Below are 55,677 nucleotides of genomic sequence, written 5' to 3'. Positions count from 1 at the left end.
CGTTCCGGGAGGGAATTGTTGTCGGTGTCGGTCATTGGCAAATCCTCTTGTCGACAAAAGGAATACTTTCCCCAGACAACGGGATCAACAATTTCCGGGCGGTGCATGGCGCAGCTCAACAAGAAGTGGATATTTGCCATTCGTGGCCACAAAGCGCGAGTCCTTCGACGCCTACGCCGAGGCGTTCACCAAGCGGCGACTTGCATGACTGATTGCGGAAGCGTGACTCGACGTGTTCTGGCCATGGCACCGGTGCTGGCACGACCCGTGCCTTAGCTTTTCCGTTCATCCGGCAATATCGCGGCTCCGATCTTGATGGCTCCTCCCATGCGGGCCCGCGATCGGCACGTGTGCGACCAAAAGACCACCGCGTCAGTCGTGTTTTCCGTGAGTTCATGGTGCCGCGCGACAGACCGATACGCCGCGTCAAGGAAACGATCGGGGCACGAGCATTGCTACCGCCCAGGTGTGATCTATGGAGCCGGCCGAGCACGTTCGTACACCGCGTCAAAGCTGCGGCCGATTAGATCAACGAGTACATCCAGGCACGAAAGCGATGCTCGCCCCGGAAGAGCAGGGCGAGCCTTTTGCGATGTGGTGACGGATCTGCCGGAGGAAGCCGCCAAAGCCGCGCCCTCGTTTCGCAGGCCGTCAAAGCCGGTCGAGCCGCAGCATCGAGGTGTTGCCGACCCAGGCCTCGCGCCATCGACGCGTCGTTTTTTCAACCAGGGCCTCGTCGCCGCGTGCACGATAGACCTCGCTCAGGCCGAACAATGCCCAGCCATTGTTCGGAGCAAGATCGAGGCTCTCGAGGAAGGCCTTCTCCGCGCCATCGAGATCGCCGACGCGGAGCAGCGCCGCCCCGAGCGACTGCCCGAGCGGGTAATACCAATGGCGCGGCTCCATATAGGAAAGGAGATCCTCCACTTTCTTGGCATCTGCGAATGCGCGGGCGGCAGCCGGCCAATCATCGGCCGCTTGGGCGATACGCGCCGTGAGGACGTGCCCGGCTATTTCCAACACGTCGGCAGCGGGCATTCCGCCGGCCTCCAGCTCGCTCAAGTCGGACGATCGGGCGATCTCGGCAATCGCCGCCCCTTCGGCCCGAGCAGCCTCAAGGTCACCGCGCGCAGCCTGGGCGACCCCGCGCATATAATGCCAGGCAGCGTCAACGAAAGGGAAGGCGCCAGTGGGACGCGCGACCCCGAGGATCGTTTCAGGATCGCTGAACTGGGCATGCGCGAAGAGGGGCGCGGCCTTGATCGGCTGAACGAAGGCAGGTGCGGCGCGCGCAAGCTCGTCCGAAATCACCCCAGAGAGCTTCTGCGCCGCCTCGATTGCAGTCGGTCCGTCGCCGGCCATTTGCGCCGAAACCAGCAGGAAGTGGATATTGTGCGGATAGTAGCCGCCTGCATAGAGCCCCTCGGGCGCCACGGCCTTGAAGAACGACTCGTCCGTCGCGACCGCACGGCGGTTGACCGCAAGCGAATCCGCATAGCGTCCGACGCGGTAGTAGATGTGAGAAGGCATGTGAACGAGATGACCGGCAGCGATCTCCATCTTCGCCAGGCGATCGGCGTGCGGCTCCGCCCGCTCGGGCGTGGTCGAGGCCTCGACAGCATGGATGTAGAGATGTATCGCACCGACATGGTTCGCGTTGCGCGCCAGTACCCGTTCAAGCGTCGAGATGATCTCCGCAGTCCTTCCCTTCGGCTTTGCGCCGCCGTCGGTCCAGTAGTCCCAGGGGCTGAGATCCATCAACGCCTCTACATAAAGAACGGCAATATCGTCGTCGTTCGGAAACTTACCCGCGACTTCGGCCATGGCATCTGCATAGGCTTGGTCGAGGGCTTCACGGTCGGTATCTGGAGCGTAGCGACGGGCCAGGGCGGCGATCAACGCCTGCTCACGCGGAGATGCGTTCGGCGCCAGGGCCGTGGCCTTTGCCACCGCCGCCATTGCCGCAGCATTTGCATCGGGATCCATCGGTGCGTTGATGTTCGGGCCGAGCACGAGCGCCTCGCCCCAGAAACAAATCGCGCAAGATGGATCAAGTTCCTGTGCTTGCCTGAAGCTGCGTGCAGCCTCGGCATGGTTGAACCCGAAACTCAGCATCATCGCCTGATCGATATAGGGCTGCGCTTCTTCGCTCGCCGTAGAGGCGGAGGAGCGACGACCGGTTAGATTTGGCCACAGAGGAACTTGTGCACCATGGGTAACCGGCGTCGGAAGCTGGTTGCCGCCGAACTGTTTCAGTTCCGTGTTCTTTGCCAGGTGGTACTTCGCATCATGGGCAAGCGTCGGGCCGGCGGCGATCAGAATTGCTGCCGACAGGGCGCTGGAGAGAAGGTGCGTTTTCATGGTCATTCTCATCTGTTTTCGATCGGAGGGAGACCGTGGCACTCGGCCGCTTCACGCGCCCTTGCGCCAGTTGCTGGCTCGTGCAGAGCCGACGAGGTATTCAACTTCGAAACGCGTTACGCCGATGTCCTTGAGGATGTGATCCGGCATCTCATGCAGGGCGCAGCCGCGCGCCCGAGTGATCCGCCTCCGACGGCGGATTGTCTCGGCAACCTGTGCAGCGTGGCTCAGGAAGGCTGGGCTTCGCGCTGCGGCCAGAAAGACCGATGGATTAATGCTGAAGGAGGTCTTAGACATGGTGCTTCCCTTCTTGATCCGAGTGTCCAGCAGTCGGTTGACACTCGCCAATGCGGCCGTCGGCGACGGATTCACCGCTTTATTGCTCCTGATGCGATGGCCAGGGTTCGTTCAGCCCGCAGGCGCAATCAATCCGTCAGTGGGAATACACCGGCTGTGCCAGCGCGGCAGTTCCGGAAGTAACGGGAAGCAGCCTTTTGCGCCGCTTCAGCATCACGCGGACGCACATGGATGATGCGGCCCGGAATATCCATCCACTTTCCGTGAAATTGATGACGACTTCCGGAGGCTCGACGCACTGCAAGCGTTCACCTGCCTCCGCAGCCCTGTGGGTCGCCATAGCCTGCAACGTGACGAGCACCTTGATGCCGGTCGACATTTCGAGCTTGGGCAGCGCCGCCGCGAACGCGTCTGCGTATGGAGCAAAGGCGATGACAGCCCTTGTCGGGTCAGGTGATATCGCTCCTACGGAGATCCTAACTTCGGGGCAGGTAACTGACACCTATCTGCTTGCGCTCGCCAAGGAGCGTGGAGGTCCGTTGGCAACAATCGCAAGCTGTCAGCAGCGGTGGTCACAAGGGACAATTCTGCCTTGCACCTGATCACCACAAATAGGATGTGAATTCACGTCGATACGACGCCGCCCACCCTCGCCTAGGAGCGTGCTTTCTCCTCGGACTGCTCAGGACATGCCTCCCAGCCAAAGATGCTGCGACCGTCCCATTCGGGTGACCGGCGGAACTCCCCGGCGACAATTTCTTTTAGATCTGGGCCGGTAACGTAGTTCTCCAGCTGCCTCGCCTGATCGTCCAAGCGTCTCAGCGCCTGTAGCTCCTCATCACGACCCAGCCGCGCTTTGGTCACAGCCGATTTCATGACGCGGATCGTCTGATCGTAGATTTTGAGTGGCACGGGAAACGGGTGCCGATCCTTGCCGCCATGTGCAAGGGAGAACCGCGCGGGATCGGCAAAGCGACAGGGAGCGCCATGTACTACTTCTGCCACCATCGCGAGCGCGTTGACCGTCCGCGCACCGACGCCTGGCACGAGCAGGAGCTGTTCGAAATCTTCAGGTCCGCGATCGGCGGCCGCAGCAAGCGTTGCATGCAACCGCTTCATGTTGATGTTTTCCTCTCGCACCTCATGATGTGCCGGCATTACAAGGTGCGGCAACAGCGGTTGCGCTAGTTCCTTCGCTTTGACCTTCCGGTCCATCGCGGATACCTCCCGGACAATTCGATCCGGTCCGTGAGAGATTAAAAGGTCAAGCTGACTACGTCGCGACGCTGCGGCACGGCTGTCGGCGAGATTGACGATTTCACCTTGGCGCCTTCCTTCTATCGCTGCATGGGGGGAATCGACGAAACTGGAAATGCCTTCTGATAGCCAGTGATAGCGCCGAGCCTGTCGCTTATCGCCATTCATGCCTTGCTGCACGACCACCCATTTGCCGTCGTCGGCCACGATGAAACTGTGTAGGTAAAGGTCGAAGCCATCTTGAACCGCCGCGCTGTCGACCTTTGCGACGAGCCGGCTGGTAGTTGCAAGACCGCCGCCGTCAATGCCGACGCGGTTGCCGACGTCTATCAATTCGTCTGGTGTCTGCCTCGAGTTTCGCCCGCGTCCTCCGCAGACATGAATGCCCAGTTCCCGCGAAAGAGGTGCGAGGCCGCGCTTCAAAGCACCAATGACACTGGTTGTGATTCCGGAAGAGTGCCAATCCATGCCCATGACGCAGCCCAAGGACTGAAACCAGAAAGGGTGCGCCAACCGCCGGAGAAACTCGTCGCGGCCATATTCGATCACGATTGCTTCAGTGATGACCGCGCCAAGCTTCGTCATACGGTCGCCCAGCCACCGGGGAACCTTGCCACCATGAAGCGGGAGATCCGCACTGCCTGCTCTTTGAACCATCCGTTGCTTATAAACCGGCAGTCGGAGTTATGACAGGGAGAAGTTCTTCAAATGTTCTCTTTTCGCGCGGATTCATTAGGGGCGAAACATCCAAGTACACGCCTCGGGCAAAAGCGAACCCTTATCGACGTATTGCGCGGTGATCCGGTCTCTGCGTTTCCTACCAGTCGAGCCGCTTGACAGGGCCGGACAAAGAGCGGAAAACACCGCGCATGGGGGTTGCGATCACCCCACGAGGCGACAGCCGAAGCATCGCGTCCAATCAACCGCTCACACGGAGGACGCGTCATATGTCGTCACTGCTCGAAATTTCCCCAGAGAAACTTGCCCGCCTGATCGGCACCCCCAGATGCCACGCGCTCATCGATGTCCGGATCGATGAGGATTTCGACGCGGATCCGCGTTTGGTGCCCGGCTCGATGCGGCGCGATTATCGCAATGTACAGGAGTGGATTGCGGAGCTCGATCGCGACTCAGCGGTGGTCATATGCCATCGCGGCAAGAAGCTCAGCCACGGTGTCGCCGCCTGGCTTCGCCACTATGGCATTGCCGCCGACGTGCTCGAGGGCGGCTTCGAAGCCTGGGCTGAGCTTGGCTATCCAGCAATACCCGCTTCCGCAATCCCGGAGCGGGATACGAGCGGACGCACCGTCTGGGTGACAAGAGCGCGGCCGAAAATCGACCGCATCGCCTGCCCTTGGCTGATCCGCCGCTTCGTCGATCCGCAGGCAGTCTTCCTGTTCGTGTCGCCCACCGAGGTCGAGGTGGTCGGCGAGCGCTTCGCCGCGACGCCCTTCGACATAGATGCCCCGATCCGCTGGAGCCACAAGGGCGAGCTTTGCACCTTCGATGTCATGGTCGAGGAATTCGGTCTTTCGACCGAACCGTTGCAGCGGCTCGCCATGATCGTGCGCGGCGCGGACACCGCACGCCTCGATCTCGCTCCGGAGGCGCCCGGTCTTTTAGCGGCATCACTCGGTCTGTCGCGTATGTATGCCGACGATCTTGAGCAACTGGAGGCAGGGATGCTGCTCTACGACGCCTTTTACCGCTGGTGCCGGGATGCTACCGACGAAACGCATAACTGGCCATCGCCGAAGAAGGATTCGTGAATGACCGAGACTGCAAACAGGGCCGCGCCGGGAGCGGCGCGGCAGGAATACGCCCACGGGATTCCGTTCAGCGAGGCCGTACGAGTCTGGGCAAGAATTGCGGCCTTGAGTTTCGGCGGTCCTGCCGGCCAGATTGCGGTGATGCATCGCATCCTCGTCGACGAAAAACGCTGGATCGGCGAACACCGTTTTCTGCATGCCTTGAACTACTGCATGCTGCTGCCGGGACCGGAGGCGCAGCAGCTTGCGGTCTATATCGGCTGGCTCCTGCACCGTACCGCCGGCGGCCTCGTTGCCGGCACGCTGTTCGTGCTGCCGGGTTTCCTCTCCATCCTCGGCTTGAGCTACATCTACGCAGCCTTCGGCAATGTCACCGTCGTCGAAGGGCTGTTCTTCGGTCTGAAGGCGGCTGTGCTCGCCGTTGTCATTCATGCCGTCTTCCGGATCGGTGGCCGGGCACTCAAGAACCGGCTGATGATCGGCATCGCGGCGGCCGCTTTCGTCGCCATTTTCTTCTTCCGCGTCCCATTCCCGCTGATCATCCTGGCGGCGGGTATATTCGGCTATGTCGGCGGCCGGTCCGGTTCGCCGCTCTTCCGGATTGGCGGCGGTCACAAGGCGGGATCCGGTCCTGTCCTGAAGGACGAAGATTCGCTGCTCGGAGAGGAAACTCCGGCCCATGCCCGTCCGAACCTTTCCTGGTCGCTGCGTGTTTCGGCGGTGTTCTTCGCGCTCTGGCTCCTTCCCTTGATGCTGCTTACAGCCTTCCTCGGCGCCAACAATATCTTTACCCAGATCGGGCTGTTCTTCAGCCAGATGGCCGTCGTTACCTTCGGCGGAGCTTATGCCGTGCTCGCCTATGTCGCCCAGGAAGCGGTTCAGCACTACGGCTGGCTGAAGCCCGGCGAGATGCTCGACGGCCTCGGAATGGCCGAGACGACGCCTGGTCCTTTGATCATGGTTGTCCAGTTCGTCGGCTTCATGGGCGCCTACCGTGATCCGGGCTCGCTGAACCCGATGACGGCCGCGACGCTTGCGGCTATCCTGACGACCTGGGTGACCTTCGTTCCCTGCTTCCTTTGGATTTTCCTCGGAGCGCCTTTCATCGAGCGCCTTCGCAACAACGCGGCGCTGACCGGCGCAATGTCGGCAATCACCGCCGCCGTCGTCGGGGTGATCCTCAATCTCGCCGTCTGGTTCGGCCTGCACACGCTGTTTGCAGAGGTGGTGACGTGGAGGCTCGGATGGTTCGCGCTCGATGTCCCCGATCCATCCTCACTGGTGCTGCCATCGCTCGTGCTCACAGCGGCGGCCGCGGTCGCAATCTTCCGCTTCCAAGCTTCGATCATCGCGACGCTGCTTGCCTGCGCCGTCGCCGGGCTCGTTTGGACAGTCGGAGCAAATGCCTTGATCTAGGTTGGGCGGCATTCGACGATTGACGTTGCTGTATCTGACGATGAAGATGCCTGGACGTGGCCAAGAGCCACGTCCAGGCGGGTTTTCCGATCAGACAAGGTCAAATCGATCGGCGTTCATGACCTTGTTCCAGGCGGCAACGAAGTCCTTCACGAACTTCTCCTTGGCGTCGGACTGGGCATAGATTTCCGCCAGGGCGCGAAGCTGCGAGTGTGAACCGAAGATCAGATCGACGCGGGTACCGATCCACTTGAGTTCGTTCGTCTTGCGGTCGCGCCCTTCGTAAACGCCTTCCTTGCCGGCGATTGGAGCCCACTGCGTGCGCATGTCGAGCAGGTTGACGAAGAAGTCGTTCGTCAGCACCTCGGGACGCGAAGTGAAGACGCCATGCTCAGGCGCGCCCGCCTTCAGCACACGCAGGCCACCGACGAGAACGGTCATTTCCGGTGCCGTCAATGTGAGCAGCTGGGCGCGATCCACCAGAGCCTCTTCCGGTTTCATGAACTGCCGGCCGCCAAGATAGTTGCGGAAACCGTCGGCGCGCGGCCTGAGCGCGGCGAAGGAGGCGGCGTCGGTTTGCTCCTCCGAGGCATCCATGCGGCCCGGCATGAACGGCACGGTGATGTCCACGCCGCCAGCCTTTGCCGCCTTCTCGACGCCGGCCGCGCCAGCAAGCACGATCAGGTCGGCGAGCGAGATCTTCTTGCCGCCGGTCTGCGCGGCGTTGAAGTCCTTCCGGATGCCTTCAAGAACGGAAAGCACCTTGGCCAGTTGCGCCGGCTGGTTGACTTCCCAATCCTTCTGCGGTTCGAGGCGGATGCGCGCACCATTGGCGCCGCCGCGCTTGTCGGAGCCGCGGAAGGTCGAAGCCGAGGCCCAGGCGGTCGACACCAGTTCCTGCACCGAGAGGCCGGACGCGAGAACTCTTGCCTTGAGGTCGGCGACGTCCTTCTCGTCGACCAGCCTGTGGTCGACGGGCGGAATCACGTCCTGCCAGATCAGGTCTTCGGCCGGGACTTCCGGACCGAGATAGCGAACCTTCGGACCCATGTCGCGGTGGGTCAACTTGAACCATGCGCGGGCGAAGGCATCGGCGAACTGATCCGGGTTTTCGAGGAAATGGCGCGAGATCTTTTCGTAGACCGGATCAAAGCGCAGCGACAGGTCGGTGGTGAGCATGGTGGGAAGATGCTTCCTCGACCCGTCGTAGGCGTCCGGGATGGAAGCATCGGCATTCTTCGCCTTCCATTGATGGGCGCCGGCCGGGCTCTTGGTCAGTTCCCACTCGCAGTTGAACAGGTTCTCGAAGAAGTAGTTGCTCCACCGGGTGGGCGTCTGCGACCAGGTCACTTCCGGGCCGCCCGTGATCGCGTCCTTGCCGATGCCCGTCCCATAGGTGCTCTTCCAGCCGAGGCCCTGGTCTTCGATCGCTGCGCCTTCCGGCTCTACACCGATGAAGGACGGATCGCCGGCGCCATGGGTCTTGCCGAAGGTATGGCCGCCGGCAATCAGCGCCACGGTTTCCTCGTCGTTCATCGCCATGCGGGCGAAGGTTTCGCGAATGTCGCGCGCCGCGGCGACGGGATCGGGATTGCCGTTCGGACCTTCCGGATTGACATAGATGAGGCCCATCTGTACCGCGCCGAGCGGCTCTGCCAACTCGCGTTCGCCGCTATAGCGCTCATCGCCCAGCCACGTACCTTCCGGCCCCCAGAACAGCTCTTCGGGCTCCCACACATCGGCTCGGCCGCCGGCGAAGCCGAAGGTCTTGAAGCCCATGGATTCCAAGGCGACATTGCCCGTGAGGATCATCAGGTCGGCCCAGGAGATCTTGTTGCCGTATTTCTGCTTGATCGGCCACAGCAGACGGCGGGCCTTGTCGAGGTTGGCGTTGTCCGGCCAGCTGTTGAGCGGCGCAAAACGCTGCTGCCCGGCGCCGGCGCCACCGCGGCCATCGGTGATGCGGTATGTGCCGGCGCTGTGCCAGGCCATGCGGATGAACAGGCCGCCGTAGTGACCGAAGTCGGCCGGCCACCAATCCTGCGAATCCGTCATCAGCGCATGAAGATCTTTCTTCAGGGCGTCGAGATCGAGTTTCTTGAACTCCTCGGCGTAGTTGAACGCCTTGCCCAGCGGATCGGCAAGACCAGACTGCTGGTGAAGAACCTGGACGTTCAGCTGATTGGGCCACCAGTCGCGATTCGATCTGCCGCGGGCCGTATGTGCGACGGGACATTTGCTCCCGCTGTCAGTTTCCATGTCCATGATTTTCTCCTTGTTGCTTCACTTGTCTGCCATTCAAAAAGGGGAATTGTCTGTCGGAGCCGTCGATCAGTGCGCCATTTCAGAGTGTGACCCCTACCGGTTCAAGCCAGAGACACAGGCCGATGCGCATCCTCCCGCTGAAACAGCTTCGTTGTTTCGAAGCCTTGACACGACATGGCCGCTTCCGGCTCGCGGCTGACGCCTGTGCAGTCTCTCAGCCGGCATTATCAATGCAAATCAAAGAACTCGAAGAAGAATTGGCAACGACCTCTTTGAACCTAGCGCGTGAAGTGAAACTGACCGTGTTCGGTCAAACATCCGCTGCGCGTCCGCGACATCCTTCGTGCCGTGGATGAAACTGGGAGAGTTCCAACGATTGCACCCTACCTGTTACCGGCCATCATAAACGATCTGAATAGAACGTTCGACGGTATTCAAATATAGGTGCGTGAGACGCAAACGGCGAAGTTTCCACGGCCATCGCGTATGATAGGAATGATCCGGCGCAATTCGACGCCATTGGTCAAACAGCTCCTGCAGATTTCCGATGTGGCCGGCCGGTCGGCCCACACCATGCGCGAACAGCACTTTTCGACAACCGGTGGCGACCGAACCAGAAAGGCGCCCGACTCGAACATCCAGGGAAGGAGTGGCAGGATGACCGTACGGCGCATCGTCGCGAATATCGCAGCAGACAACGTCACCGACGTTCGGAAGTTTTATTCCGATCTGTTCGGGCTTGATGTCGTCATGGATCTCGGGTGGATTGCCACGCTGGCGTCGCGCGAAACGACCTTTCCCCAGATCAGCATCCTCAGCGAGGGCGGCTCGGACGCGCCTGTGCCCGATCTGTCGATCGAAGTCGACAATGTGGACGAGGTGTACCGTCGTGCGAAAGAGATCGGATGCAAGGTCGTCCACGATCTGACCGACGAACCGTGGGGCGTAAGACGTTTCTTCATTGCCGACCCGACAGGCACGCTGCTCAACGTGCTTTCGCATCTTCGTTAGAGCGTTTCCTCGCGGATGAATACGACCCCTTGCCGGTGATCTGCAGGGCCGGTGATCTGCAGGTGCGCCCTGTTGGAGCGGTTCTTGCGGCCGAGAGCTGCCGGTCGGTGGCAGCGCTGTTTGGCGTCTACCGTCACGCCCGCGATGGCGACGGAGTCGTCACCGCTCGTCGAGGGGCGGGAGAATGCGACCTAAGCTTCGCCTTGGCGCCGATCACATCGTGGTGGTCGGAATGCCGCTAGCCCGTCCTTGTCCAGACCAGATCACTTTTCCCCAATCAGGCTCTTGATTTCCGCCAACTTCTTCATGCAGCCCTGCTCATCATTTGCTTCGGCCATTTTGCGGGCTTCCGCTAAGAGCTCGCTTGGCTTGTCGGCGCTTTCATCGGTCCGTGTCCCGGTTACCTGCTCCTGATGGGGCGAAACCGCTTCGGTCTGGGTACCGGTCGATCCTGTTGTTTCGGTTCCAACGCCCTTCTGCTGTTTGCCGGGCATGACGTCTTCCTGGTGCTCCGTAACGGGCACGCCGGACGTGCTGCCGCTTGCGCCCGTTTCCGCGGAAACCATGGCTTGCTCGAGTTTCGCAAGTTCCTGACTGCAGTCCGCAAATGCCGGCGCAGCCAACAGAAGGGGGAAGGCGGTAGCTGCTATGAGACGTATCAACATTTTTCTCTTCGCTCGCTGTCTTGGGACGCAATGCATCCGTTTACACTGTGGAGCAAACTAAGCTCTGCGCGAAGAGTTCCCTGCAGACAGCTGAGTTTCTTTCAAATTCAGCCGCGAGCATTTTCCAACAGATTGCACGTCATATACTATGCTCGGGACAATGCCGTCTCGTGAAACCTTTGGCTGTTGAGCAGGATTTCTTTCACCACGCGGTTGCTCTTGCGTCACCCGTTGTTGTGATCGTTCCTGTGGTGGTCCGAATCCGCATTCCCCTGCCGTTCAGCACGGTCTCCGCCTTCCGCCGGCCGTTCGGACGCTCGATGGAAGACGAGGCGCGCAACAATCCTGCGCGCGCACACTGAAGTCGGCGCAAAGCCTCGCCGCTCCAAACTGTCGAACATCAGCCCGGTCGTTCACCACGACGCAGCAAAGGGCAGGCCTCAGCCGGCTTCGCTGCGAAACGGCGCCACGAGGTCTTCGTTCTCGCTGGCCGCGAACTGTTCGAGCGTCATGTTGTCGAGGATCCCTGCGATGGCATCGCGCACGACCACCATCGAGCGCCGCACGTGACAGCTTTTTGGATCGCGACAGTCGTCGCAGGCCTCGAAAGCCGTGCGGCTGGCACAGCGGATCGGCGCAAGCGGGCCGTCGAGGGTGCGGATCACCTGGCCAACGCGGATCTCGGCCGCCGGGCGCGCGAGCGAATAGCCGCCGCCGGGGCCCTTCTTCGAGCGAAGGAACCCGGCGTTGCGGAGTTCCAGCATGATCGTGTCGAGGAATTTCTTCGGCAAATTGTTTCGGACGGCGATTTCGGTGATAAAGGCCGTTTCGCCCGGCTGAAGCTGGGCAAGGTCAACCATGGCCTTCAGCCCGTATTTTCCCTTTTTTGTCAGCATGAGACACAGCTTTCGAGAAAGACTTTTGCCAGTGGCCGCCCACCACACCGGGCGTCGCGCCGGCTCATACATTCATGGGGCATCTTAGATATATGTTATATAGATCAACCCCATTCCGGCGGCAAGAAATCAATTCAGTTTCCAGATAGATTTACTGTGAAGCTGTTGTCGATCGTGCCGTCGTCGGAACGTCAATCCGTACTGATGGCGATTTTGCTGCTGCACCGTTTTGTATGCGGCGTTTTACCAACTCCTGCGTCCTACAACTCTGTCGAGCAGACCCGAGAACATGCTATAGCGGTAACATGGGATTCGGGGTTTTCATTCACCGCTCAGACTCGATCTACGACGACAGCCCGGCTGAACGATATCAGTTCCCGAGTCAGTACTTGGGCCGTGTCCAGGCCTGCATCGGTGATTGGATCATCTACTACGAGCCGAGAAAGGTCGCCGAGACACGCGGGTATTTTGCGATCGCCAAGGTCAGCCAAGTCATTCCAGACCCAAAAGCACCAGGCATGTACATCGCATTGATTGAGCCGGGGACGTATCTCGACTTCATCAATCCGGTTCCGTTCAGCAATGCGGATGGGGTTATTGAACGCGGGGTCCTGAACGATGAAGGCCGCATTTCCGGACGGGCACAGTCTGCCGTAAGACCAATCTCTCCGGCTGACTTCAACCGCATCGTGTCGTTAGGGGTCGATGAGATTGAGTCTGAGCTGCCACGAGTAGGCGAGCCAGAGGTCATTTCTCTGGTACGCGGTTTTGGCGACGGAGGGCAGTCGCCCTTTATCTTCGAACAGGAGCGTGATCGCGTCACTCAGCTCTCGTCTCGCATTGTCCGGAACCGACTTTTCCGCCGACTCGTGTTGCAAGCCTACGATAAGCGTTGCGCGGTTACTGGATTGAAGCTCATTATCGGTGGCGGCCGTGCCGAAGTGGACGCGGCGCACATTCGGCCGGTTGAGGCCAATGGTCCAGATATCCTCAGCAATGGCATCGCGCTTTCTGGAACGGCGCATTGGATGTTCGATCGGGGATTGATCAGCCTATCAGACGACCTGGACATCCTTGTTTCGCGGCAGGTGAACGATCCGGAAAGCATTGGAGCGCTTATCAACAATACGGGACGAGCAATCGTGCCGCACCGGGCTTTCGAAAAACCGCACCGGCATTTCCTCAAATGGCATCGCGAGAACTGCTTTAAGTCTTGAATGTGCTGGCGCAAGGTAAGCGCTTGCGTCTCGCGGGTCGGCCTCACGGGCCAGCGTCGCGAGCATCGCGGCAAGCGCGCCCCATCTCGATCCAGACACAATAGCGCCGCTACACTGCGCGGTAGTGGCCAAGTCGTTCGGGCAGCTCGCGTCAGCGGCCACCCGGCGAGCAGGTGGCCTAAATGGAATCGTCGACAATGACGACGGGGCGGCCCAGAGAACACGCCTCGACGCGGGCTTCGACGCGATAGACGGATTTCAGCATTTCGGTCGTGATCACCTCGGGGGTCGGGCCGCTGGCGACCACCGATCCGTGGCTGATCACGATCGTATCGTCGCAATAGCGCAGCGCGTGGTTCAAGTCGTGCAAAGCGATCAGCACTGCCATTCCGGATTGCGCCGACAACCGCTTCATGAAGCCGAGCACCTCGATCTGGCGGAAGAGGTCGAGCGCCGACGTCGGCTCGTCCATCAACAGGACTTCCGGCTTGCGCACCAGCGCCTGCGCGATCGAGACGAGCTGGCGCTGGCCGCCGGAAAGCTCGCCTAGACCGCGGAACGCCAGGTCGTCGATCCGGAGCGCCGCGAGCACCCGGTCGATTTCCGCAAGCTCTTCATCCTTGACCTTCCAGCCGGAGCCCTGCTTGGCCGAAAGCAGCACCGACTCGTAGACGGTTAGCACCGCATTCGCTCCGGTATCCTGCGGCATGTAACAGATCGCTTCCGGCCCCTTGGCGGTGTCGGAGAGCTGGACGAGGCCAGGGCCGGCTGCAAGCCCGGCGATGCGCTTGAAGAGCGTCGACTTTCCGGCGGCATTCGGACCGATGACGGCGGTCAGGCCGCCACCCCGCAACATGCCCGTACTGACGTCGGACAGCACCACGCGCCGGCCGTATGTCGCGCCAACCTTCTCCAGCGTCAGGGCTACCATGACCGTCTCCTGTTGGTGAAAATCAGCGCGAAGAAGAAGGGAACACCGACGAGCGCCGTGATGATGCCGATCGGCAGTACCGCGCCGGGAATGAGCATCTTGCTGACGACGGACGTCACCGAGAGCAGCAGCGCACCGCAAAGAACGGAAGCGGGCAGGAAGAAGCGCTGATCCTCGCCGACGAGCATCCGGGCGATATGCGGCCCCACGAGACCGACGAAGCCGATGGTGCCGACGAAGGAGACCGGGATAGCCGCAAGCAAACTGACCGTCAGCATCGTCTCCAGCCGCAGGCGGCGCACGTTGATGCCGAAGCTTGCCGCCTTGTCGTCGCCGAGCCTCAGCGCCGTCAGCGCCCAGGCGTGGCGCGCAAAGAGCGGCACGGCGAAGACGAGCACGGCGCCGGTGATCCAGACCTTCGGCCAGGTTGCCTTGGTGAGGCTCCCCATGGTCCAGAACACGACGGCGGCGAGCGCCTGCTCGGAAGCCAGATATTCAAGCAGCGACAGGGCCGCGTTGAAGGTGAAGACGAGGGCGATGCCGATGAGCACGATCGTCTCCACGGTCACCCCGCGCATGGTCGAGGCGAAATGGATGAAGAGTGCCGCCACCATCGCCATCAGGAAGGCGTTGATCGGCACCATGTAGTGAACCGCGACGGGAAAGATCGCCACGCCTGCGACGAGGCCAAGCGCCGCGCCGAAACCGGCGGCGGCGGAAATGCCGAGCGTGAAGGGGCTCGCCAGCGGGTTGGCGAGGATCGTCTGCATCTGCGCGCCGGCCACCGAAAGCGACGCGCCGACGGTGACCGCCATCAGGGCGATCGGCATGCGGATGTCCCAGATCACCACGCGAAGCTGGTTGCCGACCGTCTCCGGCGAGAACAGCGCCGCCAGCACGTCGGTGAGCGGATAGTTGGCCGGCCCGAGCGCCATGTCGACCGCGACCGACACGAAGAGCGCCGTGACGAGACAGGAGATCAGCAGCAACCGGCGCAGCACGAGGGCGCGGTAACGCCCGCGCCCCGCGACACCGGAGAATTCCCCCACCGCCGCAACCATCATTCACCTCCTTGCGGAAGCGAGACGAAATAGCCCGGACGATAGGCGACCGGCAGGAATTTCTCGTGGAATTCGCGGAACGTCCGATCCGGATCGATGTCGGCAAAAAGCTCCGGATGGAACCACTTTGCAAATTGCTGGATCGGCACGAACTCGTAGGGCGCGCCGTAGAACTGGTGCCAGACGGCATGCACCCTGCCCTCTTTCACCGCCTTGAGGGTGGTGAAACCCGGGCGCTGCATCAGCGCCGCCAGCCTTTCCCGGGCCGCCGCAGGATCGGCACCGCGGCCGACATTCACGAACTGGTTGAGATCGGACTCGGCCGCCCAGTTGCTGCCGGTGACGATCACATGGTCCGGATTGGCGACGACGAGTTGTTCGGGATTGAGATCAACGAAGGTTGTTGTGGCAACATCCGAGCCGATATTGTGGCCGCCCGCCTTTTCCACCATCTCGCCGAAATTGGCAGGTCCAAACGTCCTGCAGCAGGCGGTTTCGCCGGTGATGCCGGGCGAGCGCTCGATGAAGACCTTCGGGCGCCCAATCGCGCCGGCGGCCGCCAGACGATCGGTCACCAGCGCGATCTGGGCCTGACGCCAGGCGATGAACTCCTTGGCCCGCGCCTCTGCCCCAAAAAGTTCGCCGAGGATTTCGACGGATTTCACGCTGTTCTTCGCCGGATCGACGCGGAAGTCGAGAAAGACGACGACGATACCGGCGGCGGCCGCCTTTTCGATGAAGCCGGATTCCTCGACCGCCTGCTGCGCTTCGAGATTCAGCGTCAAAACATCCGGCTTCAGTGCGATCGCCGCTTCGAGGCTGAAATCGCCGCTCGGTATGTAGCCGAACAGCGGCAGGTCTTCGATCGCCGGAAAACGCTCGCGATAGGCCGTATAGGAATCCGGGTCCTTCTTGATCAGGTCATCGCGCCAGCCGACGATCGTGTCGAAGACGTGCTCGCCCTTCAATGCCGCCGCCACATGAATCTGCCGCGCCTCGCCAAGCAGCACCCGCTTGGCCGGGAGATCGAGCTCGACCCGGCGACCGGTGACATCGGTGATTTCCGCGGCCATGGCCGGTACAGCGATGAACGCCGCCACGGCGATCAGCGCCGGGAAAAGTCTCTTGAACAGTGACATCTGCAAATGCAAACCTCTTGATGGCGGCGCCGGGGAGTCTCCCTTCCCTCCGGCGCCTGAACCGTTATTGACCGACATTCAGCGAGACGAAGTAGCCACCCTTGTAGGGAAGAGGCAGGAAGCGCTCGTGCAGTTCCTTGAACGTCGCCTCTGGATCGAGATCCTTGAAGAGGTCCGGATGCAGCCATTTGGCGATCTGCTGGACGGCGACGAACTGATAGGGATTGTTGTAGAACTGGTGCCAGATGGCGTGGACGTTGCCATCCTTGACCGCCTTGACGCCGGTAAAGGCGGCACGCTTGGTCAGGTTGTCGAGCTTGCGGCGCGCTTCCGACTCGTCGGCGCCATAGCCGACGCCGACCCAGTCACCGCCGGGAACATAACCCTGCCAGTTACCACCGGTGATGATGATCTGGTCCGGGTTTGCGGCGATGATCTGCTCCGGATTGACCGTGCCGAACGTGCCCGGGATAATGTCTTTCGCCATGTTCACGCCGCCGGCGAGTTCGACCATCTTGCCGAAATTCTCATTGCCGAAGGACATGCAGCAATCGTCGGAATAGCCGCCGGCGCGTTCGACGAAGACTAGCGGCTTCTTCGCGTCGGCGTTGGCGAGCACGCCGGTCACCTTAGCGATATTGTCGGCGCGAAACTTGATGAACTCCTCGGCCTTGTCCTCTTTGCCGAGTAGCTTGCCCATGATGCGCATGCTCGGTTCGGTGTTCTCCATCGGCTTCTCACGGAAATCGACATAGACGAGCGGAATGCCGACCTTGCCGAGCTTTTCGATGTAGCCGGCTTCCTCCGTCGCCGTCTTGGCGTCGACATTCATCAGGATGACATCCGGCTTCAGCGCCACGGCCTGCTCGATGTCGAAGGTTCCGTCCTTCATGCCGCCGAAAGCCGGTAGCTTGGCAATGTCGGAATATTTGGCGAGATAGGCGGCATAGCTTTCGGGGTCGGCCTTGGCCAGGTCGTCGCGCCAGCCGACGACGCGTTTGAAAGGCTCTTCGCGGTCGAGCGCGGCGAGGAAATAGATCTGGCGCCCTTCGCCGAGAATCACGTGCTCGACCGGCGCCTCGACCTCGACCTCACGGCCCGTGACGTCTTTGACCGTGACCGTTTCAGCCCAGGCCGGTGCTGAAAAAAGCACGCAGAAACCCATGGCGGCGGTGGCCACCCTGTTGAAAAGCCTCATTGTTCTTCGCTCCGCTAAAAATTGGGGCGATCTAATATTTCATGACTTTATCAGTCAACATATATCTTTTAGAACGCTTCCAAACACGATGCATGTCGCCCGAAGTGTGCAGCGGTTTAGGGGCAACGACATGCACAAGAATAGGTAGATAAAGCGCGTCGCATGCTTGTGACGCGCTTTAGCGGATGAGGTCGATATGAGCGACGTGGCAGAGCAGCGGAACTACAATCTTCGCGACGAGATCAAGATCTACTGGTCGGAGCGCGCGGCAACCTTCGATCTTTCCCCCGGGCATGAGATTTTCTCCGAGGAGGAGCGCGCAGCGTGGCACCGACTGATCCGGCGCCATCTCGGCGAAGGCGAAGGCCGCGCGGCCCTGGATCTCGCGAGCGGCACCGGCGTCGTCTCGCACCTGCTCGACGATCTCGGCTTCCGGGTGACCGGCCTCGACTGGGCCGAGCCCATGCTCGAGCGGGCGCGCAACAAGGCGCGCGAGCGCCGGCGCAAGATTTCATTCCGCATGGGTGATGCCGAAAACACGATGGAGCCGGACGATCACTACGACGCGGTCGTCAACCGGCATCTGGTCTGGACGTTGGTCGACCCGGCCACCGCCTTTGCGGAATGGCTGCGGGTGCTGAAACCGGGCGGCAGGCTGCTGATCGTCGACGGCGACTTCGTCAATACGAGCGCGCTGGAGTGGCTCTTCTCGAAGCTCAGCGGCTGGGGTCAGCGCGCCGGGCTTCTCAAGGCCGACACGCCGTCCGGATCGCGCGAAATGATGGAGACCCACAGGAGCATTCTCTCCCGCGTCCACTTCTCACGCGGCGCGCGTGCCGAGGACGTGGCCGAACTCCTGCGCATGACCGGATTCGTCGATGTCGAGATCAATACCGATCTCGGCGAAATCCACCGGACGCAGGCGAAGAACTGGAATGTCTTCAAGGCGCTCGCGCGCAAAAGCCAGCACCGCTACGCGATCCGGGCACGCAAGCCGTCGAACTGAGATGGGGCCGGCGATCGCCAGCTGCCTGAATGAGGAACGGCCCGGATGCGATCCGGCGCGAGGACGAGATAGCTACCGCTCTTCAGCCTGCTCGGCCAGGCGCTTGAGGCCGGGAATGTCGCACAGGACGAGCTTCTGCCTGCCGCCCTGGACAAGGCCCCGCCCCTCCCAGGCGCTGAGAATTCGCGAGACCGTGTGCAGCGTCGTGCCGGTCATTTCGGCGATGTCCTGACGGGAGATCGGGAAGTCGATGCGGACGCCGCTCTCCTCCCGGCGGCCGGCCTTTTCGGCAAGTCGCAGCACCGCATGCGCAACGCGCCGTTCGACTTCCTCGGTCGACATTTCGCGGATTCGCGTATGCGCCTCGTCCAGCCGCTGACCAATCGTGTGCATGGCGTTGACGGCGAGATGTGGGTTCATCTCGACGAAAACGCTCCAGAGTTCCGTCGGCCAGGCGAGCACAAGGCTCTCCGTTGCCGACGTTGCGGTGCCGGGATAGTCATTGCGCTGAAGGGCGCGGGCAAAGCCGAAGAGGTCGCCGGGATTGACGACGCGAACGATGATCTGCTGCCCGTCCCGCGTGACCTGGGTCACCTTCAGGCGTCCATGCAGCAACAGGTAAAAGAAATCCGCCATACCTCCCTGCTCGAACACCGCCTCGTTTTGCGGGACACGCCGGACGGTCGCGTGCGCCAGCAGCTGATCGAGCTCCTGGTCGCTCATCTTCTGAAACAATGGGAGTGATTTTACGAGTGTTCGGTCGAGCGCGGCCACGTCGTTCCTTGTCTTCTGCCGTTCCGATATCGCGGCTGCTATACCATACAGCACCGGAGCAAGAAAGGACCGACCCGCGTCCTTGTCGTCCGCGCAGGCCCCGACGGCCGGCCCGGACGGCATGTGCGCTGTCATACCGCACCCTCGCGACGCCGTTCGAAGGCATAGAGCAAACGGGCGTACCAGCGATCGTCGCGCACCAGGCGGAAGCCGAGATTGTCCGGCGGAACGCCGACGGCACAGCCGCCGCTCTTCGGCTCGCGTATGAAGAAACTCATGGAGGCGCGGTGCTTGCCGTCGACCACATAGATGCCGCAGGCTGGCTGCTCCTTCAGCACCTCGCCGCGATCGCCGATCGTCACCCGGCGATGGCACGTCCTGGTCCATTCCCAGACATTACCACCGACATCCGCCACGCCATATTCGTTCTCGCCAAATGTACCGCGCGGCTGAGGCCGCGGATCCGGCGATTTCTGGCGGCTTGCCTCACGCTCGTAGTCGGCGAGCCAGCGCAGCGCCGGGTTGTCGCTTTCGGCGTCGATCCCCAGCGCATCGTCGGGAAATTTGCTGCCGGCGGCGAAGGCCCATTGCTCGTCGGTCGGAAGCCGCCAGACCTCTCCTGTCTGCGCCGTAAGCCACTTGGCGTAGTTCTCTGCGTCGCTGTAGTTGACGCCCGTGACCGGCACGTCCTCGCCGCCGTCCCCGGCCTCCGGCGCCTCGCAGGCGCCATCCTCGACACAACGGCGATATTCACCGCGGCTCACCTGGTACTTGGTGATCGCGAACGGCGCCCTGAGCGCGGCATCAACCAGAGGCGCGTCGACGGCCAAACCCCGTTTCAGGAAGTGCCCTTCAGCGCGATAGCGCATCTGTCTCGGCCCGATGACGACGGTCTCCGGCCCTTTGACCTCAAGGCCGGAGACCGGCCCCACCGGATCGAACAGGCCGAGTTTCGCCGACAGTGTCACGCCGAGCGCGACGAGCAGGGCCGCCGGCACGGTCAGCGACAGGATCGACGGCGAAGTTTTCCGGTTCTTCTTGCTCATGGCCTGGTTTCCGGATGGGACATTTGTCGCGGCCGACGCGGGGAGGTTTAATGCCCCCGCGGCGACATTTCGTAAGTATCAGCTTACATCGATGCCGGCTTGACCACCGACGTCATCAGATCGTCGTCCCATTCCCCGGTGACCTTGAAATGGCCGGCCGCGCCGAGTTCGAACGCTTCGATCAGATTGTGGTTGACATAGGCATAGATGCCGGGCTGCCGGAATGTGTAGAAGGCCGCGCCGGCCGTGCCACCGGGGATGAGCCATGTCTCCTGATCGAGCTCCGGCGGATTGCGGAACTTGCCGGTTGCCCAGACATAGTCACCATGTCCGCCGATCAGATGCGGCCGCGTATCGCGGTTCGCCTGCGAATGGATGATCAGCACCCGTTCGCCGACGGCGGCGGTCAGCGCGTTGTCGCCGGTGAGCGCGCCCACGGCGCCGTTGAAGACGACGTGCGTCGGGGTCAGCGTGCGCATGGCCTTGACCGTGTCCTCATAGGCGTCGCCGGGGGTTTCATACTTCTTGTAGTTGCCGGCCTCGTCGCGCGGTACGTAGAAATCCTGCTCGCCGACATAGTAGACGCGGTCATAGGTGAGCGGTTGGCCCTTTTCGTCCTTGAGGCCGTCGCGCGGCAGCACCATGATTGCGCCGTTCATGCCCGAGGTGACATGCCAAGGCACCATGCCTTCCGGCGCACAATGGTAGACGAATGCACCCGGCTTGGTTGCCTTGAAGCGCAGAACCGCTTCTTCGCCGGGATTGACTTTCGTCAGGCCGCCGCCGCCGAGCGCACCGGTCGCCGAGTGAAAGTCGATATTGTGCAACAGCGTATTGGTGTCCGGGTTGATCAGCGTGAGTTCGACATAGTCGCCCTCGTGCACAACCATCAGCGGCCCCGGCACCGAGCCATCGAAGGTCATCGCGTTGATTTCCGTTCCGTCGCCGTCGATCACAAGTTTCTTTTCCTGAATGGTCATCGTGAATTCGACTATGCGGGGACCCGTCTTGGCCACCTGGTCATGAGCATGGACGAAAGGCGGCTTAACGAGGTCCACCTTCACGCGGGGCAAGGTCGAGATGTCGACCGGCGGAGTGGCTGCCGCGGCCGCGGGCGCCGCCTGCGCGGTCGCTGTCTGCAAGAGTGGCGTCAAGGCGCCTGCGAAAGCCGCGCCGGCGAGAACCGTCCTGCGGGTCATCTGAAGCTGTTCACTCATCATCGCTCTCCTTTTGCATGATCATGACACCGGGATTGGCTTGTCTAAAGATCACGCCGATATTCAACGTGTTACGGTTGCCATTGCCCCCGCGGGCGGCTCACCGTTGCTTTGATCGCTGCTCTTTCAGCTTTCGTATTCCAAGTAGAACCAGATCCCATCGGCATCTTTGTGTTGGAACAAACGTTTCCTGCCGCTTCGCCTATTTTGGCAAAATCACGTGCGCACTTTGTCGCACCCTCGCCAATACTTGCGTTTTAGCAAAGCTCGCCAATTACTTGCGTTTTCGCAAAGAATGGGCCTCCCCCCATGGTACTCGGTGCCATCTCGATGTCGGTCGGGATCCCGCAGACAGGATCGGACAATGTTTCATATGCGCAGCAAATCGCCGCCCCGTGGCGGCATACCGCGCGGGCTTGCCACCACCGGGCCCGTCCTCTTCTCCTATGGCTTCAGGCCGTTCTTTCTCGGCGCCGGTCTCTGGGCTATCGGCGCGATGGCCGCATGGATCGCAGCATTGAGCGCCGGTATCGATATCGCGGGGGGCTATGGCGCCGCGCACTGGCATGCCCACGAAATGCTATTCGGCTTCTCTTCCGCCGTGCTTGCGGGCTTTCTTCTGACTGCCGTGCCCAACTGGACTGGCAGGCTTCCCGTGTCCGGCCTGCCGCTCGCCGGGCTCTTCGGCCTCTGGCTTGCAGGCCGGTTGGCGCTGCTCGCAACGGATCTGCTCGGCCTAACGCTGGCGGTAGCGATCGAAGCACTGTTTCTTCCGACGCTCCTGGCGATCTGCGCCCGTGAAGTGATCGCGGGCCGGAAATGGAAGGATCTGAAGGTGATCGGGGGATTGGTGCTGCTGTCCTGCGCCAACGCGCATTTCCACCTCGCCGTGCTCGGAGGCGCTAACGTCGATACCGCTGCAAGGCTTGCGATCGGAGCCTATGTCATGCTGATCATGATCGTCGGGGGACGAATTCTCCCGAGCTTCACGCGCAACTGGCTCAGCAAGGCCGGCCGCACCGATTTTCCGGTGCCCTATAATCGCCTTGATACGACGGCGATTCTGACGGGCATCGCCGCGCTCGCTTCCTGGGCGCTGACGCCGGAGCATGCTCTGACCGCGGCAATCGCAATCGTCGCTTCCCTGCTTCACATTGTCCGCCTGCTTCGCTGGCGCGGCTGGACGACCTATCCCGAAAAGCTGCTCGTCGTGCTGCACGTCGCCTATGCCTTCGTGCCTCTGGGATTCGCGGGGATTACCGCCGGCGCGCTCGGCCTGCTCGGGGAATATCCGGTGATGCATGTTCTGACCGTGGGAGTCATAGCCTGCATGATGCTGGCGGTGATGACCCGCGCGAGCCGGGGACACACCGGTCGGCCGCTGACGGCGTCGCCCGTCACCAGTGCATCCTACGTGGCGCTCATCTGCGCCGCGCTGGTGCGGCCCTTCGCGGAAATCGTGCCGTCCTGCTACCACATCCTAGCAGCCGCATCGGGCGCCTTGTGGATATGCGCATTCGCGCTGTTCTGCCTGGAATACGGACCGATGCTGGTGTGCAACCGCCGCTCGCCGCGCGCCGCGGCCTGAGATCGGTTGGAAGTCGTTATCAAACATAGAGGCGTGCCGGTGGCCTGCCGGCAGGCTCCTACTGCTTCAGTCGCAACAGGGCCTTTCGGGCTTCGTCAGCCAGGGCGTGGTCCGGGTGACGGCGAATGAAGCGTTCATAAGCTTCGACCGTATTCTTCGCCTTCACGCGCTCGAACTCGGACCTGACGGCGGTTTCGGGATCCGGTGGTTTCTGCATCTGCACCCCACCTGCGTTCGTTGCGCTTGGCAAGGAAGTCGACAGGCCCATCGCCAAGATGGCCAGGCCAACCGATTTCAATAATCCGCGCATGGCCACAAAAATGTCTCCAATTTTAACGATCGGCTTATGAGAATCGTATCTCGTGAAGGCATATCGTCCCAATCGCGAGCTTCCTGGCGCATGGCGCCGCTACTCACGATCGGGAAATTTGCATGAGCGGAACGGGCAAATCCATCAAAATTGTGAAGGCAACCGGGAACAGTCTGATCGATGGTGTTCTCTCAAGTGCTGCGTGGAGCGGCGCGATCACCTATGTCTTTCCAACGTCGGCCGGCAGCTACAGCTACAGCGGGGAAAAGAACAGCGGTTTTGCCGCCGTATCGGCCGCTCAGCGAAACGCCGCGCTGTTCGGCATGGAGCAATCGTTCGGTTCCGCCGCCAATGACGGTTTTTCCGTCGAAGGCTTCACCAACGCCAGTTTCGCGGCCGGCAGCGCCAGCTCCGCGACGGTTCGGTTCGCGCAGTCGAAGCTGCCGAGCACGGCCTACGCCTATTATCCGGGCACCAACGCTGAAGCTGGCGATATCTGGTTCGGCACCGCCTATGCCGGCACCGCCAACGACTATCGCACGGCCGTGGCCGGAAATTACGCCTGGCATACGCTGCTGCACGAGCTCGGACACGCACTCGGGCTCTCGCACGGGCACGAAGCCGACGACTACGGGGCGCTGCCCGCGCAATACAATTCGATCGAATACTCGATCATGACCTACAGCGGCTTCGTCGGATCCGGCAATACCTATTGGTACGAGCGCTTTGGCGCTCCGCAAACCTTCATGATGGCCGACATCGCGGCGCTACAGGAAATGTACGGCGCCGATTTCTCGACCAACAGCGGCAACACCGTCTACAAATGGACCCCCGGCAGCGGCGCCACGCTGGTGAACGGCGCAACGGCCATCGCCCCGGGAGCCAACCGCATTTTCGCAACAGTCTGGGATGGCGGCGGCACCGACACCTACGACCTCTCGGCCTACAACACCGGGCTCAAGGTCGACTTGCGGCCGGGCCAAGCCTCGACCTTCAGCGAGGATCAGCTCGCCTATCTGGGCGGCGGCCCGAACGGCGGCTTCGCACGCGGCAATGTCTTCAACGCCCTGCTCTACCACGGCGACACGCGCTCGCTGATCGAAAGCGTCCTGGGCGGATCGGCCAGCGATTCGATCACCGGCAACCTGGCCGCCAATACGCTGCGCGGCAATGCCGGCAACGACACGTTGAACGGCGACAGCGGCAACGACTGGCTCGACGGCGGCATCGGCAATGACGGCCTCTCGGGCGGGGCGGGTGCCGACGTGCTCTATGGTGGCGCCGGAGCAGACAGGCTGATTGGCGGGACCGCCGCCGACAGGTTTCTTTTCAGGACGCTCACGGATACGACAGTCGCGACGACCGGCCGCGACACGATTTACGATTTCGTCGCCTCGCAATCGGACAGGATCGATCTCTCTGCGATCGACGCCAATTCAGCCGCGACCGGCAACCAGGCGTTTGTCTTCGTCGGAACAGCCGCGTTCGCCGGAGGGAAGGGCGAATTGCGCTACGTCCAAGGGGCGTCCGACACCTATATCTACGGCGACGTTAACGGCGACCGGAAGGCGGATTTCGCCATTCACCTCGATGATGCCGCTGCCCTGCAGAAGGGCTATTTCGTTCTCTGAGCGAGGTGCGCCTTGCGAAAAGGGTTGGCGGCCGGGATTTCACGTCGCCTCTCATCGATCGTATGGCTCTCTACAGCGCCGCGCGTCCAGTCGGACGCGCGAAGGTCGCTGTAGCATTTGGAATTACTGCATGAGTCGTCCTTAAATCGATTCCGATTTAGGAATCATGCAGTAGCCGCGGCCATCCTGTCCGGTGTCCAGGGCGGCTCGTAGGTCAGCCGCACCTCGGCATATTCGACGCCGGGGACATACCAGACGCAGTTCTGTACCGCCTCCTTCAGGAAGGCGGTCGCCGGGCAGCCCTTCACGGTGGTCGTCATGGCGACGCGCACGACGCCTCCCTCCAGCACCTCGATGTCATAGATAAGGCCGAGATCAACGACGTTCGATCCCAGTTCCGGATCGATGATGATGCGAAGCGCGTCGCGGATCCGCTCGACCAAGTCCCCGGTATCAGGCGCCGACATGGTGGACCGGCTTTCCGACGCGAATGAGGATGCGATAGACCTCGCCGCTCGCATCGAAATTTCCGGCCCAGCGATGGCCGCGTTTCGCCAGTTCGGGATAGAGAAAGAGCGGTTCGCGCGAAAGCAAGGCGAAAAGCACTTCGCCGACTTCCATCTTCTCGAGCGCGGCAAGGATGCGCACCATCGGCTCCGGTGGATCGAGCTCGGTCAGATCGAGCTGGCGCACCGGATCCGGCCATCCGTCCAGGTCCATGTCCCCAGCCGACATGCGGACATCGTCGATATCGCCCTCGGGGGTGAACAGCACGAGCCAATCGCCGCCGCCGAGGGCCTCTTCCTGGTGGGAAAATCCGCGCCCGGCCATGACGCTGAAAAGCGGCACCGGCCTGAACGAGGCGATGAGCTTCAGGCCCTGTCCGGGGGCCAGATTGTCGACGGCATTCATGATCACCTGAAAGGGATCACCGCCGCCGCGCAGGATCGGCCGGACATCGAGTTCATGGGGTTCGGGGCTCATGGCTGTCTCCATAACTGAAGGGATGGCAGGAAAAGATGCGGACGGACCGCACCCGTCGGCAAGCGAAGGCTGGCCGGTACGTTCGCGAGCCGACGCGCCCGGGTGAACTCCAGGACGAGCGCGAGGATCGCGACCAATTGGCAAAGGCTGGCAAGCCGGAAGAGCGGCACCGCGCCGACCGAGAGACTGAGGGTGGCAATCAGGACGGACGCGTAGAACGCTCGAAACCAGCCGAACGCCCGCCTTTCGACGACCAGGTCCTGGACCCGCGGTGTCGGGGTTCGGCCAAGCGCGGGGCCGTAGCATTCGAGCCAGGTCATGAAAGGAATGATCTTGTAAAGTTGCGCAAGGCCCATGCCCGTAAGCCAGCCGAAAGCCACAAGATAAACGAGCGAGCCAATACCCTGTTCCATGCGACCGGTGACGAGCAGCCCTACGAGAAGGACGGCGGCGGCGATGAGGGCGCCAAAGGCGCCGATGCTGGCGCGGGCGTTAAGCTCGATTTCCCGCCTCCTTCGCTCCCGGTAGATCCTGAAGATGTCGCTGGCATAGACCACGACCGCAAGCATGCCAAGAAAGGCTGCAAGGAACAACAGGACGAGACGGCCGGACGAGCCCGCCAGGATAAGCGGAGCGACGCCGGCGACAAGGCCGAGCGCACCGCTGCCGGACAGCCAGACGATCCTGCTGCTGCGACGCTCCGCATCCGGCGACAGCATGAACATGGTCAATAGACGATAGCTGACGCCCATCGTTGTGAAGGTCATCCAGCCGCCCAGACCGAGCGCGGCATGCAGCGAAACTCCTTCCAAGGTGAGCGCGATCGCAGCATCGGACGCGCCCGCCCCGCCAAGAACGAAAGCATAGGTTCCGCCAAGCAGGATCGTCACCGCCAGTGCGGCGAGACCAACGACGACGAAACGCGCGGTCAGCGGCAGCGGACGTGCGCGCCACAGCGTCACGGCAAAGGCGACCCCGATACAGGCAAAGCCGGCTATCGTCAGGACCGCCGCCGCCGGCAGCACGATCGGCGGCAGATCGATACTGCCGGCAAGACCCACAAAACCTATGATCAGGCCGGCGATCCCGACGACGAGAAGCACGAGGGTGGGAAAGGCGAGATGGGCGCAGCAAAGCGGCCGGCCGACAAGGACCGGCACAAACTGCAGCAGCGCACCCGCCATCAGGAGGCTCAACCAGCCGAGCGCGATCGTGTGAACCAGCGCCAGAGTCTCGGGCGCCTCAATCGCAGCGGCCGGATATCCGTAGCCGAGGACCATCATCGCCTCGCCGATCAGGAGAAAGGCGAGCGCGGCCGCAAAATAGGACATGGTCCAGCGGGAAAGCGTGGCCCCGAACATTTCTATTCACCTGGTTGACCGGATCACGTGAGGCAATCGAGGTCACGTGATCAGTTCTGATAAGCAGGAGCGGCATGCCGCCGCCGCTCAATGGCTACCACAGCAGCATTCGCAACCGGAGGCCTCATGACGCCCGATCTCGACGCGCCATACGTCGGGTCCCTGTTCCAGATACTCCCAGAAGAATTCGCCCGGGTATCTCGCTTCGAGCTGGTAGTGGAGCGGTCGCGGGTCGTGGTCATTGATGAGGACGAGGGAACCACCTGCGGCGAGGGCATTCAGCATGCCGAAGATTTTCGGGTGGCGCTCCACCGGTGGAATGGTGCGGACGTCGATGGAGGGCTTTGATTCCGTTTCTGCAGTTGTCATGAGGGATCCGTTCGCCGCCGATATTGTTGAACTCTCCGGGGCAAGGCGGCGCGGTCACCCTGGATTTGAGAAAACTAGTCGGCGCGGCAACGCGACATTTTGTCGAAGCGCAAACAAATTCCGGATTGATGAACGCGTCTACTACAGCGCCGCGCGTCTTATCAGACGAGCAAAGGTAGCACTTTGGAGTGCTGCATGTTTTGCCCTTAAATCGGCGATGACTTAAGGAAACATGCAGTACTTGGCATTTCGCAAAGAACCGCACGGCATCGCGCCCTACTGTCGGCTCATGTATCACGACATGACCACAGGAGCCGCCATGCACGCCTCGATCCTTCAGAAGTACGGCGAAATGCGCCTGCCGCGTTACACAAGCTATCCGACTGCGCCGCGTTTTGCGGATACGATCGATCACGAAACCTATTCCGAATGGTTGGCGGCGATACCGCGCGAGCAAGACGTATCGCTCTATCTGCATATCCCCTTCTGCCGGTCGATGTGCTGGTATTGCGGCTGTCACACCACGATCACCCGGCAGGATGAGCCGATCCTGGACTATCTCGCGGTCTTGAAGGACGAGATCCGGATGGTGGGAGGCCGCACACGGCAGCCGCTCCCGATCGGCGAAGTGCATTTCGGCGGCGGCACGCCGACGATCATCGAGCCGGAGGAATTCCTTGCGCTGATGAATCTGTTGCGCGAGCAATTCTCCTTCACCGGCTCAACCGGCATCGCGGTCGAGATCGATCCGCGCCGGCTGACGGTCGAGATGGCGGAAGCGCTTGGCGCCGGCGGCGTCACCCGGGCCAGTCTCGGCGTGCAGAGCTTTGACCCGGTCGTCCAGAAGGCCATCAACCGCATCCAGAGCGAGGCGCAGACGGCGGACGCCGTTCATCATCTGCGCCGCTCCGGCGTCGACAACATCAATTTCGACCTGATCTACGGCCTGCCGCATCAGACCGTCGACTCCTGCGTCGCAACCGCTAAAGCCGCCTTGGCGATGCGGCCGGAGCGCTTTGCCGTCTTCGGCTATGCGCACATCCCCTCCTTCAAGAAGCACCAGCGCATGATCGACGAGAACGCGCTGCCGGACGGTGCCGCCCGCAATGCCCAGGCGATGGCGATCAGCGAGACCCTCGTTGCCGCCGGCTACCGGCAGATCGGTCTCGATCACTTCGCCCTGCCGCACGACGACCTCGTAAAGGCCCAGGACGCCGGAAAGCTGCGGCGCAATTTTCAGGGCTACACGACCGACAATTGCGAGACTCTCATCGGTTTCGGCGCCTCCGCCATCGGCCGTTCCCAGGAGGGCTATGCGCAGAACGAAGTTGCGCCCGGCCTCTACGCCCGCCACATCGCGTCCGGTCGCCTGGCGACGGCAAAGGGATATCGCCTGACCCGCGAAGACCGCATGCGGGCTGAGATCATCGAAAGGCTGATGTGCGACTTCAGCGCCGACGTTGATGCGATCGCAGCGGCCCACCGTTTCGACGCCCATCGGCTTATCGATCAAAACGCCAAGCTCGCGGCGCTTGCCGAAGACGGCGTTGTGGACGTTGCCGGCTGCATCATCCAGGTACGGCAGGATCACCGCTTCGTCGTTCGCGCCGTCGCCGCCGCTTTCGATGCCTATCTCGAGCAGTCGCAAAGGACGCATAGCAAGGCTGCGTGAGGAACAGATACGGCATGCGAAAGCGCGGCTCGAGCGCCTCTCACCAAAGCGCGGCTAGCCTTTGTCACCGGCGAACGCGATCGGGTTGCCATCGGGGTCTCGCACGATGAAGGTGCGAGCGCCCCACGGCTCTGTCCTCAAGCTTTGGGGGAATGTCACGCCTGCGCCTTGGAATTCCAGGAATAGCGGCTTGGCATCGTCAAGGGTGAGTGTTGCGGAAAGAGCATCACGTTCCCTCTCCCGAAAGCCGCTGTCAAAAACAGGGCCGCCGAAGTGTAGCAGCTGCTTCAAGGGGAGCGGCCCGGTGAGGCTCGATGAGAAGCCGGCGCAGCACCGCCGAATGAGGTTTCAACGCCCTCATGCGGTCGGTGCCGAGCTTGACTCTCGCGCGTCTTCCCCGAGCTCTGAGCTGCCTTATCCAGCAAGCCCGCGATAGATGGCGGGAAGTGCGGCCGGTAGCCGGGCAATGTTGCCGACCATGGCATAGCCGTTCTGACCGAACATCGTCGGCACATAGGATCGCGCCTCGCGGTCGACGGTGACGGCAAAGGTGCTGATCCCGCTTCGGCGCGCCTCCGACACGGCACGCCGGCTGTCTTCCAGCGCGAAGCGCCCCTCGTAGTGGTCGACGTCGTTCGGCTTGCCGTCGGTCAGTACCAGAAGCAGTTTTTTGCGGTTCGGCTGCCTGCGGAGTTCGGCCGAGGCGTGCCGGATCGCCGCGCCGATGCGGGTGTAATAACCGGGCTTGAGCGCGGCGATCCGCGCCTCGACGAGACCGTTCATCGGTTCATTGAAAGCCTTGACGGTTTCGACCCGCACCCAGTCGCGCCGGCGCGACGTGAAGGTCAGGATCGAATGGTTGTCGCCGCAAGCGGCCAAGCCATGCGCCAGAATCGTCAACGCCTCCTTCTCGACATCGAGAACGCGGTGGTTATCCGACCAGGAATCGGTCGACAGGGAAACGTCGACAAGGATGGTGACGGCGAGATCGTGCGCCTGCGGCCGGCTCATCAGGTGAATGCGGTCGCTTCCCTGGCCACCGGCCGCAAGGTCGGTGCGCGCACGAACCACGGCGTCGAGATCGAGGTCGGCACCGTCGATCTGCGCGCGCAGGATCTCGTGGCGCGGTCGCAGCACCTCGAACTGGCGCCGCACGCGACGAATGAGGCTTTGCGTTTCCGAGGTCAGCTCGGCGCGGTCGCCGAGTGCGGAAGCTGGGGAAGCCAGTACGCGGCAATGATCCTTGAGATAGGTGCCTGTACGGTAGTTCCACTCCGGATAAGTATGTTCAGCCGTCAACGGTGTGACGTCGACGGCCTCGGGGGGCAAGTCCAGATCGAACCGGAAGCGTGCGGACGGGCGCCCCTTGCGTTCGCCGAGCGTCATCTCGTCCAGCTCTTCCGCAGCCTTCGCGTCGTGGTCGTCGCTGTCGTCGGCGGGCCGGTCGACGTTGACCATCTCCGCCATCGCGAGAATCTTTTCGAAACGATTGAGAATGAACGGGCTGCGGTCGCCCTTGCGGTTTTCGGGGTTCTCGCGGGCGGCAACATGACGCTCGGTCTCGAGAGCGGGCGTCCCTGCCCTGCCCTGCGCCGGCTCATCGTCTTCGCGTCGCGTTTCGGTCTCGGCGCGCACCAATGCATCCGGCCAGAGCGGAAGCGGCAGTATCGGCAGATAACCGGGCGGTGCCCGGTGCGGAAAAATCACCGGCAAAGTGTTGTCCAGTTCCCCGGCGGCCCTCCGCAACATGCCGAGGATCCGGTTTTCGACATGCTGCTCCACGGATGGCAGCGCACCTCGGGTTCGCTCTGCAAGGACGGCTGCGGCGAGCCGGCGGTAACGCGCGCGCATGCCCGGAAACGTGTCCAACACGGCCGTGACGGTTACTTCCGCACGAGTAAGTGCGGCAAGATCGCGGCGGAGGAGATCGGCCTCCGCCAGCGGTTCCAGCGACATCGTCGCCATATAGGCGACCAGCCAGAAATAGAGGTCGCGATTGAGATCCTTGTCCGGAAAAAGATCGATTTCCGCCGGCAGCATCAGCGATGCGTGATCGCGCCCGGGCTGCGCGAGCTTTTCTTCCCCTAGGCCCACGCGCTGGCGCCATTTGAGCCTGTGGGCAGAGGTGCGACCGCGCGCCGGGGCGATCTGCACCGCGCTCTCGCCGCCGTGCCCCCGGAACGAGATCGAGAGCACCGGCAAAAGATCGGCGAGCCGCACCGCGTGCTCCGGGTGGCGCCGCCACGTGCGCGTATTGCCGATGAAGCGGTGCCAGGCACGGCCGACCGTTTCTTCCAGTTCGAGGAAATCGAGCATCGCCAGGACCTCAGGCTATCAGGGAGTCGGCCACTTCCAGCAGGGCGGCCCTGACGTCCGGCTCGTCCGTCAAAGGCTCGATCATGGCAGCACGAACAGCTTCCTTCGCCGGCATCCCGGCGTCGATCAGGCTGGCGCAGTAGACGAGCAGGCGGGTCGAAACGCCCTCTTCGAGATCGTGGCCCTTGAGCGCCCTGAGGCGCGCGGCGAGATTGACGAGCCGTGCGACCTGCGCCTCCGCAAGACCACTTTCCGCCGAGACGACGGCTATTTCCTGGGTTTTCGGCAAGAAATCGAACTCGATCGCGACGAAGCGCTGCCGCGTGCTGGGCTTCAGGCTCTTGAGAAGATTCTGGTAGCCGGGATTGTAGGATACGACCAGCATGAAACCGGACGGCGCCTCGAGCATCTCGCCGGTGCGCTCCAGCGGCAGCATGCGGCGATCGTCGGTGAGCGGATGCAGGACGACGGCGACGTCCTTACGCGCCTCGACGATCTCGTCGAGATAGCACACGCCGCACTCAGGGAAGCATGAAGTCTCAGACAGTTTAGCCCAGACCGTATCGCCGCCCTTCAAGAGGTAGCGGCCGGTGAGATCTGCTGCGGCAAGGTCGTCATGGCAGGAAACGGTCGAAAGCGGGAGGCCGAGCCTTGCCGCCATATGGCTGACAAAGCGCGTCTTGCCGCAGCCGGTCGGACCTTTCAGCAAGAGTGGCAATTGCCTGACCCAGGCGGTCTCGAACAGCGCGCATTCGTTGCCGAGCGGACTGTAGTGCGGAATGTCGGCGGTCGGGCGGGGTGCGTTCGGCAGAACGAAATTCATTGTGATCTCCGTGACAAACAGTCGAAGCAAGCGGAAGGACCGACCCCGACGCAAGTCGCGGGGTCGGCCAGGGCGATCATTCGGCAGGCTGGATCGAAGGGCTAAGCCTTGCACTCCGCTCGCGGCCTGGAACCAGCACGGCCCAGAAGAACATCAGCGCCGAGACCAGGACGACGACACCGGAACCGAGGCGGATCCAGTAGAACAGCGCCAGCTGGTCCTGCACATCCATGTAGCTTTCGCCGAGCACGCGCTGCAGGTGGACCTGCAGGACGCCCGCGAAGGTGAGTGCGAAGGTCATCACCGACATGGCCGTGCACATAGCCCAGAAGCTGACGATCGAGAGCCACTGGTTGTAGGGCTGGCGGCCGCGGATTTCCGGGATCGCATAGGCCATCACCGCAAGGTTCAGCATGACATAGGCACCGAAGAAGGCGAGGTGGCCGTGGGCCGCAGTGACCTGCGTGCCGTGGGTGTAGTAGTTCACCGAGGACAGCGTGTGCAGGAAGCCCCAGACACCGGCGCCGAAGAAGGCCATGACCGAGCAGCCGATCGACCAGAGAAGAGCCGCGCGGTTCGGGTGCTTGCGCCCGGCCTTCCAGGTCATCACGAAGGTGAAGATCACCATGGTGAAGAAGGGCGCGACTTCGAGGGTGGAGAAGAGCGAGCCGATCCACTGCCAGTAACCCGGAGCACCGATCCAGTAGTAGTGGTGACCGGTGCCGAGGATGCCGGAGAAGAGCGCCAGGCCGACGATGACGTAGAGCCACTTCTCGACGACCTCGCGGTCGATGCCGTTGAGCTTGATCATCAGGAAGGCGAGCACCGATGCCATGATCAGTTCCCAGACACCTTCGACCCACAGATGGACGACGTACCACCAGTACATCTTGTCGAGTGCCAGGTTCATCGGGTTGTAGAACGCGAACAGGAAGAAGATCGCCACACCCCACAGACCGAAGATCAGGATGTTGGTGACCGTCGTCTTGCGGCCTTTGAGGACGGTGAGGGTGATGTTGTAGAGGAACATCAGCGCCACCACGACGATGCCGACCTTGATCGCGAAGGGCTGTTCGAGAAACTCGCGGCCCTCATGAATGTGGAGAAGATATCCGACCACCGCTACGGCCGCGGCGATCAGGAAAATCCAGAACTGGGCCACGGCGATCTTGGTGCTGTAAAGCTCAGTTTCCGCTTCCTCTGGCAGGAGATAATAAGTGGCGCCCATGAAGCCCATCAGCAGCCAGACGATCAGCGCATTGGTGTGCACCATGCGCACGATGTTGAACGGCAGGAGCTCGGAGAGCGTGTTGGGCAGGACGTAGATGGTGCCGGCGAGAACGCCGAACAGCACCTGGGCGAGAAACAGGCCGAGTGCGCCATAAAAATAGAGCATCGCGACCTTCTGGGTCTGGTATTTCATGGTTCTTTACTCCAATCGCAACGCTTAGCCGGCTTCGTTCGGTGGCCAGTTCTGGGTCTTGATGCGGCTCGTCCACTCCAGGAAGTCGGCGAGGTCGTTGAGCTCCTGTTCGGTGAGATTGAATTGCGGCATCTGCCGGCGGCCTTCGACGCCGGAGGGTTGCGCCGCCATCCACGCCTTCAGCGTTTCGCGCGCGCCCTCCGGATCCTTGTCGCCGCCCCAGCGCTTCCAGACATTGCCGAGCTCGGGCGCGAAATAGGCGCCTTCGCCGAGAAGCGTGTGGCAGTTGATACAGGAGTTCTTTTCCCAGACGTGCTTGCCGCGGCCGACGGAATCCGTCAACGTCGTCTCGTCCGTCGAGGTCGTCTTCATGTAATAGTGGCTGTGGGCCGTCAGCCCGACGAATATTGCAAAGAAGAAGAAGGACCCGCCGTAGAAGACGTTTCGGGCCCCGGTCTTGGTGAGGCGTTCTGCCATCACGTGGTCCTTTCGATTTCAGATGGCCGCGAATGCGTGGCCGGCTTGATCTGATCCCCTCCCCGTTTGACGCCGCCTGCAGCGACGCCGACGAATGTCCGGGGCACGGTCCATGTCTATGGATTTCCCGCGTGCGTTCTTTGCGTTTCGGCAAACAAGGAAAGCGGTTTCAAACGGATGGCATGCCTGACGCGACGAGCTTCGCCGCTGCGAGCAGCGCGAGGACCAGCGGCCAGACGAAAAGCCCGTGCCGCATGGCGGCCGGACCGGAGCGCAGGCCCATGAAATCCAGGATGATCAGCCTGGCTTTGAGCAACGCCAGCACGAGGGCGACGAAAACGACGACAGCGGCGCGGCCTTGAAAGGCGACCGCCAGCATGCCCGAAAGGACGATGGCAACAAGCACGATCCAGGTTCGGCCGAGTTGGTTTCGAGTGCGGTCCGTCATGAGGTCATACCAGATAGATGATCGGGAACATCACGATCCAGATGAGATCGATGACATGCCAGAGGGTTGTTATCAGGGTTACATTGCCGGGCGTCTGGCGCCAGGCGACGAGAAGCAGGATCAGGCCGCCGAAGGCCACATGCATGAGGTGGAAACCGGTGATCAGGAAATAGAGCTCGAAGAAGGCACCGAACCGGGCAATGTCGCCGCTCGCGAGCTCGCCGCCATACTCCGCGAGTTTGACCGCGACGAAGACGAAGCCGAGCACGGCGGCCATGACGAGGGCACGCCGGCGCTCCCCGGGTAGGGCAGATTTGCGCGCAGCGACCGCTGCCTGCCAGCCGCTGGTCAAAAGCACCAGTGTGTTGATGCCCGCGAGCAAGGGGTTGAGTTCGTTTCGCCCTGCGGCAAATGCGTCGGTCTGCAGGAAGCCGGTGATGAGAAAGGCCGCAAGCAGGATGCCGAAGGCCGCAAGCTCGCTCCACACCAGAACCCAGAGCAGAAGTTCATCCGTGGGCGCTTCTCCTCTCGCCTCGATTTCAGTCGTCGCCCGTGCATCCATGCCACATCTCCCTTGATCGGAAATAACAGGCACTTAGGCGAGCCGGCGAGACGATGTCTTTGACATTGCGCAAGGAACCCGAGCCAAAAACCCTATATCGGCGAAGGCAACTAGAGCGGGATGAGGAAAAGTGTGCGGGGTTTTCCGGCCGCATCCCGCGTCTCAACTTATTAGAATCGATCACGTTTATGAATTTGGGTCGATTCGACCCAAATCATCGTGGTCTAGGAGTTCTTCGATGACAGACGCACAGATCGGCCTTTCGGTCGCAACCCCCATCATCATCGTTTTCGCCCTTGTCCTTCACCGCATGGGCGTGTTGCAGCGCGCGGGCACGGTCTCGGCTGTTCTATTTTCGATCGCGATCGCCGTGGTGCTCTTTCTCGACCGCTAACGGTTTTCCGTCCGGAGTTGCGTCATATCAACCCGGACTTGCGATATGTCAAAGATGCGAGCCGGTTCGCCGGCTAGACGATTGCGCTAAGTTAAATGACCGGAGTCCGGCTGATCGCTGGAAAAGAGACAATGCAACGAAGCAGCATGCTGGAGCAGGGCTATGACGCGCTGTTGGAATTGTGTGATCGGCTGGCGGCAATCGCCGATGCCTTGCCCAACGCAATCGATGTGACGCGCTACGAGCAGATCGCGGACACGCTTGTGCCGACGCTTGGCAGTCTGCACGAGCTGGAGGAGCGAGTCCTCTTTTCTCGCGCACGAACGGATGGTCGAGACGTGACGGCGCTGATCGAACGTCTTCGCGAAGATCATCGGCGTGACAAGAGAGCTGCGGCCGATGTCGCTGAAGTGCTGAGCGAGCTTCTTCACGGTCGCTGCCGGCTTAGCTGGGACGCGATCGGCTATATGCTGCGCGCGCTCTTCGAGAGCCTCCGCCGCCACGTCGCGACCGAGCGCCTGCTGCTTTCCGAGAGCCGTCGAGATGTATGCCATGCGTGAATTCTTGCTGGCCTTCGCGGTCTTTCTCGCGCTGCACATGGTGCCCGCCATGCCGAAACTTCGCGAGTGGCTCATTCAGCGGCTGGGCCGGAAGGGTTATTTCGCCGGCTATTCGCTGCTGTCGATCGTAGCGCTCGCCTGGGTCTTCCACGCGGCGCTGACATTGGATTTCATACCGCTCTGGGACCCGGCGCCATGGCAGGCCTGGGTGACGTTCGTGCTCGCACCCCTCGGCATCTTCTTCGTTCTTGCGGGCCTCTTCAGCGAGAACCCGCTTTCGATTTCGATCTTTCAGGGTACCGGCGGAACGGGCGCCGTCGTCAGCATCACCCGCCATCCCGTGCTCTGGGGGTTCCTCGTCTGGGCGGCTGGACACGTCATTCCGAACGGCGATCTTCGCTCGCTCGTGCTCTTCGGCGGCTTCGCGCTTTTTGCCGCGGGCGGTTTCCTGATGATCGAGCGGCGCGCGCGCCGTCGGCTGGGCGACAAGTGGCCGAGCGCTGCCGCCGGCACGTCGATCTTGCCCTTTGCCGCCATTCTCGGCGGCCGCGCCCGCTTCCGTGTCGATCCGGTCCTGGTGCTCTCGGCATTTGCCACGGGCGCAATCACGCTGTGGCTGCTTGCCGGCGGTCACTACGCAATCTTCGGCGCCGATCCGCTGCTGCAAGCCTTCCCGATGCTTTGAGCCGCGCCGCATGCTTCCCAGCACGCGGCTCTACCCCTGCCAGGCTTCTGCGAGCGGCGCGATTGGCAGCGCCAAGAGATCGATGGCGCGCGCGGCGAGATGGTCGACGATCGCCTCGACGCTTGCCGGCCGATGGTAAAATCCCGGCACCGGCGGCATGACGATCGCGCCCATTTCGGTAACGGCACACATGTTGCGCAGATGCCCAAGGTGGAGCGGCGTTTCGCGCGTCATCAAGACGAGCCGCCGGCGCTCCTTCAGATGCACATCGGCGGCTCTAACCAGGAGGTTGTCGGCAAGTCCATTGGCGATCGCCGCGAGCGTGCGCATCGAACAGGGTGAGACGATCATGCCGGCCGTCGGAAAGGATCCACTGGCAATCGCCGCGCCGATGTCGTCGTGTTCGTAGATGCGGTCGGTCTTTTCGAACAAGCGCAACAGCGCGTCCGGTCCAACTTCGTGGCTCAATGTCCTGTGCGCCGCCGGCGACATGACCAGATGCGTCTCGACTTCGCCGATCCGCGCAAGCCGCTCGGCGATGCGCAGCGGGATCGCGGCTCCGGAAGCGCCGGTTACACCAACGACTATCCTCAACCTTCCCGTCATCGGCTGTCTCCCAGACCCAACTCCGGCCACATCCGATCGACATCGGCCTTCACCTCTGGCGACATGTCGAGCACCCTCCCCCATTCGCGGTCGGTCTCCGCGCCGATCTTTGTCGTCGCGTCGAGACCGAGCTTGCCGCCGAGACCGGATCGTGGCGAAGCGAAATCAAGATAGTCGATCGGCGTGTCGGCGACGATTGTGACATCGCGGCTTGCGTCGAAGCGCGTGGAGAGCGCCCAGACGACTTCCGGCCAGCTGCGCACATTGATGTCAGGGTCGACGACGATGATGAGCTTCACGTAGCTGAACTGTGGCAGCATCGACCAGAGCCCCATCATCAACCGCTTCGCCTGTCCCGGATAACGCTTGTCGATCGCCACGACCATTGCCCGGTAGGAGCAGGCCTCCGGCGGCAGCCACAGATCGACGATCTCCGGATACTGCTTCTTCACCAGCGGCACGAACAGAACGTTCATCGCTTCGCCGAGACGCGACGGCTCGTCGGGCGGCCGGCCGGTGTAGGTGGAGAGATAGATCGGATTTCGACGCATCGTGATCGCCGAGAGAGTCATGACCGGGAAGCGATCGACGGAATTGTAGTAACCGGTGTGGTCGCCATAAGGCCCCTCGTCGGCGGTATCGGAGGCAGACACGGTGCCTTCGAGCACGATCTCCGCATTCGCGGGTACCGGAAGCGGTACAGTCCGGCCGTTCGCAAGCTGCGTCCGCCGCCGGCGAATGAGCCCGGAAAAATTGAGTTCGCTCAACCCGTCCGGCAATGGCATAACCGAGGCCAGAATCGTCGCGGGATCCGCTCCGATCGCGACAGCCACCGGCATGTCCAAGCCTTTTCGCTGCCAGAGGCGGTGGTGCCGCGCTCCACCGCGGTGGGCGAGCCAGCGAACGATCGTCCGGTCTCTGCCCAGAACCTGCATGCGGTAGATGCCGACATTGATGTCGGTCGGATCGTCCGGCGCCATGGTGATGACTAGCGGCCAGGTGATGAGCGGTGCCGGCTCGCCCGGCCAGCACCACTGGATCGGCAAGTTCGCGAGATCGATCTCTGGACCGCTCCAGACGATCTCCTGGCACGGCGCACGGCTACGATGCTTCGGCCGCATCGAGAGTGCGGACCGCAGCAACGGCAGTTTCTCCCAGGCGTCACGCAGCGATGCCGGCGCGCGGGGATCACGCAGCTCGGCGAGTTCCTCGGCAAAGAACGGCAACCCGCCCGGCTCAAGGCCGAAGCCGCGCTCGATCCGCGCTTGCGCGCCGAACAGGTTGGCGAGCAGCGGAATCTCGTGCACGCGGCCGGAGGCGTCGACCAGCTTTTCGAACAACAGCGCTGGTCCGCCCGACGCAAGCACGCGCCTGTGGATCTCGGTCACTTCATGGACGAGCGAAACAGGTCGCGAAATCCGCTTCAGCTCGCCGTCGCGCTCAAGCGCCGAAGTGAAATCCTGTAGCGACGCGAAGTGGGATGCGGTGCGGAAGGCTTTGTTCATGCCCGCTTCTTTGTGCTCGTGATTTCCGCCTGTCTTTGATGTGGGACAAACACAAGGAACGGCTGCCGGCTAAACATTGGGAGAACATTCACACTGCACAGGCCCCATATGACCGTTTCCTCCGCGATGGCCGTTCCGCTCCGGCTCATCCCCATTCCCGCCATCGAGCGAGCGACAAGGCTCGTTTTTTCTCACGTCATGGCGCGCCATCCGGGCCTGTTCGACCGGTTGGGGGACTACGCCCACAAACGATATGGCTTCATCCCGTCCGACCTGCCGGTCGGCTTCCTGGTCGAGCCTGGCAAGGGACGCATATCCGTGCACCGCAAGCCCGATCTGCCACCCACCGACGCTGCGGTCACAGGTGGCTTCGTGCTTCTCCTTGGGCTGCTTGAGGGCCGCCTCGACGGTGATGCGGTCTTCTTCTCGCGCGACCTGACGGTCACCGGCGACATGGAAGCCATGCTGGCGCTGCGCAATGCGCTCGACGACTGCAACATCGACCTGCCCTCCGACATCGGCAGCCTGGCGGGGCCTTTCGCACCGCTGGTCCGGCGCGCCGCCTCGGAAATTCGTAGCCGCGTCCTGCCCCGGGAGGCCGGCCAATGGAACTGATCTGCCCCGCCGGAACGCCGGCCGCCTTCCGCGAGGCCGTTGATGCCGGAGCCGATGCCGTCTACTGCGGTTTTCGCGACGAGACCAATGCCCGCAATTTCCCGGGGTTGAACTTTTCCCGCGACGAGCTGAAGGCGGCGATCGCCTATGCCCGCCAGCACGGAGCGATGACTTTCGTCGCCATCAACACCTTCATGCGCGCCGGTCGCGAAAAGCTCTGGCACGAGGCCGTGGACGATGCCGTGCGTCTTGGCGCCGACGCCGTCATTCTCGCTGATTTCGGTTTGATGGCCTATACCGCCGAACGCTATCCCGAGCAGCGCTTGCACGTATCGGTCCAGGCCTCCGCCTCCAATGCGGACGCCGTCAATTTCCTGGTCGAAACGTTTCGGGCAAAACGCGTCGTGCTGCCGCGGATTCTCACCATTCCCGATCTCGCCCGCCTTGCAAAACAGATCCGATGCGAGATCGAGGTCTTCGTCTTCGGCGGGCTCTGCGTGATGGCGGAGGGGCGTTGTTCGCTCTCATCCTATGCCACCGGCAAGTCGCCGAACATGAATGGGGTCTGTTCTCCGGCGAGCCATGTGCGTTACCGCGAGGATGGCTGCGAACTCGTCTCGGAACTCGGCGACTACACGATCAATCGCTTTCCCGCCGGCGAAGCAGCCGGCTACCCGACACTCTGCAAGGGGCGCTTCAATGTCGCCGACGAGCGCGGATACGCCTTCGAGGACCCCGTTTCGCTTGACGTCATGGACCACGTCGACCTTTTGCGCGAGGCAGGCGTCAGCGCGCTAAAGATCGAGGGACGCCAGCGGGGCAAGGCCTATGTCGCGGAGGTCGTCTCGGTGATGCGCCGCGCCCTTGCCGCGAATGCCGCCGACCGCCCCGCCCTCATCTCGCGGCTCAGACTCTTGAGCGAAGGCCAGCGGACGACGTCCGGCGCCTATGAAAAGCGTTGGAGGTAGATCATGACCGGCGCAACGCTTCCAAGCCTTAGCCTCGGCCCGGTCCTCTACTTGTGGGACGGGCCGAAATGGCGCGATTTCTATTTCCGTATCGCGGACGAAACGCCAATCGCGCATGTCGTCATCGGCGAGACGGTCTGCTCTAAACGGCTGCATTTCATCGAGCCGCATGTCGGCGAAGTGGTCGAGCGGCTGGAGCGCGCGGGCAAGAGCGTCAGCCTTGCCTCGCTGGCGCTCGTCACGCTCGAACGCGAGGCCCAAGTCGTGCGGGCGCTGGTGCGCGACAGCACGCATCCGATCGAGGCCAATGACCTGTCGGCGCTCGGGCTGCTCGCCGGCAAGCCGCATTCCGTCGGTCCGTTGATCAACGTCTATAACGGCGCCACCGCGCGGCTGCTCGCCTCGCGCGGTGCGACGAGCATCTGCCTGCCGCCCGAACTGCCAATGGCGTCCGTCCGCGATATCGTTCGCGATACGCCCGGTGTGTCGTTCGAGATATTCGCGTTCGGGCGTGTACCGCTGGCGATCTCGGCCCGCTGCGCGCACGCCCGGTCCAAGGGATTGGTCAAGGACAATTGTCAGTTCATCTGCGGCGACGACCCGGATGGGTTGGTGGTCGAAACGCTCGACCGTCAGCCCTTTCTCGCCCTGAACGGTGTACAGACCGTGTCGCACACATGCCAGACACTGATCCAGGAACTGCCGGAATTGATTAAGGCCGGCATTTCGCGGATCCGGCTTTCGCCTCAAGACTGCGACATGGTCGCGGTCGCCCGGGTCTTCGACGACGCGATCGCCGGCAGGTCTCTCCCCGCCGATGCCATCGCCCGTCTTCTAGATGCCTATACCGGCGCACAGTTTTCGAACGGCTTCCACTACGGCCAGCAAGGCGCCGCCTGGATCGCAGACCACACGTTAACTTAGAGCAGGGTGAGGCAAAGTGGGCGCGGTTTTCGGCCCGCACCTCGCTCCAGCTTATTTGGAGTTGTTCCATGGCACATGAGCTCGATGTTCTCGCGAATGAGACCGCAGAAGACGAAAATCTCGCAACCGTCATCAGCCAGATCCGCCGGCTGATCGATGGCGCTTCGCTCGAATGCGGCTGCCGCGCACGCGTCGACGAGTTGCTGCTTCGTTTCGAAAGCCTGACGGCCAGGCAACGCGAAAAGCGGATGCTCGACCAGGCCCGGCGCCAACGGCGACGCATAGCGGCGATCATGGAACTTCTTCACGAACTCGACGAGATCGGCTATGACGACGCCGACCGAAGCGTGCTGGTGGAAGCGCGGCTGCTTTTCGAGGACATTGCCGAAGCCGCGCACCAGGGGGCTCGCCTGCTCGATGTCGCCGCCGCGTTACCGAGTTCGAAGGCGGGTGTGCGATGATGAGGCACGGACCTTCGGGAGCGAGCCCTGTTGCGCGCGATCTGGAGACGGCGAATGAATCTTCCGTTTCGTATTCTTTGCCTGTGCCTTGGCTGGCTGATGGTCGCATTCGCCGTCGCCGGCGTGTTCCTGCCGGTGCTGCCCACCACACCTTTCCTGCTTTTGGCGGCGGGCCTGTTCGCCCGCGCGTCTCCCCGGCTTGAGCGCTGGCTCGTCGAGCACCCCGTCTTCGGTCCCTCGCTGCGCCTGTGGCGAGAAAAGGGCGCGATCGCCATGCGGGCGAAGTTCAGCGCCGTCGCTTTGATGGCCGCGACCTACGGTCTCTTCTGTCTGTTCAGCAAGCCGAATGCCGCGCTTGCGGCCCTCGTCGCGGCCGTGATGGTGCTTCCGGTCGCCTTCATCCTCACGCGCCCGAGCAATTGACCGCCGATCGCAGGCGTCAGAAGTTGCTGGCGTGGAGCTCCCTCATCGCTTTCCTGAGTTCGTCGATCGGCGTCAAGCTGCTGGTGCTTTGGCCTTCCAGTTCCGGCGGCATCTTCCAGCCCGGATCGATGCCTTCCATGTTCGGCAATTCGTGCGCAATGCCCTTGTGACAATCGATGCAGGTTGCCCGGCCGGGAAGCAGGTAACGGGTATGAATCGCCGCCGCCCGTTGCGTCTGCTTCTGCAGGTCCATGGCGATAGACGAATGGCAGTTGCGGCATTCGAGACTGTCGTTCGCCTTCAGACGCGCCCATTCATGCTGCGCAAGCTCCAGCCGGTGCTCGAGGAATTTCGGACGGGTGTTGATCGTTCCGAAGATCTTGCCCCAGACTTCCTTCGACGCCTGCATCTTGCGGGCGATCTTGTCCGTCCAGTCATGCGGGACGTGGCAGTCCGGACAGGTGGCCCTGACCCCGGAGCGGTTGGAGAAGTGGATCGTCCGCGACATCTCCTGATAGACGTTGTCGCGCATCTCGTGGCAGGAGGTGCAGAAGGTTTCGGTGTTGGTAAGCTCGAGCGCGGTGTTGAAGGCGCCCCAGAACATCACACCGCCGACGAAGCCGCCGAGTGTCAGAAAGCCGAGGCTCAGCGTTCCTGCCGGCGTGCTGACGAGGTGCCACGCCCAGAGGACGAGTTTCCGGATCCATCCCATGGCGTCACTCGCTTCCCGCCGGCTTGACGCCCAGCTCGCTCATGTCCTTGAAAGTGTTGTCGACGAGCGGCCTGACATCGGCCTGGGGCACGTGGCAGGCGGTGCAGAAATAACGCCGCGGCGACACGTCCGCGAGCATCTGCCCATCCCGCGTCTGATAATGGGTGACGCTGATCATCGGAGCCCCGGAATCCTGAGTGAATTCACGCTTGTGGCAGGAAAGGCAGCGATTGGTGTTGACCGACAGCTGATAGCCTTCGATCGAATGCGGGATCACCGGCGGCTGATCGGGATAGGCCCGCATCTTGCGGACGTCGTCGACCACCCATTTCGGTATCGGTTCGGCTCCCGGTTCGTCCATCGATTGCGGCGGTCCAGAAAGTTCCGGCACCATCTGGGCGATGGCCGCGGTGCTCACGAACAGCACCGCAAGCAGCGCTCCGAGCATCCATGCTGGGCTTCTCATCATGCGGCAGAGACGATCTTGACTGCGCATTTCTTGAAATCCGTCTGTTTGGAGATGGGATCGGTAGCGTCCAGCGTTACCTTGTTGATGAGCTTGCTGGCGTCGAACCACGGAACGAAGATCACGCCGGGAGGCATGCGGTTGCGGCCGCGTGTCTCGACGCGGGCACGGATTTCGCCGCGCCGGGAAACGATCCTGACCTCGCCACCTTGGTTGAGGCCGCGCTTGCGGGCGTCATCCGCGTTCACGAAACAAACTGCGCCGGGGAAGGCCCGATAGAGCTCCGGCACGCGCATCGTCATCGATCCGGAATGCCAGTGTTCGAGCACGCGACCGGTAACCAGCCAGATATCGTATTCGTCATCGGGCTCTTCGGCCGGAGGCTCGTAGGGAACGGCAAGGATCACCGCCCTGCCGTCCGGGCGGCCGTAGAACTTCACGCCCTCGCCCGGCTTCACATAGGGATCATAGCCTTCCCGGTAGCGCCAAAGCGTCTCCTTCCCGTCGACGACGGGCCAGCGCAGGCCGCGCTCCTCGTGGTAGCGGTCATAAGAGGCAAGGTCATGCCCATGCCCGCGCCCGAAGGTGGCATATTCCTCGAAAAGGCCCTTCTGGATATAGAAGCCGAAGGCCTCGGCCTCGTTGTTGGCATAGTCTCCGTTGACCTCGCTCAAGGGGAAGCGATCCACCGCGCCATTCTTGAACAGGACGTCGTGCAGCGTCTTGCCGCGATAGGACGGATTGGCGTCAAGGATTTCCGCCGGCCAGACCTCGTCAGTCATGAAGCGCTTGGAGAATTCGACCATCTGCCACAGGTCCGAACGCGCCTCGGCCGGTGCCTGGACGAGCTGGTGCCAGACATGGGTGCGACGCTCCGCGTTGCCATAGGCGCCTTCCTTCTCCACCCACATGGCGGCCGGCAGGATAAGGTCCGCGCTCATCGCGGTAATCGTCGGATAGACATCGGAAACGACGATGAAGTTGTCGGGGTTGCGGTAGCCCTGGTAGGTCTCGTTGCTGGTGTTGGGCGCCGCCTGGACGTTGTTGTTGACCTGCACCCAATAGAAATTGAGCTTGCCGTCCTTCAGCATGCGGTCCTGCTCGACGGCATGGTAGCCGGGCTTTTCCGGGATGATCCCGTGCGGTATCCGCCAGATCTCTTCGGCATGCTCGCGATGTTCTGGATTGGTGACAGTCATGTCGGCCGGCAGGCGATGGGCAAAGGTGCCGACCTCGCGCGCGGTGCCGCAGGCGGATGGTTGCCCGGTCAGCGAAAAGGGGCTGTTGCCCGGCTCCGAAATCTTCCCCGTCAAGAGATGGAGATTGTAGACCATCTGGTTGACCCAGACGCCGCGCACATGCTGGTTGAACCCCATGGTCCAGAGCGACATCACCTTGCGCTTGGGGTCGGCATAGAGTTCGGCCAGTTGCTCCAGGAAGGCTGCGTCGACGCCGGTGAGTTCAGCGGTCTTGTCGAGCGTGTAGTCCGAAACGAATGTCTTAAACTCTTCGAAATTGCTCGGCGTCATCTTGGCGGCGTCCTTGGCATTCACCGCCTTGACCTCCAGAGGATTATCCGGCCTCAAGCCGTAGCCGATATCGGTCGCGCCGACCATGAAGGTCGTGTGCTTCTCGACAAACTCCTGGTTGACGCGCCCGGTCTGGATGATGTGGTTGGCGATATAGTTCAGGATCGCAAGGTCGGTGCCCGGCTTGAAGACGATCGGGATGTCGGCGAGGTCCATGCTGCGATGGGTGAAGGTTGAGAGCACCGCGACCTGCACATGCGGATGGCCCAGCCGCCTGTCAGCAAGCCGGGTCCAGAGAATCGGGTGCATCTCCGCCATGTTGGAGCCCCAAAGCACGAAGGCGTCGGCGTGCTCGAAGTCGTCGTAGCATCCCATCGGCTCGTCCATGCCGAAGGTGCGCATGAAGGCGTAGGCCGCCGATGCCATGCAATGGCGGGCATTGGGGTCGAGGTTGTTGGAGCGGAAGCCGGCGCGCATCAGCTTCGTCGCCGCATAACCTTCGAAAATCGTCCACTGCCCGGAGCCGAACATGCCGACAGCCGTCGGCCCCTTCTCCTTCAAGACCCTCTTCGCCTGCTCCGCCATCACGTTGAACGCTTCGTCCCAGCTGACCGGCTCGAACTCGCCGTCCTTGGCGTAGGCGCCGTTTCGCTTGCGCATGAGCGGTGTCTTCAACCGGTCGGCGCCGTACATGATCTTCGACAGGAAATAGCCCTTGATGCAGTTGAGGCCGCGATTGACCTCCGCCTGCATGTCGCCATGGGTGGCGACCACCTGCCCTTCCTTCACGCCCACCATCACGCCGCAACCGGTGCCGCAGAAGCGGCATGGCGCCTTCGACCATTTGATCTCCAGCGCGCTTACGCCACCGGGTACGGGTTGCGCGGCGGCGGGAAGCGCAATGCCCGCCGTTGCCGCCGCTATGCCGGCCGCGTGGGCCTTGAGGATGTCACGCCGCGTCAGTTCGTCGGTCATTGCCGATCGTCTCCTCTTTCTCGACATGCTCGAACACCATGTTGGCAGCGACCACGCCTTCGAGCGTGGAAATCCGCGACAGGCACTCGCCGAGCACGCCCGTACTCGTTCCTTCGATGACCACCACGATCTTGCCGCCCTGGTGGCCGTAAACCTCGACATTGTTCATTCGGGAAAGCGCCGCGAGGACCTGCTCCTCCATCGCCGGAACGGCGACGACGACAGCGCTCGAGACATGATATTCGGCTGGTTTTTCGCTCGATTTTTCAGGCATGGGCGCCCTCCCCGGTCCGTGCGGCGACCTGGACGGCGCCGACCGGACAGATGCCGACGCAGGCGCCGCAGCCGCTGCAGGCATCTTCGTTCACGACCGGCAAGAAAGGCCCGCCGGTGCGGGGCTGAAAGCGGATCGCCTCTTCCGGACAGCTGTCGCGGCAGGACTGGCAGGCGACGTTGTTCTTCGCCAGGCAATGATCGGCGATCGCCGCCGCATGCGCAAAGCGCTTCACGTCCGCCGGTTGAAAGACCGGCTCCGGACAGGCGCGCCGGCAATCACCGCAGAAGGTGCATTCGCCGACGGAGAAATCGAGCGACGGCCGCTCTGCGGCAAGGCTGATGATATTCGTGGGACATGCGTCTACGCAGCGGCCGCAGCCGGTGCAGACGGCGAGGTTCTCGAGCGTCACGCCCGGCGGACAGATCCGTTCGGCCTCGGAAGCGTTACGTCCGAAGAGAAGGTTTCGTCTGGAGATCGTCGCCACCGCCATGACGCACCTCAATGCGGCGCCGGTGGCGGACCGGGTGGTCCGAAGACGAGCTGAAACATCCAGACGAGGAAACCGTAGCCACCGACTACGGCGACGGCCACGAGCGGCCAGATACCGAAGGCGAGCACGAGGAATGTCAGAAGTTCGCGTCTTCTGGATTGCGGCCGCCGCTCCGTCACCTGCTGCGAAGATAATTCTGACACGTTAACATCCCTCGTTGATGTCACCGCCAACATAGTAACGATCCTTGACGGGAAAGAAAGGAAAATAAACTAAACTCTCTTCCTCAAGAAGACAAATAACATCTGTCAATTCAAGGAGATATTTTATCCCGAACAAATATACGTTTCTCTTGGAAGCGACCGCCTGTACATTTCGTATTTTCGAAAAAACGCACATTCTACAACGCCAACGCGTGGAAAATCGGCGGCAGGTCGGACAGAGAAAGAAAAGCCGGCGCGGCGTTCGCGCCGCACCGGCTTTATGATTCTGGTGTTGCCGGGTGTGCACCGCCGCTTACAGCGCCAGCTCCGTGAAGGCAGCATTGAGGCGCTCCTGCGCCTTCTTCGGGTTCTTCGCCCCTTTCGCCGCGTCAAGGTTAGCCGGGTTGTCGCCGACCTGCACGACGCCGACCATGCCCATGCCGTAGTGCGGTGTGCACTTCACGCCATAGACGCCCGGAGTGGTGAACGTGACCTTGTAGTTCTCGTTGACCTTGCTCTTCAGCGCTTCGGCGCCATCCGGCAGCATGCCCTTGATCGTCTCGACATTGTGGCCCTTGTCGGTCGGAACGAAGGTCACGGTATCGCCGGCGGCGACCTTCAGCGAGGCCGGTTCGAAGATCATCACGCCGTCTTTACCCTTGTTGAGCATGTGCACTTCGAAATCTGCCGCAAGCGTGGGCGTGGTCATGAGCATTGCCAGCGCGGCGAGGCCAAGGCTCTTCTTCATCATGGTCAGCATTTCATCTTCTCCGTTGAACCGCCAAGCCCTTGCCTGGGGTTGTCTCCCCGGAAATAGGCCGACGCTGGCCTGCCGACTTTGACGCGCGTCAAACAACGCGAAAGATGATGGTCGACCGCCTCTTGCGCTCATGCATGCGAACTTCGACCCGTAATCGCCACGTCATGGTCAAGCCCGCCCGCCTCCTCAGCCGAAGATCGTTGACAGGTTACGTCTGCCGGATTAAGAATAACGAAATTCGAAAATCGTCACTCGTAATTCGTGAGATGAAATGAGCGAACTCGCAGATACCGGCGTCGATGCAGCCAGACAGGAAAACGTGACGCGGATCCTTGATTCCGCCGAGCGGCTGTTCCGGCATTACGGCTACAGCAAGACCAACGTGGCCGACATCGCCCGCGACCTCGAAATGTCGCCGGCGAATATCTACCGCTTCTTCGCCTCCAAGACCGAGATCCACCAGGCGATCTGCGGCCGCATGCTCGCCGCCAGCTACCAACAGGCCTACGAGATTTCACACCTCCCCTTGAGCGCCTCCGAGCGGTTGCGCCGCTACGTGCACAGCCAGCACAAGATGACAGTCGAAACCATGCTCGACGAGCAGAAGGTCCACGAGATGGTGGTCGTCGCGATCGAGCGGGATTGGCACGTCATCGAGAAACATATCGACCGCTTGCATGAACTCGTGGCGGACATCATCCGTGACGGGATCGCGTCCGGCGAATTCGCCGATCAGGACGCGGATGCCGCCGCCCGGTGCTTTGGCGCCAGCACCGTTACGCTCTGCCATCCGCAAATGGTGGCACAGTGTCTCGCGAAGCAAAATCGCGCGACACCCGACGAACTGGTCGAATACGTGATCAGGGCGCTGAAGAAATAATAGAGCCGCGTGGCGGCAGACAGGATCAGGAGTGCCAGCGATGTTTTCACCCAAGGCCTTCGGAATGAGCATCCCGGTCGCCGCCAAGTTCGCGGCCGCCCTCGCCATTGCCGCCGCCCTCTCGGCCTGCTCGGAAGAGAAGGTCGAGACCAAGGAGGTCATCCGGCCGGTCAAGGTCTTCGAGGTCGCCGGGGGCGGCAATGTGCGTGAACTCGACTATTCCGGCTCGGTGAAGGCACGCACAGAGATGAATCTCGGCTTTCGCGTCAACGGCAAGATCACCGAAAGGCTCGTCAACATCGGCGACCGGGTGAAGCCGGGCGATCTGCTTGCCCGCGTCGATCCGACCGATTACCAGCTCGCCGTGAAAAGCGCCGAGGCAAATCTCGCCGCCGCCGAGAAGCAGGTGGAAACGACAGCGCTGACCAAGATGCGGGCGGAGCAGCTCTTCACCAAGGAATTCTCGTCCAAGGCCCAGCTCGATCAGGCGGCGCTTCTCTACGACCAGGCGGTTTCCACGCGGGACGCTGCTGCCTCGTCGCTCGACCAGGCGAAGAACCAGGTTACCTACACGGATCTGAAATCCGACCAGAACGGCATCGTCACCGCGATCAATGCCGATATCGGCCAGGTCGTCGGCGCCGGCACACCGGTCGTGACCGTCGCCGTCGATGGCGAGAAAGAAGTACAGATTGCCGTGCCCGAGATGGATATATCCGAATTCAAGCCGGGCAAGACCGTCAAGGCGCACTTCTGGTCGGACGACGCACTCGTGCTCGACGGCACGGTGCGCGAGGTCTCCGGCAGTGCCGACCAGCAGTCGCGAACTTTCTCCGTGCGCATCAGTCTGCCGACCGACCCGCGCGTGCTGCTCGGCATGACAGCCACGATCGAGGCGGCCGCCGCCAATGCCCAGCTGTCGGTTTCCATCCCGTTGAGCGCGCTTGCCGAAAAGGATGGCCGGAAGATCGTCTGGGTGGTTGATCGTGACAGCTCGACGGTGCATGCACGCGACGTCAAGCTCGGTGAATTCACCGGCGATGGCGTTCGCGTCGCCGAAGGGCTTGGGCAGGGCGATCTCGTCGTTGCTGCCGGCACGCAATTCATGACGGAAGACCTGAAGGTGAAGCTGCCGGCTGTCGAACAGCAGGCAGCTCTCACCGAAACCGGCGAAGTCCTTCGCTAACTCCCATTGATCGACAGAACGGAACGACGCCATGCACGCCTCCACTGAGGACAGGAAACCGTTCAACCTCTCGCGCTGGGCGATCGGCCACCCGAGCATCGCGCGCTTCCTCTTCGCGCTGATCATCATCACCGGCGCGCTCGGCCTCGTACGCATGGGCCAGCGCGAAGATCCGGAATTCACCTTCCGCGTCATGGTTATCCAGGCCGTCTGGCCGGGTGCATCGATCGAGGAGATGCAGGACCAGGTCGTCAACAAGATCGAGCGCAAGCTGCAGGAAACGCCGCATCTCGATTTCGTGCGCTCCTACACGCGCGCCGGCAGCGCCATCATCACGCTGCAGGTCGAAGGCGACACCAATGCCGAAGAGGTGGCCGACGCCTTCTACCAGGTGCGCAAGAAGGTCGGCGACATCGCCAACGAGCTGCCGGAAGGCCTGCTCGGCCCCTATTTCAACGACGAGTTCGGCGACACCTTCATCACGCTCCATTCGATCAGCGGCGACGGCTACAGCTATCCCGAGCTCAAGAAGTTCGCGATCCAGGGCCGCGACATGCTCTTGACGACGCCCGGCGTCGAAAAGGTGTCGATCATCGGCGACCAGCCGGAGAAGATCTATATCGACGTCTCCTCCAAGGCGCTCGCGGAACGCGGGCTGACGCTCAACGATCTGCGCAGTGCGATTGTCGGCCAGAACAATGTCGATCTCGCCGGCTCCGTCGATACCGGCACCCGCTCCGTCCGCATTTCCGTCGAAGGGGGAGTCGACCGGGCGGAGGATATCCGCGCGTTGAGGCTGCGTGCGGGGGATCAGGTAATCCGGCTTGGCGATATCGCCAGTGTCACCTCGGGACTGGAAGACCCCTTCCAGCGCAAATACCGCTTCAACGGCCACGACAGCGTCCAGATCGGCGTGGTCATGGCGAAAGGCTTCAATGTCACGGACGTCGGCAAGGCGGTGGAAGCGACCTATGACCGCTTCGAATCCTCGCTTCCCTACGGCGTGTCGGTCGACCAGATCGCCAACCAGCCGGAGGTCGTGACTGACGCGATCAGCGAGTTCATGCATGCCCTCGGAGAGGCATTGATCATCGTTCTCGTCGTCTCCTTCCTGTCGATCGGCTGGCGCTCGGGCCTGGTGATCGCGATCGCCATCCCGCTGGTGCTCGCCGCCACATTCGCGATCATGTACGAACTCGGCATCGACCTGCAGCGCATCTCGCTTGGTGCCCTCATCATCGCGCTCGGCCTGCTCGTCGACGACGCGATGATCGTGGTCGAGATGATGGAGCGCAAGCTCGAGGAAGGCCTCGTGAAAATCGAGGCGGCGAGCTTCGCCTATTCCTCGACCGCCTTCCCGATGCTGACCGGCACGCTGATCACGACCGCCGGCTTCATCCCGGTCGGCTTCGCGGAATCGACCGCGGGCGAATATGTGCGCTCGCTCTTCTATGTCGTCGGCATCGCGCTGGTGGTCTCCTGGTTCGTCGCCGTCTATTTCACGCCCTGGCTCGGCTACATGATCCTCAAGCAGCGCCATCATGCGGGCAGCCACCACGACGTCTTCGACACACGCTTCTATCGCCGCTTGCGGGCGACCGTCGGCTGGGCGGTGCGCCACAAGGTCATCGTGCTCGTCATGACGCTCGCGACCTTCGTCGGCCGCCTCTGGGCGTTCCAGTTCATCCCGAAGAACTTCTTCCCGCAGTCCTCGCGGCCGGAAATCCTGGTCGATCTGTGGCTGCCGGAAGGAACCAGCATCAGGGAGGTCGAGAAGCAGGCCAAGGCTCTCGAAGCTCGGATGATGGACGACGAGGACAAGCGCTTCATCGCCACCTATATCGGCGAAGGCGCGCCGCGCTTCTTCCTGCCGCTCGACCAGCAGCTCCGCAACCCGAACTTCGCCCAGCTCCTGGTCATGGCGAAGGACGAGCCGGCCCGCGAGCGGCTGATCACAAAGCTGCGGACGGTCCTTGCCGAAGATTTCCCGTCGATCCGTGCCAAGGTCGACCGGCTGTTCCTCGGCCCGCCGACCGGCTGGCCCGTGCAGTTGCGCGTGATGGGCCCGGACCGCGCCGAGGTGCGCCGCATCGCCGATGAGGTAAAGGCGAAGTTCAACGAAAATCCCCAGCTCGGCGCCGTTCACGACGACTGGCTGGAGCCGGTGCCGGCGATGAAGCTGGTGATCGACCAGGACCGCGCCCGTGCGCTGGGCGTCACCTCGCAGCGCATCCGCCAGATGCTGCAGGCGTCGATGTCCGGCGTGCCGCTTGATAATTTCCGCGACGGAGAGGAAACGGTCTCGATCGTCGCACGCGAGCCGGACGGCAATCGCCAACTGCTCTCGGCCGTCAACTCGGTCTATGTCCCGACCGATTTCGGCGGCTTCGTGCCCGTCTCGCAGGTCGCCAAGGTCGTGCCGGTCATGGAACAGGGCATCGAATGGCGCCGCGATCGCCTGCCGACGATCACGGTCCGCGCAACGCTCCCCGACGGCATGCAGTCGAACGACGTGACGATGAAGCTCTACGAAGAGCTTCAGGGCCTGCGGAACGGCCTCGCGCCCGGCTACAAGGTCGAGATCCAGGGCGGCGCCGAAGATAGCGCCGAAAGCCAAGCCTCGATCGCCGCCAAGGCGCCGATCATGCTGCTCGTCATCGTCATCCTCCTGATGGCGCAGCTTCAGCACTTCGGAAAGGCGATGCTGGTGCTCGCGACCGGTCCGCTCGGCATCATCGGCGCCGCCGCCGCGCTGCTCATCAGCGGCGCGCCCTTCGGCTTCGTCGCCATTCTCGGCGTCATCGCCCTGCTCGGCATCATCATCCGCAACTCGATCATCCTCGTCGACCAGATCGATCAGGACATCGCCGCAGGCATGGAGCGCGCCGAAGCGATCATCGGCGCGGCGGTTCGCCGCTTCCGGCCGATCATGCTCACCGCGCTGACGGCGGTACTCGCGCTGATCCCGATCTCGCGCGGCGTGTTCTGGGGCCCGCTTGCCTATGCCATGATGGGCGGCATCCTCGTTGCGACCGTCTTGACGATCCTGGTGCTGCCGGCCGGCTACGCGCTGTTCTTCGGCAAGGAGCCGAAGGCACAGGAGAGCGAGCCGGAAGCGGCCGAGCAGCCCACCGAGGACGATAACGAGGAAGAGCGCTATCCCGCGCCGATCGCTGCGGAGTAAACTCTGCCGCCACGATTCTTGATACGCCAGCCGGAGGATAAGCCGGCTGGCGCATTTCATCGGCCCTCAGCCGAGGTGATGACGTTCCTGAAGGCCGTAGACCGGCGTCGCAATGCCTTCGCAGCGGGCCTTCAGCTGCAATGAAAGATACTGCGAATAGTGTCGCGACTGATGCAGGTTGCCGCCGTGGAACCAGAGCGCCTCCTGCTGCGTCGGCTTCCACATGTTGCGCTGCTCGCCCTCCCACGGACCGGGATCCTTCGGCGTATCGGAGCCGAGGCCCCAGACCTTGCCGACCTTGTCGGCGACCTCCTTCGAGATGAGATCCGCCGCCCAGCCGTTCATCGAGCCATAGCCGGTGGCGTAGACGACGAGATCGGCCGGAAGCTCGGTGCCGTCTTTCAACACGACCGCGTCTTCCGTCAGGTGGCTGACGTCGGAGCCCGATTTCAGCTTGATGCTGCCGTCGATGACGAGATCGCAGGCGCCGACGTCGATGTAGTAGCCGGAACCGCGGCGCAAATATTTCATGAAGAGGCCGGACCCGTCGGCGCCCCAGTCAAGCATGAAGCCGGCCCTTTCCAGATCCGCATAGAACCTGGCGTCACGTTCGCGCATCTTCTCGTAAAGCGGAATCTGGAACTCGTGCATGATCCGGTAGGGAAGCGAGGCGAAGATCAGGTCGGCCTTGCGCGTCGTCATGCCGGCGGCGACGGCCCGTTCGGAATAGAGGTCGCCGAGTCCGATATCCATCAGCGTGTCCGACCGGACGATATGCGTGGACGAACGCTGCACCATCGTCACGTCGGCACCGCCTTCCCAAAGCGCCGCGCAGATATCATGCGCGGAATTGTTGGAGCCGATGACCACCACCTTCTTGTCGCGATAGGCGTCCGGACCCGGATGTTGCGACGAATGCTGCTGTTCGCCTTTGAAGACGTCCTGGCCCTTGAGTTTCGGGATGTTCGGCTTGCCCGACATGCCGGTCGCCAGAACAAGCTGCTTCGGCTTGAGCACGACTTCCTCGCCGTTACGCTCGACGACGACCGTCCACTCCTTCGCCTCCTCGTCGTACTTGGCCGATTTGCAGGTGGTCGAACTCCAGTAGTTGAGCTCCATCACCTTGGTATACATCTCCAGCCAGTCGCCAATCTTGTCCTTCGGCGCGAAGACCGGCCAGTTCTCCGGGAAGGGAATATAGGGCAGGTGGTCGTACCAGACCGGGTCGTGCAGGCAGAGCGACTTGTAGCGCTTTCGCCAGCTGTCGCCCGGGCGTTCGTTCTTCTCGATGATGATCGTCGGCACGTTCAACTGGCGCAGGCGCGCGCCGAGCGCGATGCCGCCCTGCCCGCCGCCGATGATGACGACGTAGGGCTGGGTCTCGTAGCCGAGTTCGGCCGCCTCCTCTTCTCGCTTTTCCCTCCACGTCTTGCGGTTGGGATCATGACCGTGCTCGGCGCCGAGCGGCCGCCTGAAGCCCTTCGGCTCCTCGAGCCCCTTTAGCTCCGTCATCGTGGTGAGAAGCGTCCAGATCAGGCCGTTCTTCAGCCGCATGTGGCCGTAGCCGCGCGCCACCTCCGTCTCGAATTCGAACCATCCTTCGCTCACGCCGTCCCCGCCGCTCGCCTGTTCCTTCTCGTCCTGCCGGAACAGTGCCGGTTTCACCGCTGCGAGCTGGTTTGTCAGCATGTCGCGGATCTGGTCCCGACCCTCCATCGTCCTGATATTCCAGGTAAACGCGACGAGGTCGCGCCAGTAGCAATCCGCCTGGAACAGATTGACGGCGGCCTCGATATCGCCCTGTTCGAGCGCTCTGCCGAGCTTGGCAAGCGTATTGTCGATGCGGGTGTTGGGACTTTCTTCAAGCATGAGGTCTCCTCCTTTTTCGCTTGATTGAGACACGGGCGGCTCCTCATCCGCCCGCGCGGGAACATCGGTGTCACTTCATGAGATCGATCAGGATCTTCAGGTGCTTGCCGGACGGGTCGAGCAGCGCGTCGAAGCCGTTGGTCACCGCTTCATCGAGCGCGATGCGCTTCGTGACGATCCGTTTCGCCGGCAGGAGGCCGGACGCGATCAGACGGATGACGCGCGGCCAATAGTGGGTTGGGTAGGCCCAGGAGCCGCGCAGATCGATGTCCTTGAAGGTGACCTGGAACCAGTCGAGCGGGTTTTCATGCGGATGCAGGCCGGTCTGCACGACGATGCCCTGCTTACGCACCGCATCGACACAGGTCTTGAGCGCGTGCTCGTTCCCGACGCATTCGATCGCGACGTCGCAGCCGACCTTGCCTTCGGTCAAAGCGCGCACGATCTCACCTGGTCTTCTTCGCTCAGGGTTGATCGTGACGAGATCCGGCAGGATCGATGCTGCGAATTCGAGG

At 62.2% G+C, this 55,677-nt stretch carries 57 protein-coding genes and 2 pseudogenes (1 of these 59 only partly in view); 21 read left to right on the top strand and 38 right to left on the bottom strand.

The annotated features are described in order from the left end of the window. From QN219_RS27065 to QN219_RS27050, 4 genes are all read right to left on the bottom strand, one after another. Positions 1-35 carry the start of a GntR family transcriptional regulator gene (locus tag QN219_RS27065; RefSeq protein WP_173511858.1) on the bottom strand. It extends 670 nt beyond the left edge of the window, so 35 of the gene's 705 nt are visible here — the first part of the coding sequence; its start codon is at positions 33-35; its stop codon lies beyond the left edge, outside the window. 616 nt (positions 36-651) lie between these two features. Further along, positions 652-2,373: a hypothetical protein gene (locus QN219_RS27060; protein WP_284003247.1), complete on the bottom strand. Its 1,722-nt coding sequence runs from the start codon at positions 2,371-2,373 to the stop codon at positions 652-654. A 39-nt stretch (positions 2,374-2,412) separates the two neighbouring features. Further along, positions 2,413-2,658 (bottom strand): DUF1127 domain-containing protein, encoded by a 246-nt coding sequence (locus tag QN219_RS27055; RefSeq protein WP_284003246.1) that lies wholly within the window; start codon positions 2,656-2,658, stop codon positions 2,413-2,415. Positions 2,659-2,794: 136 nt separating this feature from the next. Further along, positions 2,795-3,037 (bottom strand): hypothetical protein, encoded by a 243-nt coding sequence (locus QN219_RS27050; RefSeq protein WP_284003281.1) that lies wholly within the window; start codon positions 3,035-3,037, stop codon positions 2,795-2,797. Positions 3,038-3,095: 58 nt separating this feature from the next. On the opposite strand from QN219_RS27050, the pseudogene QN219_RS27045 reads away from it, so the two are divergent. After that, positions 3,096-3,280 (top strand): annotated as a pseudogene (locus QN219_RS27045) (VapC toxin family PIN domain ribonuclease); the annotation flags it as partial. A gap of 32 nt (positions 3,281-3,312) precedes the next feature. On the opposite strand, the gene QN219_RS27040 reads toward QN219_RS27045, so the two are convergent. Then, positions 3,313-4,572, bottom strand: a complete 1,260-nt coding sequence (locus QN219_RS27040) for a DUF763 domain-containing protein (protein ID WP_284003245.1) — start codon at positions 4,570-4,572, stop codon at positions 3,313-3,315. 290 nt (positions 4,573-4,862) lie between these two features. Between QN219_RS27040 and QN219_RS27035 the strand changes: the two genes are divergently transcribed. Together QN219_RS27035 and chrA are read left to right on the top strand one after the other, a co-directional pair. Further along, the gene (locus QN219_RS27035; protein ID WP_284003244.1) at positions 4,863-5,684 is read left to right on the top strand and encodes a sulfurtransferase/chromate resistance protein; all 822 of its coding nucleotides are present in this window, start codon (positions 4,863-4,865) and stop codon (positions 5,682-5,684) included. Then, positions 5,685-7,100, top strand: coding sequence for a chromate efflux transporter (gene chrA / locus QN219_RS27030; protein WP_284003242.1), 1,416 nt, complete (start codon positions 5,685-5,687; stop codon positions 7,098-7,100). Positions 7,101-7,190: 90 nt separating this feature from the next. Here the strand turns inward: chrA and katG are convergent, their stop codons facing one another. Then, complete coding sequence (gene katG, locus QN219_RS27025; RefSeq protein WP_284003241.1) at positions 7,191-9,365, bottom strand: catalase/peroxidase HPI; 2,175 nt, start codon at positions 9,363-9,365, stop codon at positions 7,191-7,193. 122 nt (positions 9,366-9,487) lie between these two features. Between katG and QN219_RS27020 the strand changes: the two are divergent. Beyond that, positions 9,488-9,806, top strand: a pseudogene (locus QN219_RS27020) (LysR family transcriptional regulator); the annotation flags it as partial. Positions 9,807-10,022: 216 nt separating this feature from the next. Further along, the gene (locus QN219_RS27015) at positions 10,023-10,376 is read left to right on the top strand and encodes a VOC family protein (protein ID WP_284003280.1); all 354 of its coding nucleotides are present in this window, start codon (positions 10,023-10,025) and stop codon (positions 10,374-10,376) included. Between the two features lie 263 nt (positions 10,377-10,639). On the opposite strand, the gene QN219_RS27010 is transcribed toward QN219_RS27015, so the two are convergent. Together QN219_RS27010 and QN219_RS27005 are read right to left on the bottom strand one after the other, a co-directional pair. Beyond that, positions 10,640-10,870 (bottom strand): hypothetical protein, encoded by a 231-nt coding sequence (locus QN219_RS27010; RefSeq protein WP_284003240.1) that lies wholly within the window; start codon positions 10,868-10,870, stop codon positions 10,640-10,642. A gap of 611 nt (positions 10,871-11,481) precedes the next feature. Next, complete coding sequence (locus QN219_RS27005) at positions 11,482-11,937, bottom strand: Rrf2 family transcriptional regulator (RefSeq protein ID WP_284003239.1); 456 nt, start codon at positions 11,935-11,937, stop codon at positions 11,482-11,484. Positions 11,938-12,242: 305 nt separating this feature from the next. Here QN219_RS27005 and QN219_RS27000 point away from each other — a divergent pair, with 305 nt between their 5' ends. Further along, positions 12,243-13,154: an HNH endonuclease gene (locus QN219_RS27000; RefSeq protein WP_284003238.1), complete on the top strand. Its 912-nt coding sequence runs from the start codon at positions 12,243-12,245 to the stop codon at positions 13,152-13,154. A gap of 178 nt (positions 13,155-13,332) precedes the next feature. Here the strand turns inward: QN219_RS27000 and QN219_RS26995 are convergent, their stop codons facing one another. From QN219_RS26995 to QN219_RS26980, 4 genes are all read right to left on the bottom strand, one after another. Beyond that, a complete protein-coding gene (locus QN219_RS26995; RefSeq protein WP_284003237.1) occupies positions 13,333-14,085 on the bottom strand; it encodes an ABC transporter ATP-binding protein in 753 nt (250 codons plus the stop codon). Beyond that, a complete protein-coding gene (locus tag QN219_RS26990; protein WP_284003235.1) occupies positions 14,079-15,149 on the bottom strand; it encodes an iron ABC transporter permease in 1,071 nt (356 codons plus the stop codon). The genes QN219_RS26995 and QN219_RS26990 overlap by 7 nt, the downstream gene beginning before the upstream one ends. Beyond that, complete coding sequence (locus QN219_RS26985) at positions 15,146-16,285, bottom strand: ABC transporter substrate-binding protein (RefSeq protein ID WP_284003234.1); 1,140 nt, start codon at positions 16,283-16,285, stop codon at positions 15,146-15,148. The genes QN219_RS26990 and QN219_RS26985 overlap by 4 nt, the downstream gene beginning before the upstream one ends. 64 nt (positions 16,286-16,349) lie before the next feature. Beyond that, positions 16,350-17,483, bottom strand: a complete 1,134-nt coding sequence (locus QN219_RS26980) for an ABC transporter substrate-binding protein (RefSeq protein ID WP_284003233.1) — start codon at positions 17,481-17,483, stop codon at positions 16,350-16,352. Between the two features lie 196 nt (positions 17,484-17,679). Between QN219_RS26980 and QN219_RS26975 the strand changes: the two genes are divergently transcribed. Further along, positions 17,680-18,489: a class I SAM-dependent methyltransferase gene (locus tag QN219_RS26975; RefSeq protein WP_284003232.1), complete on the top strand. Its 810-nt coding sequence runs from the start codon at positions 17,680-17,682 to the stop codon at positions 18,487-18,489. A 72-nt stretch (positions 18,490-18,561) separates the two neighbouring features. On the opposite strand, the gene QN219_RS26970 is transcribed toward QN219_RS26975, so the two are convergent. The 3 genes from QN219_RS26970 to nirK all read right to left on the bottom strand — a co-directional run bounded on the left by QN219_RS26970 (position 18,562) and on the right by nirK (position 21,526). Then, positions 18,562-19,263: a Crp/Fnr family transcriptional regulator gene (locus QN219_RS26970; RefSeq protein WP_405052273.1), complete on the bottom strand. Its 702-nt coding sequence runs from the start codon at positions 19,261-19,263 to the stop codon at positions 18,562-18,564. Positions 19,264-19,394: 131 nt separating this feature from the next. After that, entirely contained in the window at positions 19,395-20,309 is a 915-nt protein-coding gene (locus tag QN219_RS26965) for an SUMF1/EgtB/PvdO family nonheme iron enzyme (RefSeq protein WP_284003230.1), read from the bottom strand. 83 nt (positions 20,310-20,392) lie between these two features. After that, positions 20,393-21,526, bottom strand: a complete 1,134-nt coding sequence (nirK, locus tag QN219_RS26960) for a copper-containing nitrite reductase (RefSeq protein WP_284003229.1) — start codon at positions 21,524-21,526, stop codon at positions 20,393-20,395. 364 nt (positions 21,527-21,890) lie between these two features. Between nirK and QN219_RS26955 the strand changes: the two genes are divergently transcribed. Beyond that, on the top strand, positions 21,891-23,114 hold the full coding sequence (locus QN219_RS26955; RefSeq protein WP_284003228.1) for an NnrS family protein: 1,224 nt from the start codon (positions 21,891-21,893) through the stop codon (positions 23,112-23,114). A 58-nt stretch (positions 23,115-23,172) separates the two neighbouring features. Here the strand turns inward: QN219_RS26955 and QN219_RS26950 are convergent, their stop codons facing one another. Further along, on the bottom strand, positions 23,173-23,496 hold the full coding sequence (locus QN219_RS26950; protein ID WP_284003227.1) for a hypothetical protein: 324 nt from the start codon (positions 23,494-23,496) through the stop codon (positions 23,173-23,175). A gap of 50 nt (positions 23,497-23,546) precedes the next feature. On the opposite strand from QN219_RS26950, the gene QN219_RS26945 reads away from it, so the two are divergent. After that, the gene (locus tag QN219_RS26945; protein ID WP_284003225.1) at positions 23,547-25,055 is read left to right on the top strand and encodes a M10 family metallopeptidase; all 1,509 of its coding nucleotides are present in this window, start codon (positions 23,547-23,549) and stop codon (positions 25,053-25,055) included. A gap of 164 nt (positions 25,056-25,219) precedes the next feature. On the opposite strand, the gene QN219_RS26940 is transcribed toward QN219_RS26945, so the two are convergent. The 4 genes from QN219_RS26940 to QN219_RS26925 form a co-directional block, all read right to left on the bottom strand. Further along, positions 25,220-25,522 (bottom strand): metal-sulfur cluster assembly factor, encoded by a 303-nt coding sequence (locus QN219_RS26940; RefSeq protein ID WP_284003224.1) that lies wholly within the window; start codon positions 25,520-25,522, stop codon positions 25,220-25,222. Next, entirely contained in the window at positions 25,509-26,039 is a 531-nt protein-coding gene (locus tag QN219_RS26935; protein WP_284003223.1) for a DUF2249 domain-containing protein, read from the bottom strand. The genes QN219_RS26940 and QN219_RS26935 overlap by 14 nt, the downstream gene beginning before the upstream one ends. After that, positions 26,036-27,400, bottom strand: coding sequence for a hypothetical protein (locus QN219_RS26930; protein WP_284003222.1), 1,365 nt, complete (start codon positions 27,398-27,400; stop codon positions 26,036-26,038). The genes QN219_RS26935 and QN219_RS26930 overlap by 4 nt, the downstream gene beginning before the upstream one ends. Positions 27,401-27,487: 87 nt before the next feature. Further along, positions 27,488-27,769: a DUF2249 domain-containing protein gene (locus QN219_RS26925; RefSeq protein WP_284003221.1), complete on the bottom strand. Its 282-nt coding sequence runs from the start codon at positions 27,767-27,769 to the stop codon at positions 27,488-27,490. Between the two features lie 319 nt (positions 27,770-28,088). Between QN219_RS26925 and hemN the strand changes: the two genes are divergently transcribed. Next, a complete protein-coding gene (hemN, locus tag QN219_RS26920; RefSeq protein WP_284003275.1) occupies positions 28,089-29,441 on the top strand; it encodes an oxygen-independent coproporphyrinogen III oxidase in 1,353 nt (450 codons plus the stop codon). 54 nt (positions 29,442-29,495) lie between these two features. Here hemN and QN219_RS26915 read toward each other — a convergent pair whose 3' ends face one another. The 7 genes from QN219_RS26915 to QN219_RS26885 form a co-directional block, all read right to left on the bottom strand. After that, complete coding sequence (locus tag QN219_RS26915) at positions 29,496-29,732, bottom strand: VOC family protein (RefSeq protein WP_405052272.1); 237 nt, start codon at positions 29,730-29,732, stop codon at positions 29,496-29,498. A 123-nt stretch (positions 29,733-29,855) separates the two neighbouring features. Further along, positions 29,856-31,757, bottom strand: coding sequence for a nitric oxide reductase activation protein NorD (locus QN219_RS26910; protein WP_284003220.1), 1,902 nt, complete (start codon positions 31,755-31,757; stop codon positions 29,856-29,858). A 10-nt stretch (positions 31,758-31,767) separates the two neighbouring features. Next, the gene (locus QN219_RS26905; protein WP_284003219.1) at positions 31,768-32,580 is read right to left on the bottom strand and encodes a CbbQ/NirQ/NorQ/GpvN family protein; all 813 of its coding nucleotides are present in this window, start codon (positions 32,578-32,580) and stop codon (positions 31,768-31,770) included. Positions 32,581-32,656: 76 nt separating this feature from the next. Then, positions 32,657-34,003, bottom strand: coding sequence for a nitric-oxide reductase large subunit (locus tag QN219_RS26900; RefSeq protein ID WP_284003217.1), 1,347 nt, complete (start codon positions 34,001-34,003; stop codon positions 32,657-32,659). 24 nt (positions 34,004-34,027) lie between these two features. Then, positions 34,028-34,480, bottom strand: coding sequence for a cytochrome c (locus QN219_RS26895; protein ID WP_173511899.1), 453 nt, complete (start codon positions 34,478-34,480; stop codon positions 34,028-34,030). Between the two features lie 169 nt (positions 34,481-34,649). After that, positions 34,650-34,928 carry a cytochrome C oxidase subunit IV family protein gene (locus QN219_RS26890; RefSeq protein WP_284003216.1) on the bottom strand — a complete coding sequence of 93 codons (279 nt, stop codon included), beginning with the start codon at positions 34,926-34,928 and terminating at the stop codon, positions 34,650-34,652. Positions 34,929-34,932: 4 nt separating this feature from the next. Then, positions 34,933-35,490 (bottom strand): cytochrome c oxidase subunit 3, encoded by a 558-nt coding sequence (locus QN219_RS26885; protein ID WP_284003215.1) that lies wholly within the window; start codon positions 35,488-35,490, stop codon positions 34,933-34,935. 238 nt (positions 35,491-35,728) lie between these two features. Here QN219_RS26885 and QN219_RS26880 point away from each other — a divergent pair, with 238 nt between their 5' ends. From QN219_RS26880 to QN219_RS26870, 3 genes are all read left to right on the top strand, one after another. Continuing rightward, on the top strand, positions 35,729-35,884 hold the full coding sequence (locus QN219_RS26880; protein ID WP_153439984.1) for a hypothetical protein: 156 nt from the start codon (positions 35,729-35,731) through the stop codon (positions 35,882-35,884). Positions 35,885-36,015: 131 nt separating this feature from the next. Continuing rightward, entirely contained in the window at positions 36,016-36,444 is a 429-nt protein-coding gene (locus tag QN219_RS26875) for a hemerythrin domain-containing protein (RefSeq protein WP_284003214.1), read from the top strand. Then, a complete protein-coding gene (locus QN219_RS26870) occupies positions 36,437-37,129 on the top strand; it encodes an NnrU family protein (protein ID WP_284003213.1) in 693 nt (230 codons plus the stop codon). Before QN219_RS26875 ends, QN219_RS26870 begins: the two co-directional genes overlap by 8 nt. Before the next feature lie 30 nt (positions 37,130-37,159). Here QN219_RS26870 and QN219_RS26865 read toward each other — a convergent pair whose 3' ends face one another. Together QN219_RS26865 and QN219_RS26860 are read right to left on the bottom strand one after the other, a co-directional pair. Next, on the bottom strand, positions 37,160-37,735 hold the full coding sequence (locus QN219_RS26865) for a UbiX family flavin prenyltransferase (RefSeq protein ID WP_284003212.1): 576 nt from the start codon (positions 37,733-37,735) through the stop codon (positions 37,160-37,162). Further along, positions 37,732-39,240 (bottom strand): UbiD family decarboxylase, encoded by a 1,509-nt coding sequence (locus tag QN219_RS26860; protein ID WP_284003211.1) that lies wholly within the window; start codon positions 39,238-39,240, stop codon positions 37,732-37,734. Before QN219_RS26860 ends, QN219_RS26865 begins: the two co-directional genes overlap by 4 nt. 108 nt (positions 39,241-39,348) lie before the next feature. On the opposite strand from QN219_RS26860, the gene QN219_RS26855 reads away from it, so the two are divergent. From QN219_RS26855 to QN219_RS26835, 5 genes are all read left to right on the top strand, one after another. After that, the gene (locus QN219_RS26855) at positions 39,349-39,855 is read left to right on the top strand and encodes an SCP2 domain-containing protein (RefSeq protein ID WP_405052271.1); all 507 of its coding nucleotides are present in this window, start codon (positions 39,349-39,351) and stop codon (positions 39,853-39,855) included. Next, on the top strand, positions 39,846-40,823 hold the full coding sequence (locus tag QN219_RS26850; protein ID WP_284003210.1) for a peptidase U32 family protein: 978 nt from the start codon (positions 39,846-39,848) through the stop codon (positions 40,821-40,823). Before QN219_RS26855 ends, QN219_RS26850 begins: the two co-directional genes overlap by 10 nt. Continuing rightward, positions 40,824-41,747 carry a U32 family peptidase gene (locus QN219_RS26845; protein WP_284003273.1) on the top strand — a complete coding sequence of 308 codons (924 nt, stop codon included), beginning with the start codon at positions 40,824-40,826 and terminating at the stop codon, positions 41,745-41,747. 68 nt (positions 41,748-41,815) lie between these two features. Beyond that, the gene (locus tag QN219_RS26840) at positions 41,816-42,208 is read left to right on the top strand and encodes a hypothetical protein (protein WP_284003209.1); all 393 of its coding nucleotides are present in this window, start codon (positions 41,816-41,818) and stop codon (positions 42,206-42,208) included. Between the two features lie 54 nt (positions 42,209-42,262). After that, complete coding sequence (locus tag QN219_RS26835; protein ID WP_284003208.1) at positions 42,263-42,631, top strand: YbaN family protein; 369 nt, start codon at positions 42,263-42,265, stop codon at positions 42,629-42,631. Positions 42,632-42,647: 16 nt separating this feature from the next. Here QN219_RS26835 and QN219_RS26830 read toward each other — a convergent pair whose 3' ends face one another. From QN219_RS26830 to QN219_RS26800, 7 genes are all read right to left on the bottom strand, one after another. Continuing rightward, positions 42,648-43,343 carry a NapC/NirT family cytochrome c gene (locus QN219_RS26830; RefSeq protein WP_269286320.1) on the bottom strand — a complete coding sequence of 232 codons (696 nt, stop codon included), beginning with the start codon at positions 43,341-43,343 and terminating at the stop codon, positions 42,648-42,650. A 4-nt stretch (positions 43,344-43,347) separates the two neighbouring features. Next, complete coding sequence (locus tag QN219_RS26825; protein ID WP_284003207.1) at positions 43,348-43,839, bottom strand: nitrate reductase cytochrome c-type subunit; 492 nt, start codon at positions 43,837-43,839, stop codon at positions 43,348-43,350. Further along, on the bottom strand, positions 43,809-46,313 hold the full coding sequence (gene napA / locus QN219_RS26820) for a periplasmic nitrate reductase subunit alpha (RefSeq protein ID WP_284003206.1): 2,505 nt from the start codon (positions 46,311-46,313) through the stop codon (positions 43,809-43,811). The genes QN219_RS26825 and napA overlap by 31 nt, the downstream gene beginning before the upstream one ends. Then, positions 46,288-46,587 carry a chaperone NapD gene (locus tag QN219_RS26815; RefSeq protein ID WP_283976428.1) on the bottom strand — a complete coding sequence of 100 codons (300 nt, stop codon included), beginning with the start codon at positions 46,585-46,587 and terminating at the stop codon, positions 46,288-46,290. The genes napA and QN219_RS26815 overlap by 26 nt, the downstream gene beginning before the upstream one ends. After that, positions 46,580-47,080 carry a ferredoxin-type protein NapF gene (napF, locus tag QN219_RS26810; RefSeq protein ID WP_284003205.1) on the bottom strand — a complete coding sequence of 167 codons (501 nt, stop codon included), beginning with the start codon at positions 47,078-47,080 and terminating at the stop codon, positions 46,580-46,582. The genes QN219_RS26815 and napF overlap by 8 nt, the downstream gene beginning before the upstream one ends. Before the next feature lie 8 nt (positions 47,081-47,088). Then, the gene (gene napE, locus QN219_RS26805) at positions 47,089-47,283 is read right to left on the bottom strand and encodes a periplasmic nitrate reductase, NapE protein (protein WP_284003204.1); all 195 of its coding nucleotides are present in this window, start codon (positions 47,281-47,283) and stop codon (positions 47,089-47,091) included. 313 nt (positions 47,284-47,596) lie between these two features. Further along, on the bottom strand, positions 47,597-48,034 hold the full coding sequence (locus QN219_RS26800; protein ID WP_284003272.1) for a pseudoazurin: 438 nt from the start codon (positions 48,032-48,034) through the stop codon (positions 47,597-47,599). A gap of 280 nt (positions 48,035-48,314) precedes the next feature. Here QN219_RS26800 and QN219_RS26795 point away from each other — a divergent pair, with 280 nt between their 5' ends. Genes QN219_RS26795 through QN219_RS26785 form a run of 3 tightly spaced genes read left to right on the top strand, consistent with a single transcriptional unit; the run spans position 48,315 to position 53,293 of the window. Continuing rightward, positions 48,315-48,923, top strand: a complete 609-nt coding sequence (locus QN219_RS26795; protein WP_284003202.1) for a TetR family transcriptional regulator — start codon at positions 48,315-48,317, stop codon at positions 48,921-48,923. A 40-nt stretch (positions 48,924-48,963) separates the two neighbouring features. After that, complete coding sequence (locus tag QN219_RS26790; RefSeq protein ID WP_405052270.1) at positions 48,964-50,109, top strand: efflux RND transporter periplasmic adaptor subunit; 1,146 nt, start codon at positions 48,964-48,966, stop codon at positions 50,107-50,109. 31 nt (positions 50,110-50,140) lie between these two features. After that, on the top strand, positions 50,141-53,293 hold the full coding sequence (locus tag QN219_RS26785) for an efflux RND transporter permease subunit (protein WP_284003201.1): 3,153 nt from the start codon (positions 50,141-50,143) through the stop codon (positions 53,291-53,293). A gap of 66 nt (positions 53,294-53,359) precedes the next feature. Here the strand turns inward: QN219_RS26785 and QN219_RS26780 are convergent, their stop codons facing one another. Further along, entirely contained in the window at positions 53,360-55,162 is a 1,803-nt protein-coding gene (locus QN219_RS26780; RefSeq protein ID WP_284003200.1) for an NAD(P)/FAD-dependent oxidoreductase, read from the bottom strand. A 70-nt stretch (positions 55,163-55,232) separates the two neighbouring features. Next, positions 55,233-55,677 (bottom strand): zinc-binding dehydrogenase (locus tag QN219_RS26775; protein WP_284003199.1); only part of this gene is annotated, 445 nt, incomplete at its 5' end.

The sequence above is a fragment of the Sinorhizobium sp. 8-89 genome (assembly GCF_030124325.1).
GTDB lineage: Bacteria > Pseudomonadota > Alphaproteobacteria > Rhizobiales > Rhizobiaceae > Sinorhizobium.
The sequence above is the reverse complement of the archived record's forward strand: the minus strand, read 5'-3'. Positions and strand labels throughout refer to the sequence as shown.

Bases quoted from the DNA above. Each gene is read 5' to 3' on its own strand.
- QN219_RS27060 (WP_284003247.1), bottom strand. From the start codon at position 2,373: ATGAGAATGACCATGAAAACGCACCTTCTCTCCAGCGCCCTGTCGGCA.
- QN219_RS27055 (WP_284003246.1), bottom strand. From the start codon at position 2,658: ATGTCTAAGACCTCCTTCAGCATTAATCCATCGGTCTTTCTGGCCGCA.
- QN219_RS27050 (WP_284003281.1), bottom strand. From the start codon at position 3,037: ATGTCGACCGGCATCAAGGTGCTCGTCACGTTGCAGGCTATGGCGACC.
- QN219_RS27040 (WP_284003245.1), bottom strand. From the start codon at position 4,572: ATGGTTCAAAGAGCAGGCAGTGCGGATCTCCCGCTTCATGGTGGCAAG.
- QN219_RS27035 (WP_284003244.1), top strand. From the start codon at position 4,863: ATGTCGTCACTGCTCGAAATTTCCCCAGAGAAACTTGCCCGCCTGATC.
- chrA (WP_284003242.1), top strand. From the start codon at position 5,685: ATGACCGAGACTGCAAACAGGGCCGCGCCGGGAGCGGCGCGGCAGGAA.
- katG (WP_284003241.1), bottom strand. From the start codon at position 9,365: ATGGACATGGAAACTGACAGCGGGAGCAAATGTCCCGTCGCACATACG.
- QN219_RS27015 (WP_284003280.1), top strand. From the start codon at position 10,023: ATGACCGTACGGCGCATCGTCGCGAATATCGCAGCAGACAACGTCACC.
- QN219_RS27010 (WP_284003240.1), bottom strand. From the start codon at position 10,870: ATGCCCGGCAAACAGCAGAAGGGCGTTGGAACCGAAACAACAGGATCG.
- QN219_RS27005 (WP_284003239.1), bottom strand. From the start codon at position 11,937: ATGCTGACAAAAAAGGGAAAATACGGGCTGAAGGCCATGGTTGACCTT.
- QN219_RS27000 (WP_284003238.1), top strand. From the start codon at position 12,243: ATGGGATTCGGGGTTTTCATTCACCGCTCAGACTCGATCTACGACGAC.
- QN219_RS26995 (WP_284003237.1), bottom strand. From the start codon at position 14,085: ATGGTAGCCCTGACGCTGGAGAAGGTTGGCGCGACATACGGCCGGCGC.
- QN219_RS26990 (WP_284003235.1), bottom strand. From the start codon at position 15,149: ATGATGGTTGCGGCGGTGGGGGAATTCTCCGGTGTCGCGGGGCGCGGG.
- QN219_RS26985 (WP_284003234.1), bottom strand. From the start codon at position 16,285: ATGTCACTGTTCAAGAGACTTTTCCCGGCGCTGATCGCCGTGGCGGCG.
- QN219_RS26980 (WP_284003233.1), bottom strand. From the start codon at position 17,483: ATGAGGCTTTTCAACAGGGTGGCCACCGCCGCCATGGGTTTCTGCGTG.
- QN219_RS26975 (WP_284003232.1), top strand. From the start codon at position 17,680: ATGAGCGACGTGGCAGAGCAGCGGAACTACAATCTTCGCGACGAGATC.
- QN219_RS26965 (WP_284003230.1), bottom strand. From the start codon at position 20,309: ATGAGCAAGAAGAACCGGAAAACTTCGCCGTCGATCCTGTCGCTGACC.
- nirK (WP_284003229.1), bottom strand. From the start codon at position 21,526: ATGAGTGAACAGCTTCAGATGACCCGCAGGACGGTTCTCGCCGGCGCG.
- QN219_RS26955 (WP_284003228.1), top strand. From the start codon at position 21,891: ATGTTTCATATGCGCAGCAAATCGCCGCCCCGTGGCGGCATACCGCGC.
- QN219_RS26945 (WP_284003225.1), top strand. From the start codon at position 23,547: ATGAGCGGAACGGGCAAATCCATCAAAATTGTGAAGGCAACCGGGAAC.
- QN219_RS26940 (WP_284003224.1), bottom strand. From the start codon at position 25,522: ATGTCGGCGCCTGATACCGGGGACTTGGTCGAGCGGATCCGCGACGCG.
- QN219_RS26935 (WP_284003223.1), bottom strand. From the start codon at position 26,039: ATGAGCCCCGAACCCCATGAACTCGATGTCCGGCCGATCCTGCGCGGC.
- QN219_RS26930 (WP_284003222.1), bottom strand. From the start codon at position 27,400: ATGTTCGGGGCCACGCTTTCCCGCTGGACCATGTCCTATTTTGCGGCC.
- QN219_RS26925 (WP_284003221.1), bottom strand. From the start codon at position 27,769: ATGACAACTGCAGAAACGGAATCAAAGCCCTCCATCGACGTCCGCACC.
- hemN (WP_284003275.1), top strand. From the start codon at position 28,089: ATGCACGCCTCGATCCTTCAGAAGTACGGCGAAATGCGCCTGCCGCGT.
- QN219_RS26910 (WP_284003220.1), bottom strand. From the start codon at position 31,757: ATGCTCGATTTCCTCGAACTGGAAGAAACGGTCGGCCGTGCCTGGCAC.
- QN219_RS26905 (WP_284003219.1), bottom strand. From the start codon at position 32,580: ATGAATTTCGTTCTGCCGAACGCACCCCGCCCGACCGCCGACATTCCG.
- QN219_RS26900 (WP_284003217.1), bottom strand. From the start codon at position 34,003: ATGAAATACCAGACCCAGAAGGTCGCGATGCTCTATTTTTATGGCGCA.
- QN219_RS26895 (WP_173511899.1), bottom strand. From the start codon at position 34,480: ATGGCAGAACGCCTCACCAAGACCGGGGCCCGAAACGTCTTCTACGGC.
- QN219_RS26890 (WP_284003216.1), bottom strand. From the start codon at position 34,928: ATGACGGACCGCACTCGAAACCAACTCGGCCGAACCTGGATCGTGCTT.
- QN219_RS26885 (WP_284003215.1), bottom strand. From the start codon at position 35,490: ATGGATGCACGGGCGACGACTGAAATCGAGGCGAGAGGAGAAGCGCCC.
- QN219_RS26880 (WP_153439984.1), top strand. From the start codon at position 35,729: ATGACAGACGCACAGATCGGCCTTTCGGTCGCAACCCCCATCATCATC.
- QN219_RS26875 (WP_284003214.1), top strand. From the start codon at position 36,016: ATGCAACGAAGCAGCATGCTGGAGCAGGGCTATGACGCGCTGTTGGAA.
- QN219_RS26870 (WP_284003213.1), top strand. From the start codon at position 36,437: ATGCGTGAATTCTTGCTGGCCTTCGCGGTCTTTCTCGCGCTGCACATG.
- QN219_RS26865 (WP_284003212.1), bottom strand. From the start codon at position 37,735: ATGACGGGAAGGTTGAGGATAGTCGTTGGTGTAACCGGCGCTTCCGGA.
- QN219_RS26860 (WP_284003211.1), bottom strand. From the start codon at position 39,240: ATGAACAAAGCCTTCCGCACCGCATCCCACTTCGCGTCGCTACAGGAT.
- QN219_RS26855 (WP_405052271.1), top strand. From the start codon at position 39,349: ATGACCGTTTCCTCCGCGATGGCCGTTCCGCTCCGGCTCATCCCCATT.
- QN219_RS26850 (WP_284003210.1), top strand. From the start codon at position 39,846: ATGGAACTGATCTGCCCCGCCGGAACGCCGGCCGCCTTCCGCGAGGCC.
- QN219_RS26840 (WP_284003209.1), top strand. From the start codon at position 41,816: ATGGCACATGAGCTCGATGTTCTCGCGAATGAGACCGCAGAAGACGAA.
- QN219_RS26835 (WP_284003208.1), top strand. From the start codon at position 42,263: ATGAATCTTCCGTTTCGTATTCTTTGCCTGTGCCTTGGCTGGCTGATG.
- QN219_RS26830 (WP_269286320.1), bottom strand. From the start codon at position 43,343: ATGGGATGGATCCGGAAACTCGTCCTCTGGGCGTGGCACCTCGTCAGC.
- QN219_RS26825 (WP_284003207.1), bottom strand. From the start codon at position 43,839: ATGCGCAGTCAAGATCGTCTCTGCCGCATGATGAGAAGCCCAGCATGG.
- napA (WP_284003206.1), bottom strand. From the start codon at position 46,313: ATGACCGACGAACTGACGCGGCGTGACATCCTCAAGGCCCACGCGGCC.
- QN219_RS26815 (WP_283976428.1), bottom strand. From the start codon at position 46,587: ATGCCTGAAAAATCGAGCGAAAAACCAGCCGAATATCATGTCTCGAGC.
- napF (WP_284003205.1), bottom strand. From the start codon at position 47,080: ATGGCGGTGGCGACGATCTCCAGACGAAACCTTCTCTTCGGACGTAAC.
- QN219_RS26800 (WP_284003272.1), bottom strand. From the start codon at position 48,034: ATGATGAAGAAGAGCCTTGGCCTCGCCGCGCTGGCAATGCTCATGACC.
- QN219_RS26795 (WP_284003202.1), top strand. From the start codon at position 48,315: ATGAGCGAACTCGCAGATACCGGCGTCGATGCAGCCAGACAGGAAAAC.
- QN219_RS26790 (WP_405052270.1), top strand. From the start codon at position 48,964: ATGTTTTCACCCAAGGCCTTCGGAATGAGCATCCCGGTCGCCGCCAAG.
- QN219_RS26785 (WP_284003201.1), top strand. From the start codon at position 50,141: ATGCACGCCTCCACTGAGGACAGGAAACCGTTCAACCTCTCGCGCTGG.
- QN219_RS26780 (WP_284003200.1), bottom strand. From the start codon at position 55,162: ATGCTTGAAGAAAGTCCCAACACCCGCATCGACAATACGCTTGCCAAG.